General features: G+C 62.0%; 52 protein-coding genes, 2 tRNA genes, 1 other RNA gene and 1 riboswitch (1 of these 56 only partly in view). Of the genes, 30 read left to right on the top strand and 25 right to left on the bottom strand.

Translation table 11 applies throughout. The features are described 5' to 3' along the window. The 6 genes from HW554_RS13235 to HW554_RS13210 all read right to left on the bottom strand — a co-directional run. On the bottom strand, window positions 1-668 hold the 5' portion of the coding sequence (locus tag HW554_RS13235; RefSeq protein ID WP_176909065.1) for a proline iminopeptidase-family hydrolase. It extends 397 nt beyond the left edge of the window; the window shows 668 of its 1065 coding nt (coding positions 1-668); its start codon is at window positions 666-668; the stop codon falls past the left edge of the window. Between the two features lie 136 nt (window positions 669-804). Next, window positions 805-1863 carry a serine hydrolase domain-containing protein gene (locus HW554_RS13230; protein ID WP_176909064.1) on the bottom strand — a complete coding sequence of 353 codons (1059 nt, stop codon included), beginning with the start codon at window positions 1861-1863 and terminating at the stop codon, window positions 805-807. A 174-nt stretch (window positions 1864-2037) separates the two neighbouring features. After that, on the bottom strand, window positions 2038-2772 hold the full coding sequence (locus HW554_RS13225; RefSeq protein ID WP_176909063.1) for a YebC/PmpR family DNA-binding transcriptional regulator: 735 nt from the start codon (window positions 2770-2772) through the stop codon (window positions 2038-2040). Window positions 2773-2931: 159 nt separating this feature from the next. Continuing rightward, window positions 2932-3780 (bottom strand): SDR family NAD(P)-dependent oxidoreductase, encoded by an 849-nt coding sequence (locus HW554_RS13220; protein ID WP_176909062.1) that lies wholly within the window; start codon window positions 3778-3780, stop codon window positions 2932-2934. A gap of 66 nt (window positions 3781-3846) precedes the next feature. Next, entirely contained in the window at window positions 3847-4281 is a 435-nt protein-coding gene (locus HW554_RS13215; protein ID WP_176909061.1) for a hypothetical protein, read from the bottom strand. Window positions 4282-4359: 78 nt separating this feature from the next. Continuing rightward, on the bottom strand, window positions 4360-4776 hold the full coding sequence (locus tag HW554_RS13210) for a SpoIIAA family protein (protein WP_176909060.1): 417 nt from the start codon (window positions 4774-4776) through the stop codon (window positions 4360-4362). Window positions 4777-4951: 175 nt separating this feature from the next. Here HW554_RS13210 and HW554_RS13205 point away from each other — a divergent pair, with 175 nt between their 5' ends. Beyond that, window positions 4952-5881: an arginase family protein gene (locus tag HW554_RS13205; protein ID WP_176909059.1), complete on the top strand. Its 930-nt coding sequence runs from the start codon at window positions 4952-4954 to the stop codon at window positions 5879-5881. A gap of 43 nt (window positions 5882-5924) precedes the next feature. After that, complete coding sequence (locus HW554_RS13200) at window positions 5925-6836, top strand: DUF4097 family beta strand repeat-containing protein (RefSeq protein WP_176909058.1); 912 nt, start codon at window positions 5925-5927, stop codon at window positions 6834-6836. Between the two features lie 44 nt (window positions 6837-6880). Here the strand turns inward: HW554_RS13200 and HW554_RS13195 are convergent, their stop codons facing one another. Continuing rightward, complete coding sequence (locus HW554_RS13195) at window positions 6881-7720, bottom strand: formate/nitrite transporter family protein (RefSeq protein WP_176909057.1); 840 nt, start codon at window positions 7718-7720, stop codon at window positions 6881-6883. 199 nt (window positions 7721-7919) lie between these two features. Then, entirely contained in the window at window positions 7920-8909 is a 990-nt protein-coding gene (locus tag HW554_RS13190; protein WP_176909056.1) for an MBL fold metallo-hydrolase, read from the bottom strand. Window positions 8910-9069: 160 nt separating this feature from the next. Here HW554_RS13190 and HW554_RS13185 point away from each other — a divergent pair, with 160 nt between their 5' ends. Then, a complete protein-coding gene (locus tag HW554_RS13185; protein ID WP_176909055.1) occupies window positions 9070-9573 on the top strand; it encodes a cupin domain-containing protein in 504 nt (167 codons plus the stop codon). Window positions 9574-9672: 99 nt separating this feature from the next. On the opposite strand, the gene HW554_RS13180 is transcribed toward HW554_RS13185, so the two are convergent. Further along, window positions 9673-11391 (bottom strand): glucose-6-phosphate isomerase, encoded by a 1719-nt coding sequence (locus HW554_RS13180; protein WP_176909054.1) that lies wholly within the window; start codon window positions 11389-11391, stop codon window positions 9673-9675. Between the two features lie 82 nt (window positions 11392-11473). Next, entirely contained in the window at window positions 11474-11947 is a 474-nt protein-coding gene (locus tag HW554_RS13175; RefSeq protein ID WP_176909053.1) for a hypothetical protein, read from the bottom strand. Window positions 11948-12176: 229 nt separating this feature from the next. Between HW554_RS13175 and HW554_RS13170 the strand changes: the two genes are divergently transcribed. The 4 genes from HW554_RS13170 (at window position 12177) to HW554_RS13155 (ending at window position 15430) form a co-directional block, all read left to right on the top strand. Continuing rightward, window positions 12177-13076, top strand: coding sequence for an alpha/beta hydrolase (locus HW554_RS13170; RefSeq protein ID WP_176909052.1), 900 nt, complete (start codon window positions 12177-12179; stop codon window positions 13074-13076). A gap of 189 nt (window positions 13077-13265) precedes the next feature. Beyond that, window positions 13266-14072 (top strand): phosphatase PAP2 family protein, encoded by an 807-nt coding sequence (locus HW554_RS20985; RefSeq protein ID WP_176909051.1) that lies wholly within the window; start codon window positions 13266-13268, stop codon window positions 14070-14072. Window positions 14073-14132: 60 nt separating this feature from the next. Further along, the gene (locus HW554_RS13160; RefSeq protein ID WP_176909050.1) at window positions 14133-14876 is read left to right on the top strand and encodes a phosphatase PAP2 family protein; all 744 of its coding nucleotides are present in this window, start codon (window positions 14133-14135) and stop codon (window positions 14874-14876) included. A gap of 134 nt (window positions 14877-15010) precedes the next feature. Continuing rightward, on the top strand, window positions 15011-15430 hold the full coding sequence (locus HW554_RS13155; protein ID WP_176909049.1) for an EamA family transporter: 420 nt from the start codon (window positions 15011-15013) through the stop codon (window positions 15428-15430). Window positions 15431-15453: 23 nt separating this feature from the next. Here the strand turns inward: HW554_RS13155 and HW554_RS13150 are convergent, their stop codons facing one another. The 6 genes from HW554_RS13150 to HW554_RS13125 all read right to left on the bottom strand — a co-directional run bounded on the left by HW554_RS13150 (window position 15454) and on the right by HW554_RS13125 (window position 21669). Beyond that, window positions 15454-16410, bottom strand: a complete 957-nt coding sequence (locus HW554_RS13150) for an alpha/beta fold hydrolase (protein WP_176909048.1) — start codon at window positions 16408-16410, stop codon at window positions 15454-15456. Window positions 16411-16596: 186 nt separating this feature from the next. Further along, on the bottom strand, window positions 16597-18069 hold the full coding sequence (locus tag HW554_RS13145) for a flavin-containing monooxygenase (RefSeq protein ID WP_176909047.1): 1473 nt from the start codon (window positions 18067-18069) through the stop codon (window positions 16597-16599). Between the two features lie 291 nt (window positions 18070-18360). Continuing rightward, window positions 18361-19413 (bottom strand): J domain-containing protein, encoded by a 1053-nt coding sequence (locus tag HW554_RS13140; RefSeq protein ID WP_176909046.1) that lies wholly within the window; start codon window positions 19411-19413, stop codon window positions 18361-18363. 24 nt (window positions 19414-19437) lie between these two features. Then, on the bottom strand, window positions 19438-20337 hold the full coding sequence (locus tag HW554_RS13135) for a histone deacetylase family protein (protein WP_176909045.1): 900 nt from the start codon (window positions 20335-20337) through the stop codon (window positions 19438-19440). A 25-nt stretch (window positions 20338-20362) separates the two neighbouring features. Continuing rightward, window positions 20363-20884, bottom strand: a complete 522-nt coding sequence (locus HW554_RS13130; protein WP_176909044.1) for an MOSC domain-containing protein — start codon at window positions 20882-20884, stop codon at window positions 20363-20365. Between the two features lie 59 nt (window positions 20885-20943). Beyond that, window positions 20944-21669 carry a VIT1/CCC1 transporter family protein gene (locus HW554_RS13125; RefSeq protein ID WP_176909043.1) on the bottom strand — a complete coding sequence of 242 codons (726 nt, stop codon included), beginning with the start codon at window positions 21667-21669 and terminating at the stop codon, window positions 20944-20946. A gap of 129 nt (window positions 21670-21798) precedes the next feature. Between HW554_RS13125 and HW554_RS13120 the strand changes: the two genes are divergently transcribed. Beyond that, window positions 21799-22425 (top strand): Dps family protein, encoded by a 627-nt coding sequence (locus tag HW554_RS13120; protein WP_176909042.1) that lies wholly within the window; start codon window positions 21799-21801, stop codon window positions 22423-22425. A 131-nt stretch (window positions 22426-22556) separates the two neighbouring features. On the opposite strand, the gene HW554_RS13115 is transcribed toward HW554_RS13120, so the two are convergent. After that, entirely contained in the window at window positions 22557-23066 is a 510-nt protein-coding gene (locus tag HW554_RS13115; protein WP_176909041.1) for a low affinity iron permease family protein, read from the bottom strand. 398 nt (window positions 23067-23464) lie between these two features. Between HW554_RS13115 and HW554_RS13110 the strand changes: the two genes are divergently transcribed. From HW554_RS13110 to arsS, 4 genes are all read left to right on the top strand, one after another. Further along, a tRNA-Leu gene (locus tag HW554_RS13110) sits at window positions 23465-23546 on the top strand. Window positions 23547-23679: 133 nt separating this feature from the next. Next, window positions 23680-25608: a DUF4153 domain-containing protein gene (locus tag HW554_RS13105; protein ID WP_176909040.1), complete on the top strand. Its 1929-nt coding sequence runs from the start codon at window positions 23680-23682 to the stop codon at window positions 25606-25608. Window positions 25609-25956: 348 nt separating this feature from the next. Continuing rightward, window positions 25957-27006: a methyltransferase domain-containing protein gene (locus tag HW554_RS13100; RefSeq protein WP_176909039.1), complete on the top strand. Its 1050-nt coding sequence runs from the start codon at window positions 25957-25959 to the stop codon at window positions 27004-27006. Between the two features lie 57 nt (window positions 27007-27063). Then, window positions 27064-28110, top strand: a complete 1047-nt coding sequence (gene arsS / locus HW554_RS13095; RefSeq protein WP_176909076.1) for an arsenosugar biosynthesis radical SAM (seleno)protein ArsS — start codon at window positions 27064-27066, stop codon at window positions 28108-28110. 154 nt (window positions 28111-28264) lie between these two features. Here the strand turns inward: arsS and HW554_RS13090 are convergent, their stop codons facing one another. The 3 genes from HW554_RS13090 to guaA form a co-directional block, all read right to left on the bottom strand. Continuing rightward, entirely contained in the window at window positions 28265-31408 is a 3144-nt protein-coding gene (locus HW554_RS13090; RefSeq protein ID WP_176909038.1) for a TonB-dependent receptor, read from the bottom strand. A 151-nt stretch (window positions 31409-31559) separates the two neighbouring features. Next, window positions 31560-32675, bottom strand: coding sequence for an inorganic phosphate transporter (locus tag HW554_RS13085; RefSeq protein WP_176909037.1), 1116 nt, complete (start codon window positions 32673-32675; stop codon window positions 31560-31562). A gap of 204 nt (window positions 32676-32879) precedes the next feature. Then, complete coding sequence (guaA, locus tag HW554_RS13080) at window positions 32880-34412, bottom strand: glutamine-hydrolyzing GMP synthase (protein WP_176909036.1); 1533 nt, start codon at window positions 34410-34412, stop codon at window positions 32880-32882. A 296-nt stretch (window positions 34413-34708) separates the two neighbouring features. On the opposite strand from guaA, the gene HW554_RS13075 reads away from it, so the two are divergent. From HW554_RS13075 to HW554_RS13050, 6 genes are all read left to right on the top strand, one after another. Continuing rightward, window positions 34709-35104 carry a carboxypeptidase-like regulatory domain-containing protein gene (locus tag HW554_RS13075; protein ID WP_176909035.1) on the top strand — a complete coding sequence of 132 codons (396 nt, stop codon included), beginning with the start codon at window positions 34709-34711 and terminating at the stop codon, window positions 35102-35104. Between the two features lie 118 nt (window positions 35105-35222). Next, window positions 35223-35319: signal recognition particle sRNA small type (gene ffs / locus HW554_RS13070), an RNA gene on the top strand. Between the two features lie 246 nt (window positions 35320-35565). Then, complete coding sequence (gene fsa, locus HW554_RS13065) at window positions 35566-36222, top strand: fructose-6-phosphate aldolase (protein ID WP_176909034.1); 657 nt, start codon at window positions 35566-35568, stop codon at window positions 36220-36222. 104 nt (window positions 36223-36326) lie between these two features. Beyond that, window positions 36327-36530, top strand: a complete 204-nt coding sequence (locus HW554_RS13060) for a fructose-6-phosphate aldolase (RefSeq protein WP_176909033.1) — start codon at window positions 36327-36329, stop codon at window positions 36528-36530. 150 nt (window positions 36531-36680) lie between these two features. Further along, window positions 36681-37379, top strand: a complete 699-nt coding sequence (locus tag HW554_RS13055) for a cell division ATP-binding protein FtsE (protein ID WP_092737006.1) — start codon at window positions 36681-36683, stop codon at window positions 37377-37379. Window positions 37380-37501: 122 nt separating this feature from the next. Continuing rightward, entirely contained in the window at window positions 37502-38392 is an 891-nt protein-coding gene (locus HW554_RS13050) for a glycosyltransferase family 2 protein (protein ID WP_176909032.1), read from the top strand. A gap of 112 nt (window positions 38393-38504) precedes the next feature. Here HW554_RS13050 and HW554_RS13045 read toward each other — a convergent pair whose 3' ends face one another. Beyond that, window positions 38505-39398 carry a DUF6565 domain-containing protein gene (locus HW554_RS13045; RefSeq protein WP_176909031.1) on the bottom strand — a complete coding sequence of 298 codons (894 nt, stop codon included), beginning with the start codon at window positions 39396-39398 and terminating at the stop codon, window positions 38505-38507. 181 nt (window positions 39399-39579) lie between these two features. Between HW554_RS13045 and HW554_RS13040 the strand changes: the two genes are divergently transcribed. From HW554_RS13040 to HW554_RS13030, 3 genes are all read left to right on the top strand, one after another. Then, window positions 39580-40743, top strand: coding sequence for a DegT/DnrJ/EryC1/StrS family aminotransferase (locus tag HW554_RS13040; RefSeq protein WP_246285217.1), 1164 nt, complete (start codon window positions 39580-39582; stop codon window positions 40741-40743). Window positions 40744-40814: 71 nt separating this feature from the next. Beyond that, window positions 40815-41624: a M48 family metalloprotease gene (locus HW554_RS13035; RefSeq protein ID WP_176909029.1), complete on the top strand. Its 810-nt coding sequence runs from the start codon at window positions 40815-40817 to the stop codon at window positions 41622-41624. A gap of 176 nt (window positions 41625-41800) precedes the next feature. Then, window positions 41801-42397 carry a carboxymuconolactone decarboxylase family protein gene (locus HW554_RS13030; protein WP_176909028.1) on the top strand — a complete coding sequence of 199 codons (597 nt, stop codon included), beginning with the start codon at window positions 41801-41803 and terminating at the stop codon, window positions 42395-42397. A gap of 56 nt (window positions 42398-42453) precedes the next feature. On the opposite strand, the gene HW554_RS13025 is transcribed toward HW554_RS13030, so the two are convergent. After that, window positions 42454-43164: a M48 family metallopeptidase gene (locus tag HW554_RS13025; protein ID WP_176909027.1), complete on the bottom strand. Its 711-nt coding sequence runs from the start codon at window positions 43162-43164 to the stop codon at window positions 42454-42456. Window positions 43165-43307: 143 nt separating this feature from the next. Here HW554_RS13025 and HW554_RS13020 point away from each other — a divergent pair, with 143 nt between their 5' ends. The 5 genes from HW554_RS13020 to HW554_RS13000 all read left to right on the top strand — a co-directional run bounded on the left by HW554_RS13020 (window position 43308) and on the right by HW554_RS13000 (window position 49451). After that, window positions 43308-44324 (top strand): Gfo/Idh/MocA family protein, encoded by a 1017-nt coding sequence (locus HW554_RS13020; RefSeq protein WP_176909026.1) that lies wholly within the window; start codon window positions 43308-43310, stop codon window positions 44322-44324. A 38-nt stretch (window positions 44325-44362) separates the two neighbouring features. Further along, window positions 44363-45130, top strand: a complete 768-nt coding sequence (locus HW554_RS13015; RefSeq protein ID WP_176909025.1) for an EcsC family protein — start codon at window positions 44363-44365, stop codon at window positions 45128-45130. A 233-nt stretch (window positions 45131-45363) separates the two neighbouring features. Further along, window positions 45364-45456, top strand: a riboswitch (SAM riboswitch). Between the two features lie 364 nt (window positions 45457-45820). Further along, entirely contained in the window at window positions 45821-46822 is a 1002-nt protein-coding gene (locus HW554_RS13010) for an ATP-grasp domain-containing protein (protein ID WP_176909024.1), read from the top strand. Window positions 46823-46875: 53 nt separating this feature from the next. Next, a complete protein-coding gene (locus HW554_RS13005) occupies window positions 46876-47895 on the top strand; it encodes an LLM class flavin-dependent oxidoreductase (protein ID WP_176909023.1) in 1020 nt (339 codons plus the stop codon). Window positions 47896-47981: 86 nt separating this feature from the next. Continuing rightward, window positions 47982-49451, top strand: coding sequence for an amino acid permease (locus tag HW554_RS13000; RefSeq protein ID WP_176909022.1), 1470 nt, complete (start codon window positions 47982-47984; stop codon window positions 49449-49451). 121 nt (window positions 49452-49572) lie between these two features. Here the strand turns inward: HW554_RS13000 and HW554_RS12995 are convergent, their stop codons facing one another. Next, window positions 49573-49998: a DUF4890 domain-containing protein gene (locus HW554_RS12995; protein ID WP_176909021.1), complete on the bottom strand. Its 426-nt coding sequence runs from the start codon at window positions 49996-49998 to the stop codon at window positions 49573-49575. Between the two features lie 246 nt (window positions 49999-50244). After that, window positions 50245-50961 (bottom strand): SH3 domain-containing protein, encoded by a 717-nt coding sequence (locus HW554_RS12990; RefSeq protein WP_176909020.1) that lies wholly within the window; start codon window positions 50959-50961, stop codon window positions 50245-50247. 80 nt (window positions 50962-51041) lie between these two features. Here HW554_RS12990 and HW554_RS12985 point away from each other — a divergent pair. The 4 genes from HW554_RS12985 to HW554_RS12970 all read left to right on the top strand — a co-directional run bounded on the left by HW554_RS12985 (window position 51042) and on the right by HW554_RS12970 (window position 56026). Then, a tRNA-Lys gene (locus HW554_RS12985) sits at window positions 51042-51117 on the top strand. A gap of 180 nt (window positions 51118-51297) precedes the next feature. Next, window positions 51298-53853: a type IA DNA topoisomerase gene (locus HW554_RS12980; RefSeq protein WP_176909019.1), complete on the top strand. Its 2556-nt coding sequence runs from the start codon at window positions 51298-51300 to the stop codon at window positions 53851-53853. Between the two features lie 153 nt (window positions 53854-54006). Then, window positions 54007-54240, top strand: a complete 234-nt coding sequence (locus HW554_RS12975; RefSeq protein ID WP_176909018.1) for a DUF2905 domain-containing protein — start codon at window positions 54007-54009, stop codon at window positions 54238-54240. Window positions 54241-54484: 244 nt separating this feature from the next. Next, the gene (locus HW554_RS12970; RefSeq protein ID WP_176909017.1) at window positions 54485-56026 is read left to right on the top strand and encodes an aldehyde dehydrogenase family protein; all 1542 of its coding nucleotides are present in this window, start codon (window positions 54485-54487) and stop codon (window positions 56024-56026) included. Window positions 56027-56144: 118 nt separating this feature from the next. On the opposite strand, the gene HW554_RS20410 is transcribed toward HW554_RS12970, so the two are convergent. Next, window positions 56145-56400 (bottom strand): DUF3883 domain-containing protein (locus HW554_RS20410; RefSeq protein WP_218134710.1); only part of this gene is annotated, 256 nt, incomplete at its 5' end.

Raw genomic sequence — 56400 nt, 5'->3', positions numbered from 1 at the left:
TCCATGTAGCGCGGGTTCTGGAAATCTTTGCGCGCCTCAATTTCCCGGATTTCCTTGAGCACTTCGGGTTTGAACTGCGGCGCCAGCACGTCGTTGGCGTACTTGCCGTAGGCCGGAATGCTCATCATCATGTTGCTGATGACAAGGCCCTTGAGGTGTTGCTGGTACTTGAGGGCGTACTCGGCCGCCAGAATGCCGCCCCAGCTGTGGCCAAGCAAATAGAAGTTGCTACTGTCGAGCTGGAGGGCCTGCCGCACCTGCTCCACTTCCTCCACGTAGCGCGGCAGGCTCCACATGGCGGTATCCTTGGGGTTGTCGGAGTTTCCGCAGCCGAGCTGGTCGTAGTAGATGAACTCGATGCCCTCGCGGGGCAAGAAGCTCTCCATGCACTCAAAGTATTCGTGCGTGGCTCCCGGCCCCCCATTCAGCAGCAGCAGCCGGATGCGCGGGTTGCTCCCAAACCGCTTGGTCCAGACGTTGAACGTGCCCTTAGGGGTGGTAATGGGCACCATCTTCACCCCGCCATCAGCCAGCGCGGTAGTGTCGGGAGCCGGGAAGTAAGCCGTGAGGGCCGGTGTGGCGGCGGCATCGGGCGCTTCGGTAGCGGAGGGGGAGCAGGAGGAGGCCGCGAGGGCCAGCAGGGTGACAGCGAGGAGGCGTTTCAGCATCCGGCAATATATTCAGTTGTCAGTTGTCAGTTGTGAATGAGGTAGGGGCGGGGCTTGTCCCCGCCCGCCGTCCGCACCGTTTCAACGATTCCGTTCAACGGCGGGCGGGGGCAAGCCCCGCCCCTACCTCGTTCAGTTACTCCGCCAGCCATTGACTGGTCCGGTACACGCCTGGGCCGATAAACAAGCGCAGGAGCTCGTCGGTGAGAAGCAGGCCATTGGCGCTGTTGGTGAAGAAGAGCATGCTTTCGCGGCGGCCAGGCAGCACCATGAAAAAGGCCTGAAAGTCGTCGTTATCGCCCCAGTGCCAGAGGGCAGGGCCGGCGCTGGTGGTAGCCAGCCCCACGCCTGCCGCCCAGGCCACAAACGGGTCGGTGGGGCCAGCTGGCCGACCACAGCGGCGGGCCTCATTGGCGGGCGTGGTCAGCAGGGCAGCAGTGGTTCGTTTGAGGCCGCGGCCGGTGTGCAGGGCCTGCACAAAGCGGTTGTAGTCGGGGGCGGTGGTGAGCAGGCTGTAGGCCGCGTATGGCTCGGCAAAGCGGCGCACCTGGGTAGGCTGGCCGGCCTTGTCGTGGCCGTAGGCGGCATTGCCCGCAAATCGGGGTTGCCACCGGAAGCTGCTGCGGCGCATCTTCAGCGGCCCGAAAACCTCCCGCTGGGCCAGTGTTTCCAGCGGTTCACCGGTGAGCTGCTCCAGCGTATGCTGCAGCCACACAAAGCCTTCGCCCGAGTAATTCCAGCAGCTGTCGGGCGCAAAGCGAAACGCTAGGGGCGAAGTGGCCCAGGTGGCCCCCAGTGGGTTATCGGCCCAGTTGGGCAGGCCGGTGGTGTGGGTGAGCACCATGCGGGCCGTTATGCGGGCAGCGTGGGGCTGGCCCTGCACCCGCGGGTACGGCGCGTAGCTGAGCAGCGGCCGGTCAAGGTTGAGCCGGCCCTGGTCGTGGAGGTGGAGCGTGAGGTAGGCCAGCACCACTTTGCCCAACGAGGCCGCCTGAAACACGGTTTCGGCCGTTACGGCCGCGGCCGAATCCTGCCGGAGCCGTCCTGCCGTGTAGGTTGTAGCCTTGCCGCCTTTGGTATGCACCAGTTGCAGCCCCGGCACGTTTCGCTGGGCCAATAGGGCCGTTAGCTCAGCCTGCTGGGCGGGAGCGTGTAGGCTGAGCAACAGCAGAGCCAGCAGGAGCAGCAGTTTCATAGAACTCAGGAAGGCCGGACGCGGGGTTACGGCCGGGACGGGTACTTGGGCAGATGCGGGAACGGGCCAGCAGTTGCCCCGGCAAAAAAGCAAAATGGGCTGCTCTACCTGGAGCAGCCCATCAGACTGGCGAAATAAGCCACAAAATCCGCTAAAATTCGTGCTAATACGTGATTAGCCCAATGTGTGGTACACGGCCTGCACGTCGTCGTCCTCTTCGAACTTCTCAATCAGGTTCATCACTTCTTCCAGCTCGTCGCCTTCGAGGCTAACGGTGGTGTTGGGCACGCGTTGCAGCTGGGCCGACAGCACGTTGAATGCCTTTTCTTCCAGCGCCTTTTGCATCTGCCCGAAGTCGGTGAAGGCCGTTTCCACTACGATGTAGTTTATTATCTGGCCCTGCTCGTCCTCTTCCTGGTCGGCGTACACATCCTCGGCGCCGGCGTCAATCAGCTCCAGCTCCAGCTCTTCCAGCTCCAGGCCTTCGGCGGCCAGCTTGAACACGCCCTTGCGGGTGAACGTGTAGTCGGAGGAGCCGGCGGTGCCCAGCGCGCCGTTGCCCCGGTTGAAGTACATGCGTACGTTGGCCACGGTGCGGGTGGGGTTGTCGGTGGCAGTTTCAATCACCACAGCCACGCCGTGGGGCGCATAGCCCTCGTACACTACCTCCTGGTAATCTTTTTCCTCGCGCGAAGAAGCCCGCTTGATGGCGGCTTCCACCCGGTCTTTGGGCATGTTCACGCCCTTGCCGTTCTGGATAGCCGTGCGCAGGCGCGAGTTGGTGTCGGGGTTGGGGCCAGCCTCCTTCACGGCCATCACAATTTCGCGGCCGATGCGGGTAAAGTCTTTCGACATCTGGTCCCAGCGCTTCATTTTGCGGCCTTTGCGGAATTCAAACGCGCGTCCCATCTATTGGTGGTTTGGTGAAATGGTAAGGAGTAAGGTATCGTGCTGGCCCGAGGCCGGAACGAGGTGCAAGTTAGCAGAAACCCAGCCGGGGCTGAAATCGAGGAGCAAATTAGCAGGCGAACATGAGTGTCAGTTTCACGCATTTACCAAGTCGCTCCTTTACTGTTTCACCTTGAGTCCCAGGCCGCGGGCCAGTAGCCAGTCGAGGGCGCGGGCGGGCAGCAGGCGGGGCACGATGTAGGCCCGGAACACGTCGGCGGCAATGGTGTAGCGCAGTTTGGGGCGGGGCGCTTCCATAATCTGTACCAGCCGGCCCGCCACGTACTCGGGCGTCAGGCCCTGGGCGCGGGTTTTGTTGATAAAACCCAGGAAGCGTTGGGCCGGGCCGTGGTAGGGCGTGTGGGCATAGGGCGCCAGGTCGATGCCCTTGTCCCAGATGGGCGTTTGCGTAACGCCCAGGCCAATGAGTACCACCGGAATGCCGAACAGTTTCAGCTCGCGCCGCCAGCTGCCCGTGATGCCCTCCAGCGCATGCTTGCTGCCCACGTAAGCCCCCAGAAACGGCGAGGCCACCTGCCCGCTCACCGACCCCATATTCAGTACCCGGCCGGGGCGGCCCCCGAACCCCGGCCGCGCGCCCAGCAGCGGCAGAAATGCCTGCGTCACGGCAATCAGGCCTAGCACGTTCACCTCGAAGTGCTGCCGGATGACTTCCAGCGGCTGATGCTGCAACGGCCCGCCAAAGGCCACGCCGGCGTTGTTGAACAGGCCCGTCAGTGGCTCCCGACCCAGAGCGCGGCTCACTTCGGCCGCCGCCCGGGCCACGGCCTCGGCATCAGTCACATCGAAAATCAGGGGCATGAAATCGGGGCCGAGTTCGGCCTGCAGCCGCGTGGCATCCGCTTCGGTGCGCAAGCTGCCGAACACGCGGTAGCCCCGCGCCAGGAACGCCCGCGTCGCCGCCAGCCCCACTCCGCTCGATACCCCGGTAATAACGATTGACTGCATCGGATGAAAAGAAGTAAGCTGAACGGATATGCGTGTTTTAAAAAAGCCCGGTAAGGGTGCTTGCTGCTACTGCCGCCGTAGCGTGTAGGTGCTCTGGTTGCCCACCGGAAAGCCCGCCACTACGATGGTAAGCTGGCCTTTGTCCAGCCGGAAAGTACCTTCGTCGGTGCGTGGTTGGCCTTTTTTGTCGGTGTGCGTGAAACGGATGCGGCCGGGCGTGAACGTGTAGCGACCGTCCTGGTCGAAGCGCATGGGGCCGCCGTTGGCCGTCAGCGTCAGGCGTTTCTGGTAGCTGCCGTCGGAGCGCAGCGTGAGCGTGCCGCCCACGCCCTGGGCCGGTATGGGCTCGGAGCTGCTTTCACGGTCGAGGATGGTGTAGCTGAGGTAGGAGTAGGTGCCGAAAAACGGCGCGGGTGCAACCGGGTGGGGTACTGGCTGCACCCGGGCGGGCTGTTGGGCCGCCAGTGGCAGCGCCAGTAGCAGCAGAGAAAACAGAGGCAAGAGGTGGCGACGGACGTTCATGCCGAAAGATAAGCGCCCTTTGGCAGATGAAAGGGGGTGCCGCTACCCGACTGACGATTAGTCCTCGATGCTCAACACCCAGGCCAGCGCGGCATCTGCTTCATCAAAATCGAAGGTTTTAATGGGCAGCTTCTGCGTGAGCGAAACACTGCAGGCCACCGCTTCGCGTGAGGGCCAGTCCATGGCATTTATCCAGGCTACGGCCCGCACGCCGTGGGCAGCCAGCGCGGGGGCCAATACCTGTCCAATCCAGTCGCCGGCTTCCAGCCACTCGCCAAATACTTCGCTGCTATCATTCACCATGCGGTGCACGGGCTGCGTGGGGGGCAGGCTGGCGAGCATGAGCTGACACTGCTGCTGGGCCAACGCTGCATCGAAGCGGCCGCGCCATTGGGCCTGCACCAGCTTGTGCCGGCTGCTGTAGCTCACCAGCAGCGTGGGCGTGTCAAGCAGGATTTGGTCAAAGTAAACCATGCTTCTCGGGGGTAGGGGCGAGGGTGGGGGCGCCACCGGTCGGCAGCCTGCGGGTACATACGGTACTTGGGGCCTAAAAGTAAGTGCCCCCGGAGTATTCATTCAGAAAAGATGTGGCAGAGCAGAGTACCGTATTCTCACGGTTTGTTCGGCTGCCAATCCGTTACTTTGGGCTATGGCTGATTTTCTGCGTGAACTGATTCGCCCGGCCGCCGAGCTGCCCGACGCCGATGTGTGCCTCGTAGGCTTGCCGCTCGATTTTGGGACGGTGCTGGAAGGCGGCCGTGCCGGGGCCGCCCACGCCCCCAACGCCATCCGGGCCGAGCTGCGGCGCTACCACAAAACCTACAATACCGACTGGGGGATTTCACTGGAAAAGCTGCGAATTGCCGATGCGGGAAACCTCGACTTGAAGCAGCCTGATCACACTGCAAACCACCAGCGTATCCGGGCGCGCCTGGGCGAGCTGTGTCGGCAATATCCGCGGGTGGTGGTGCTGGGCGGCTCGCATGATGGCACCTATAGCACCGTGCGCGGCTTGTTCGATGCTACCGGCCAGCAACCAACCGGAGGCCTCAACATAGATGCCCACGCCGACGTGAAGGACCGCCTCGATATTGGCAGCGGTACGCCCTTTGGTAAACTATTGCGGGAAGGATTTCTGGCAGGAGAGAATTTTGCCGAAGTAGGCCTGCACTCCAACCTCACTACAAAAGAAGACCAGGCGTTTCTGCGCCGGCACGAGGTGAAAGTTATTCGGGCTAACCAAATTCATCGGGGCCAAAACGGTGCTTATTGGGTCAGTAAGTTGCTCCAAGAAGTGGTGCGCAACCGGCCGGTATTTGTGAGTTTTGATATTGATTGCGTAGCGTCGGCGTATGCTCCTGGCGTCAGTGCCCCCAGTCCGCTGGGCCTCACACCCTCCAACGCCGTATTGGCAGCCTTCGCGGCGGGTAAGTTTCGAAGTCTGAGCCAGCAGCCGGTGCGCCTCTTTGAAGTGGTAGAGCTTAACCCCTTCTTCGACCGCGACCAGCAAACGGCGCGGTTGGCGGCAACCATTGTAGCGGCGTATCTTACGGGAGTGGCGGCGTCGCTTGGCGCTTAGCGGCGGGTGTTGCGGCCCGCCCAGTGCTTTCTTTGCCCTTTCTATGAAAACATCTCTTCTGCTTCTGCTGTTGGCTGCCAGCCCCGCCATGGCCCAGAAAACGGTGGCCCCCAAAGCTACCCCCGCCAAGTCTGCTGCTGCTAAAGTCATCCGTCAGCCGGCGGGCCCGGTGCCTGTTTTCTCGCTCGATTGCGCTACTGACCCGCCGCCCGCGGGCCCACTGCAGAAAACGTACTGCGAAATCCGAAACCTGACGCTGGCTGCCCCACCCGCCGATATGCCCCTGACGGTGGATGCGCGTACCAACGGCAGCATTAGCGTGCGGGCTTGGGCCGGGACCGATGTGCGGGTGCGGGCGCGTGTTACGGGCAAGGGTGCTACTGCCGAAACAGCCCGGGCGCTGGCTACCGCCGTGCGCCTCGGTGCCACCGCCCACACGGTGCGGGCTGCGCTGGCCAATGGTTCGGTGGAGGGCTGGGCCGTGAGCTACGAAGTGCTGGTGCCGGCCCAAACCAACCTGGTACTAACGGCCGTGAACGGGGCGCTGACGCTGGAAAACGTGCGCGGCCAGCTGCGCCTGACCACCACCAACGGGCCGCTCGTGTTACGCGGCGTGTCCGGCGACGTGCGCGCCCAAACCACCAACGGCCGCATCGACCTAAGCCTGAACGGCGAAACCTGGACTGGCCCGGGGCTGGACGTGAGCACCGTGAATGGCGACATCAACTGGGAGCTGCCGGCCGAGTACACGGCCACGGTACTGGCGCGCACCACCCGCGGCCGGGTGGCCGCCGAGCTCAATACCAAGCGCCTCAACCTGCTGCCCCACAACCTGGCCGCCACCCTGGGTAAAGGCGGGGCGCAGCTTAAAGTGAGTACCACAAACGGCAACGTGCGGGTAACGCAGCCACGCCCTACTCCGGCGGCCGCCCCCGATTCCCTCGATGCGGAGTAGGCCCGCTAACCGGCCGCAATGCAACCGACCAACGGGGCTACCTATTACTCTTCGCCGGCCATGACCTGAACGTGGCTGAGCACTGCCACCAGCGTAACGCCGCCAATAATGTTGCCCAGCAGGGCCGGTAATACAAAATCGCCCAATACCTGGCCCCAGCCAGCCCCACCCACGGCCGCCACGCTGAATACTTCAACAGAGCCCGCAATAATGTGGCTGAAATGCGCCAGGCCCACCAGGTACGTCATCAGGATAATGACCCATACCCGGGCCGATTCGGCGAACGGTAGCAGCCAGACCATCAGGGCAATTACCCAACCGGCGAAAATGCCGCGTAGCAGCGTAGTGCCGAAACCGAAGGCCATGGCCTTTTCGCCCATGCGCACAAATTCAGTCTTCACCTCTTCATCGAAGGCCGTACTGTGCATGGCTACCAGGGCCAGTACAAGGGCCCCAAGCAGGTTGGAAACCAGCACCACACCCCAAAGTCGCAGTACGTTGAGCAGGGTATCGACGTCCTTTTTGGCGAGCAGCGGCAGGATGGGAGTCAGCGTGTTTTCGGTAAATAGCTGCTGGCGAGCCAGGATTACAATCAGAAATCCGAAGCTGTACCCAAATTTAGCTACCAGGGGCCGCCAGGGAGCATCGGGCAGGTAGTGGTTGAGCAGGCCTTCGCCAATCATGGAGAAACCCATCGAAAGGCCTGCCGCCAGTCCCGACCAAAACAGGGCTACCGTCGGGCGGCGCAACTCCATTTCGCCCTCCTGCATGGTGGTGCGGTAAAGCACTTTGCCCGTGGGGGCCTTGCGCTCGTTCACCTCGCGCTGCTCGGCACGCTCTTGCTTGATTTCCTGTTGTTTGGTCTTCTCGTCTTCTTCTTGCATAGCAAGCCTTAAACGCAGCCTCCCGCATTACGTCGAGGCTATCAGCTAAAATAAGTCGAATGCAAACCGGCACCTCCGCAATCTGCTGATTACCTGAGGGAAATAGCAGATTGCGGAGGTGCCGGTTTCCGTTGATGGCAGGTCTGTTAGCCTATCACAGAACGCGAAGGCTGGCTGGCAAGCGCCGGTAGCCCAGTGTTCAACGGGCTACCTCCTCGGTGCGGAAGTGCTTGGGTTCACCGGATTTGGGGCGTGGGTACTGGTTCTGCTTCTTTTTCTGGTACGATTTCACGAGCCAGGCTGCCCCAACCAGCCCCCCCAGGGCCGCGGCCGCCAAGCCAAACTTAGTCCGAATAGGGTCGTGGGGTGCTGGGGGCAGGTAAGCTATACCGTTGGCATCGAGGCGGGCGGGGTGCTGCACGTAGCGGCCGTGGGCGGGTATGCGGAACTCGTCAGCCAGTTTGCGCAGGCCTGCGCCCGCGCCGGGCCCCGGCATGGCCGGACCGTGGCCGCAGCCAATGGCCTCGGGGCGCAGGTCGGCCAGTTGCCGGATAGATTCGCCCACCTGCTGCCAGTCGTAATTGAACGGCGCCCCCGCGATGCTAACGGCTTCCAACTGCAGCAACACCGCCGGCACCGACTCGTGGTTGCAGGTAGCAAAGGCGTCGGCCCCCAGTAGTGTCCGGTCCTTCTCGCGGAACAGCGCAACCTGGCCCGGAGCATGGCCGGGTACGTGGTGCCACTGCCAGTCGGGCAGAAATGGCGGGTCGAGGTCGTTGGCGGGCAGTTGTTGCACGTAGTCGGAGAGCTGAAATGACTGGGGCGGGAAAAACCGGGCCACGAAGGCCAGCGAGCCACCGCCGGCCACCGTTGGGTCGGCGGGCGGATACACGGCCCGGGCCGTAAGGAAGGGCAGCTCTAGCTGGTGTGCCAGTACCGGTACCTTCCAGTGCTCGGCCAGCGCCTGCGCCGAGCCGGCATGGTCGAGGTGGCCATGGGTGAGGATGATGGCCTCGGGATGAGTGCCAGGATAAAACAGTTCGTCGGCGGCCGCTACTATGGCCTGCGCCGAGCCCGGCAGGCCGGTATCAACCAGCACCCACTCGCCGGGTCGGCCGGTTTCAATGAAATACACGTTAACAAAGCGTTGAATAGTAAGCTGGTGAACGCCCGGAGCTACTTGTTTCATAAGAAGGCAGTGAGGTAGAAGGATGCAAATAGTACGCGGCCGGACCCCATTTTGATTTGCCTTGCTAACTCCGTAAGCCAGCTAGCATAATGATTCAAATCACACAATCTGCTAATTTAGCGCTTTCACTCGGTCGCCAACGGCCATTTTTCAGTATTGTATGGACACTAACTCTGATAAAACCGCTCTTTTCGAGCAAACTCGTCAATTGCTACTGAAGCAGAGTTTCCGCATTGACCGCGAAGATCAGAACCGACCTTGGGGCGGCTTTTTCGTGCTCGATGAAGGTCAGGCCCAGCAATTTGCCGACCAGTATTTCGATGGCTTGGGTGTAGACGAACTGCGGATTGCCGGCCAGCTAAGCCCCAAAATTCTGCTGGTAGCCCCGCAGCAGCGCCTTTCGTGGCAGTACCACCACCGCCGGGCCGAAATCTGGCGCGTCGTCAGCGGCCCGGTGGGCATCATCATCAGCGACACCGACCAGGAAGGGGAGCTAAAAACACACAGCGCCGGCGAGCAGATAACGCTCCGGCAGGGCGAACGGCACCGCCTTGTGGGCCTTAACGGCTGGGGCATCGTAGCCGAAATCTGGCAGCATACCGATGCCGCCCACCCCTCCGATGAGGACGACATCGTGCGCGTGCAGGACGATTTTAACCGCTAGAACCACGGCATCGGCCGGCTACCCGAACCAATAAGGCAGCACACAAAAGCGCCCCGGCTACTACAGCCGGGGCGCTTTTGTGTGCTAGCAGCAGGCTGCTTAGGCCAGTACCTGCTTCAGCTGCTTCAGTAGCTCGGCCACACCAGCCTCAGAGTTGCCGGTGCCCAAGTGTACCCGTAGCGTGCGGCGGCCGTAGTCCTGCAGGGCCTGCAGGTCGCCGGCGGCCTGGGCGTTTTGGAAGGTGCCGAAGGTGTAGGGGCGGCCGGGCAGCGGCAGGTCGTGGGGGTGGTCGGTGGTGAGCTGCAGGAACAGGCCAGTATCGGGGCCGCCCTTGTGGTACTGGCCGGTGGAGTGCAGAAAGCGCGGGCCGTAGCCGGCCGCCGTGGCCAGGTGCAGGCGCTGCTGCACAAGGGCTCGTAGCGCATCGAGCTCGGTATTCAGCGCCGGCGTTTCCATCAGGTATGCCTGCACGCAGAGGTAGTCGCCGGGTTTGGTTTGCCCGAAAAAGGCCTTTAGCACGGCTTCGGCACTGTTGCCGCTACCGCTGGCGTAATAGTCGAGGCCGTTTTCGGAGGCGAGTGGGGCGCTGGTCTGGGGCAGCTGGCCCTGCTGCTCCACCACTTCCATGAGGCGGTTGGTGGCAGTTTTGGCGGCCTGCACGTTGGGCTGGTCGAAGGGGTTGATGCCCAGCACCGCGCTGGCTACGGCCGTGGCCACCTCCCAGCGGAAAAACTCGGCCCCCAGATCCAGCGCATCGCGCAGCAGAATGGTGATGATGGGGTGGCCGGCGGCTTGCAGGGCGGCCACCTTCTGACGGTTTTCTTCATCGGGCTGGCTTTCGTAGCCCACATACACAAACACCCGGTCGGAGCCGTACACGGCCGGGGCGCTGAGCGGGTCGCCGGCCAGCGGCAGAATACCGGTGCCCTGCTTGCCGGTGCTTTCGGCCACGAGCTGCTCCAGCCACAGCCCGAAGTCCGAGAGGTTTTCGGGTACCACCAGCGTCAGCTTATCGCGGCCCTGCTGGGCCAGTACGCCCAGGGCTGCACCCAGCTCCAGGCCGGGGTTGTTTTCCGTCGGGCCTTCGGCACCGCAGGCCCGCATCATGGTTTGGGCACGCTCCAGCAGGGTTTTAATATCGATACCGAGCAGCGCAGCGGGTACCAGGCCGAAGTAGGAGAGGGCCGAGAACCGGCCGCCCACGTCGGCGAAGTTGAGGAAGATACGGCGGTACTTTTGGGCCGTAGCCTGCTTTACAAACTGCGAGCCGGGGTCGGTGATGGCCACGAAGTTCTCGCCGGCCTTGTCGCCCTTCAGCTCCTGCATTCGGGCATAGAAGTAGTCGCCGAACGCCAGCGGCTCGGCCGTGGTACCCGATTTGGAGGCCACCACGAACAGGGTTTCGGCCAGCGGCACGGCCGCTTCAATCTCGCGTACTGAGCCGGGGTTGGTGGTATCGAGCACCGACAGCGGCAGGCCGCCGGCCAGCTGCCCGAATGCCTGACGCAGCACGATAGGCGTCATCGAGCTGCCGCCCATGCCCATTACCACCACATGGCGGAAGCCGGCCTGCTTCACTTCCGCCACAAACTCCTCGATTTCGGGCACAGCGGGCAGCATCTCGTCTACCACCCGCAGCCAGCCCATGAAACTACGGATGCTCTGCTGCCCCTCGGCATCGGAAACCCATAAATCGGCCTGTTTTTGCCAGAAGCCGGCAGTGAAGTTCTGCGCCTGAAACTTGGCCAACTGGGCGTCGGTGGTGGACTGGTAGGAGCCGAGCTGCAGGGTTTGGGAGGCAATGGAGGAAGAGGACATCAGCAAAAAGACTAAGCGAGCAAAAACAAGGGCGGCCAACCAACCGGCTGGCCGTGGAACGGGCAAAGATATGGAAGCCCGCTTACCCGACGCGCCGGCCACTGGCCGCCCAAGCCGCGTCCCATTCCTGCTCCAAAGCGAGCTGGGCAGTAGGGTCGTGGAAGCTGAGCAACCAGTCGAGGGCGGCGTGCGGCATATGAAAAAACTGTACCTCGCAACTGATAAAGTGCCGTGCGGCCCGGTGCAGCACTTCAACGGTCATCTGGTTGTAGAGGCCGTTTTTGGGGATGATAAACGCGGCGTGCTGTACTGCCGGCACTGCTATCCGCGGCAGCCAGTGCGTGGCTATCCACAACTGCTGCGCGATGGTGAGGTCGGGTAGGCCGTGCAGGTCGATAAGGCCCTCGGCCACGGTATTTTGCTCGACCAGTTGCGCAATACCCTGCATACTGCGCTGAAACGCTACCATATCGGCGGGGGCCCGATGGAACTGCAGCCGCACCAGCGCTGCCTTCGGGGCGTACTGAAGGCAGATATCGTGCAGGTGAAGTAGCATGGGGCTGGTAGAGCAGGTCCCGGTTGCAGTGGCCGTTGCAGGTGGGGGAGAAGTATGGCTCGGGTAACGGGAAGGTACAGGCAGTTGTTCCGCAACGACAGTGATAAGAAAACTAGGGGGCCGTTACCTTTTGATACTCAACGACCTTTCTTCCGGGCGGGTGAATCAGCACTTTCCTGACGAACTACGTAACTGCTCCTGCCCGGCGAAATGCCGGATATTTGTACCCATGACTTCGCCCACAACCACAGTCCGGCCCGCCGAGGCATCCGTTATTCCGGCTCAGCCGCTTAGCTTGGTGCTGCTTCGCCTGCAGTTCCGGCTGCAGGCCGCCCTGTCCACCGAATGGGCCTTTCGCTCGGCCTGGCGACTATTTACCACACCCCGCCGCCTGCCCGAAAAAGCCTGGGAAGCTGCCGTTCTGGCTGAGGCCCACGACTTTGCAGTGCCCGGCCCCACCGGCGCGCTGGCTGCCTACGAGTGGAACCCGACCGGCGCGCGCACGGTGCTGCTGGTGCATGGCTGGGAGCACCGGGCCAGCTTCTGGGGGGTGCTGGTCAGGGCATTGGTGGCGGCCGGCTACCGGGTGGTGGCCTTCGATGCGCCGGGCCACGGTGCCTCGGCGGGCCTCCGCCTGACGCTGCCGGCCTACGTGCGCGCCGTGCAGGCCGTGGCCGATACGCTTGGCCCGCTACACGCCGTGGTGGCGCACTCGCTGGGTGGGGCTACGGTGGTGGGCGGGCCGGTCCGTTTCAATACTGATACCACTGCAACCTTGCCGCGGCTGGTGCTGCTGGCCGTGCCCGCCAGCACGCCCGCCGTGGCCCGCCGCTTCGCCGACCTGCTGGGCCTGCCGCCGGCCGTAATGGCCTGTATGGGCCGCTACATTCGCGAACAGCACGGCCGCGACGCCGAAAGCTTCAGCCTGACGCAGGCCGGGCCAGTTTTCCCGGTAGGGCGGGCCCTGATGCTGCACGACGAACACGACGAGAGCATCCCGTTTGCCGAGGCCCGGGAACTGGCCACCGCCTGGCCCGATCTGGAGTTTGGGGCTACCAGCGGCCTGGGCCACAACCGCATAATGCGCGAACCAGCCGTGTTGGACCGCATCGTAGCGTTTCTGAACTGAGTTGGTGCGCCCGCCGGGCAGAAGCCGGGAAGCAGGGAAAACATCAGATTTTCAACAGAATTGTCGGCTACTTTGCCTGTTACTTGGAGGCTTTTAGAAAGCGCCCGAAGTCATAAAGGACTATTGACTTTCCGGAAAGCCTCAGTGGCTCACTTCGGTTTTATTCATTCACTTAGCTGTTCCCATCCGGTGCTTAAATCGTTGTTATTCCGTCTGGTGCTGGTCATCTCCCTGGGTAGTGCCACGCTGCCGGCCGTGGCTCAGGTGCCGCTGGCCACCCCCGCTGATACCACTCTCAACAAGTACCAGACCCCGGCCGGAGCCGCCAAAAAGGCCTGGTACAAGGGCAAGCTGGTGCGGGCCAGCCTTGTGCCGGCGCTGCTTATCACCTACGGGGCCATTACGGCGCAGGGTAACGCGGGTATCAACCGCGAAACCCGCACGTTCGTCCGGCAGCAGTTTCGGCCGGTAAGCACCCGGTTTGATGACGCGCTGCTGCTTGCGCCCTATGCCGAACTGGGCCTGGTGGCGCTGGCAGGGGTAGAGTCGCGCTCCGACCGCATCAATACGCTGCTGGTTATTGCCAAAGCCGAGGCCATTATGCTGGCCAGCGTTTTTGCGGTGAAAAGCCTGAGTGGCGAAACCCGGCCCAACGGCTCCGATAATCTCTCGTTTCCGTCGGGGCACACGGCGCAGGCGTTTCTGGCGGCCAGCATCGTTCACACCGAGTTTCGCGACAAAAGCCAGTGGTACGGCGTGGGGGCTTATACTATTGCCACCAGCGTGGCGGCCCTGCGCATGATCAACGACAAGCACTGGCAGAGCGACGTGGTAGCCGGGGCCGGCTTCGGTATTTTATCGGCTCACCTGGCTTATCTCACGCACCGCAACCGCTGGGGCCGCCAGCCCCGGCTGCTGCGCGAAACCAGCTTCTCGCCCACCTATGTGCCCGGTGGTGGCATGGGCCTGGGGCTGGTGTGGCGGCCCCGCCGATAGTGCTCGGCTACTTATTACGCACTGCAAGGTGGGCCTTTAGCCGCCTCATTATTCGTCTGCATGAAACAGCTGCTGACAGTGCTTTACCGGTTTACCCGTGAGTTGCTGGCCGCGCTTTACCGGGGCCTGCGCGGCCATGGCCACCTGGTAGGGGTGTTGCTGCTGGGCGTTGCCATACCGTGGCTGCTATTCGTGAATGTGGCCGAAGATATCTGGGAGAGCGGCGGTTTCGTCGGCGACCGGCTTATACTGGAATGGCTGCACGCCCGCCAGGCCCCCGGCCCTGATCAGCTGGCGCTGTTCTTTTCCCGCGCCGGCGGAACCACCATCATGAGCGGTGTGAGCCTGACTATCGGGGGGCTGCTGCTGTGGCGGCGGCAGTGGTCGGCGGCTTGGTTTTTTGCTTTGGCGGTGGGCGGGACAATGGCGCTCAATATAACGGCCAAGCTGCTGTTCGGGCGGGCCCGCCCGGCCCTCTGGGAGTCGATTGCACCGGAAGGATTCTACAGCTTTCCGAGCGGGCACGCCATGGGCTCGGCGGCACTGGCCGCCGCCGTGGCCTTTCTGGTGTGGCGTACGCCGTGGCGTTGGCCGGTCGTGGCACTGGGCATCCTGTTCGCACTGGGCGTGGGCATCTCGCGCTTATACCTGGGCGTACACTTTTCGTCCGATGTGTTGGCTGGCTGGTTCTGCTCCGTGGGGTGGGTGGCCAGCCTGCACGTGCTTTTCTCACCCCATATGGTCCAGCTTCGGGAGTGGTGGCGGCAGGTGCGGGGGCGGATTGAGCGTATGCCGTTGCGTTGACGCTACTGGCGGGCTGGTTGTAGTTTGCTCTCCGGTGCCGGGTTGAGTCTCGCCAAGCCTAAACAGCCCCCGCAGGCGCTACCGAAGCATTCGGGGGAGTCGTTCTTATCTCATCACCTTTCACCTGCTCGCTTATGTGGTGGATTTGCGCGCTTCTCTCAGCCCTGTTTGCCGCCCTCACGGCGGTGCTGGCTAAAGTCGGTATCAGGGGTGTCGACTCCAATCTGGCCACGGCCGTACGCACGGCCGTAGTGCTGGTGCTGGCCTGGGGTGTCGTATATTTTCGGGGTGGCCTGGATGGTATTTACGGCCTCACGCGCACCAACTGGCTGTTTCTGGGGCTCTCGGGGGTAGCAACGGGGCTGTCGTGGCTGTTCTATTTTCGGGCGCTGCAATTGGGCAAGGTATCCCAGGTTGCACCGGTCGATAAGCTGAGCGTGGCGCTGGCTATCGGGTTATCGGTGCTGTTTCTGGGAGAGAAGCTGACTCTGCACACCGGCATCGGGGCGGGCCTGATAATCATCGGTACGCTGGTGCTGATTTGGGGGCAGTGAGGGCCGCTACGTAGACTTGATGTTTAGACGGTTACTTCTTCCCCCACCATTTCGCCACGAATAAAACGGGCTACCAGATCGGGCTGGGTAATGGGCAGCATGTGGCCGCCTTCAACCAGCTGCAGGGTGGCGTCGCCTACCCGTTCAACCAGTGCCCGCCCATTGGTGGTCCAGTCGAGCACAGCATCGTGGCGGCCGTACAGCACGCGCACGGGCAGCCGTAGCTCGGGCAGCCGTGCCGTGAGGGTGGGCAGGTAGGTGGGCAGGGCTTCCAGATCGGCAATGGTTGCCAGAAACTGGGCGGGCTGCAGGCTGAGCATACCGCCCGCTTTGGTGGCGTAGTCGTGGGGCGGGGTTTCGGGCCCGAACAGGGCCTTCATAACCTGGGGGCTGCGGCGCATGGAAAGCGGCGTGGCCACCGTCCAGGCTACGAGCTGCCGCCGCCAACGCGACGGAATCATCAGTCGCTGAAACATGGGCGGTACCGTTTCGGGTAGCGCCGACAGCGGCGCAACCAGGGCCAGGCCCGCCACGCGGCCGGGGTGGTTGAGGGCCAGGGCCAGTGCCACGGCCCCACCCAGCGAGTGGCCCACTACCAGCGGCCGGCCCAGGTTTAGCTTGTCAATCAGGGCCGCCAGCGTGTCGGCCTGGCTAAGCAAATCGGCGCTGGCGGGCCGCTGCGAGTAGCCCGAGCCCGGCCTGTCGACCACCACCACCCGGTAATCGGCCGCCAGCTTTTCTACCACTTGGTACGTGAACTGGCCCATCTGGCCGCCCAGCCCATGCACCAGCAGCAGCACCGGCCCCGTGCCCTGCTCGCGCACGTGCAGCCGCCCACCGGGTAAATCCACGAACGAGCCGCTGGGTGGCAGCGCCGCCCGCACCTTGCGAGCCGTACGATGCGTGAACAGCACCAGCCCGCCCAGCGTTGCGCCGCCCAAGGCCAGAATCGAGTAGGCAGTAGTTTTGAGGTACTTCATGTGCTTTAATTTGAAGCCGTTTATAAAGTTAAAGTGAACGTCATGCTGAGCGCAACGAAGTGGAGCCGAAGCATCTCTACCGCTTCGTTGCAGTCATTCAGCGAAGCGGTAGAGATGCTTCGACTCCACTTCGTTGCGCTCAGCATGACGTTCTTTCCCTAATCCCTAATCCCTAATCCCTAATCCCTAACTACCTGGCATTCGTCCGGCTGGTCCTAATTGCAGCGTGCCGTCGTTGATGCGGGTGTAGCGGATATTTAGTAGGTCTTTGAGGTAGTTCTGATGGACAAACCAGGGGCGGCGGGAGCCTTGCCGGGGCAGCTCGCCACCCGCCCGCTGCACGTAGCCCGACGAGAAATCGAGCAGCGGCCGGGCCAGCAGGTCGGTGGGGCGGCGCGGTACGGCAATGGCCAGCTGGTGGCGGTCGAGGTAGCGCAGCAGGCGGCAGAAGTAGTTGGCCGTCAGGTCTACTTTAAGCGTCCAGGAGGCGTTGGTGTAGCCGAACGCCATCAGTAGGTTGGGCACGCCACTCAGCATCATACCCCGGTAGCTAAGCGTTTCCGATGGCCGCACCGGCTGGCCGTCAACCGTGAGCTGCATGCCGCCCAGCAGCTTGATTTTGAGCCCGGTGGCCAGCACCACCAGATCGGCGGGCAGCTCCCGGCCCGATTTCAACTGCAGGCCGTTGGGCGTAAACCGCTCAATTTCGTCGGTAACCACCGCGGCCCGTCCCTTGCGGATGGCCCGGAACAAGTCGCCGTCGGGTACCAAACAGATGCGCTGGTCCCAGGGATTGTAGCGCGGCGTAAAATGGGTGGCTACGTCGTAATCGGGGCCGAGCTGGCGGGCCGCCAAGCGCACGATCTGCCGCTTAACCAGCGCGGGCCGCCCCCGGGCAATGGCATACTGCACAATGCCCAGCAGCACGTTTTTCCAGCGCGTAAGCCGGTGGGCGAGGCCGCCGGGCAGCCACCGCCGGAGCCGGTTGGCCAGCGCATCTTCAGAAGGCTGGCTGACCACAAACGAGGGTGAGCGTTGCAGCATCGTAACGTGAGCGGCCGATTCGGCCATGGTAGGAACCAGCGTAACGGCCGTGGCCCCACTGCCCAGCACGACCACTTGCTGGCCGTCGTAGTTCAGGTTTTCGGGCCAGAACTGGGGCTGCACAATGCGGCCCCGAAAGTCGGATTCGCCGGCAAATTCGGGCCGGTAAGCCTGCTCGTAATCGTAGTAGCCGCTGCAGGCATACAGAAACCGCGCCTTCAGGCGCAGTTGCTGCCCGTTGTGCGCAACTGCCACGGTCCAGCAGGCGTCCGCACTCGACCAAGTGGCGCTCAGTACTTTATGGTCGAACCGAATGTGCCGGATAATACCGGCCTCTTCGGCCGTTGCGTGCAGGTAGTCGAGGATGGCCGGCCCGTCGGCAATGGCCTTGGGGTTGGTCCAGGGCCTGAACGAGTAGCCCAGCGTGTGCATGTCGGAGTCGGAGCGGACTCCCGGATAGCGGAACAGGTCCCAGGTGCCACCCAACGCCGGGCGCGCCTCCAAAATCTGGTAGGTTTTGCCGGGGCAGCGCCGCTGCAGCACATGCGCCGCGCCAATGCCCGAAAGGCCGGCCCCCACAATCAGCACATCAAGCAGCTCGTTTTCTGGTGTCATAAGTGCTGTTTTCAACTCTTGTTCTATTGTTCGACAGGCAGCGGGCTCAATAGCCGAAAAAATAAACCGGCCTGCTTACCGTCGTGTTCAGGCAGGAAAGCGAGTTGATTCGATCTTCTGGCAGCTAACCCAAATTGCGCAGAACGCTGTAGGGGCGGGGCTTGCCCCCGCCCGCCGTCCGCGCCGCTGCAACGGTAATCGTTTGACGATCCGCTACCGAATCGTTCAACGGCGGGCGGGGGCAAGCCCCGCCCCTACATCGGGCCAATAGACTATTATGCAGCCTAGGGTCTATACTGTGTCGTGGCCCTCGGTGGCCAGCTCGCGCAGCAGCTGGCGCAGGCCGGCGGGCTCCTGTAGCAGCCGCAGCACCTGAGCCAAGTACTCGGCTTCTGCTTTTAGGTGGCGCTTAAGCTGCCGGATTTCCTGTTCGCGCTTTTTGCCGGTGGTAGTACCCAGGCCGTTCTCGCCGTATTGCAGCCCCTGAATCTGTTGTTTGAGCTCGGTTTGCTGCTGCTGTAGGGCCTGGGTATAGCGCGTCAGCAGTGTGTCGTCGGTCTGGTCGGCGGGGGCGGTTTCGGCCAGCAGTTGCAGCAGCGTGTACAGGTCGTTGGCTTCGTAGGCCTCCGTAATGCGCTGCATAAGCTGGGTGCGCTGCCCATGGGTGCTTTCGTCGCGGCTCAGGTCGGGATGATGGGCGCGGGCCAGCTGGCGGTACAGGGTTTTGGTATTGGCCAGCAGCGCCTGCTCCTGGGTACGTGCGGCCTGGGCGGCGGCTTCCTCGGTACGTTGCTGCTTGGTTTTGCGCCGGGCCCGGGCGGCTTCGGCGGCCTGCTCGTGTGGGGCCTGCCCGGTTGCGGGGGCTGGTGGCGGCAAGTCTGCTGCCGGGGCCGGCTGCTCGTCTTCGTCCGCATCAGCGGCGCTGCGGCGCGGGGCGTATTTGCGCAGCATTTCGGCGGCATCTTCCCCAAACCGATCCTGTAGGGTGCGGGCGTTACCCAGCAGCAGGGCTGTAATCTGCTGCTGCTCCAGGCGGCTGAAATAGCCCAATAGCAGGGCTTCTTCCAGGGGGGCAAACAGCGCCTGCCGGGCCTGCACTACGGTTTCGGCGGCCGGGCCTACCTGCTGCCAGTAGCGGCGGCGCGCCTCGGCCTGTGCTTCCTTCAGCTCCCGTAGTCGCTGCCGCAGCCCTTCTACCCGCGCCACGGCCTCGGCAAAGGCCTGCTGCGCCGGCGTACCGGGCGCAGCCGCTGAAGCCAGAGCAGGCAGCGAGTTGGCCGCGGGCAGATCGGTGTAGGGGTTGTGCAGGTGCATAGTGAGCGGGTAGTGGAGTGAGCAGGGCAAAGATACGGTCATCCCTCCGCCGCCTCATCCCCATAGCTCATACGCCACCCGAAACGTGTTGCAATGTGCGTCCACGATGTCGGCCAGCCGCTCGGAGTAGCCGCCGCCCATGCTCACGGCCACAGGCAAGTGATGCTGGTAGCAGCGGCCGAGCACGTACTCGTCGCGCTGGCGGCAGCCGGCGGGAGTGAGTGCCAGCTTACCGAGCTTGTCGGTGGCCAGCACATCCACGCCGGCCAGATAAAATATGAAATCGGGCTGCACCTCGGCTAGCAGCCGGGGCAGCGTGGCGGCTAGCGTCCGCAGGTACTCGGTGTCGGTGGTGCCCAGGTCCAGGGCTATGTCGAGGTCCGACTGCTCTTTGCGCAGCGGGTAGTTGGCCCCGGCGTGCATCGAAAACGTAAACACCCGCGGCTCATCCCGGAAAATGCTGGCCGTGCCGTCGCCCTGATGCACATCGAGGTCGATGACCAGCACCTGCCGGGCCAGCCGGTGGTGGAGCAGATGGGCGGCGGCAATGGCTACGTCGTTGAGCACGCAAAACCCCTCGCCCCGGTCGCGGAAGGCGTGGTGGGTGCCCCCGGCCAGGCTCAGCGCCACGCCCTCCTGCAACGCCCACTTCGCCGACTCCAGCGTACCGGCCGCACTGCTCAGCGAGCGGCGCGTCAGCTCGGGGCTTTGCGGCAGGCCCAGGCGGCGTACCTCGGCCGCGCTCAGCTGCTGGTCGCGCACCTTCTGCCAGTAATCGGGGGAGTGTACGCGCAGAATGTCTTCTTCGGCGCAGAAGCCGGGGTCGTAAAAATCGGTTTCGGCGGCTATGCCCTGCCACAGCAGCTGCTCCCGAATAAGGCCGTATTTGGCAATCGGGAAGCGGTGGCCGGCCGGCAGGGGCAGCGTGTAGCGGTCGGAAGTAGCGAGGTGCATACAGGATAACTGGTTCCGGCCGCGGTTAGGGCTTGGGCAACACGACCACCACATCGCCGACGTGGAGGAGGCCACCCTGGATGATGCGGGCCGTGAGGCCGCCGTGGCCGCGCATGGCGTTGTAGCCGCCGGGCCCGAGCTCCTCTTCCATGCGCGAACAGGGGTGGCACTCCCCCGTAATTTCAAGCACCACTTCGGCGCCGATACTAATCTGTCGGTTTTTCAGGGCCAGCAGGTTCAGGCCGCTCACCACCAGGTTGCGGCGCAGCCGGCCCGGATCGAGCGGCCCAGGCAGACCCAGAAAGCCTGCCACGGCGGCCAGGTGTTCGTGCTGAATGAGGGTGATTTGCCGCTTGCCGCCGGGGCGCGGGCGGGCGTGGTCGCCCAGCAGGTGGCGGTCGGTTTCCGCCTCGGCTTCGGCTACCACCAGCATGGCTTCGCGCCGAACCGGGCGCAGGCCAATCCACTCGATGCGGCCCTGCTGGGGCAGCGTGCCCAGCAGCCGGGCAATGGTCGATTTATCGTCGCCGATGAAGGGAAAGGGCATTTTATAAGCGCAGAAATTGAAAACTCAGAACGATGGGCGGGTTTACCTCTCAACCCAATCTACAACCCTAAAAAATCCCAACCCGCAATCAGCCTGGCTACTCCGTAGGCTGCCCCGGCGGCCAGCGAACCAACGCCGGCCATTTTGAGTGCCCCCCACACGGGCGGCTGGCCAGTAAGGCGGCTGCGTAGATAGCCAAAAACCAGCAGGCATACCAGCGTTATCAGCGCCGACCAAACCAGGCCTTCGGAGGGTGTAGACGTGAAAAAGTAGGCGCTCAGCGGAATCAGCCCGCCTACCACGTAGGCCCCGGCAATGGTGTAGGCACTTTTGGGTGCCTGGCGCGGGTCGGGTTTCTCGAGGCCCAGCTCGTACTTCATCATGAAGCGTACCCACTGGTCGGGGTCGGCAGTCAGCTCGCGCACGGCCAGGGCGCGGGTGCTTTCCGACAAGCCGATTTCGGCCAGCAGCTCGTCTACCTCAGCCCGTTCTACCTCGGGCACGTTGGCTACTTCAGTGTACTCGCGCTTTAGCTCAGAATCGTAATGTTCCACTTCGGTGCGGCCAGCCAGGTAGCCACCCAGGCCCATGGCAATGGAGCCAGCCACTATTTCGGCCAGCCCGGCCGTAATCACAAGGCCCGACGAGTTCACGGCCCCACTCAGGCCAGCCGCCAGCGCAAACGGCACCGTCAGCCCATCGGCCAGCCCGATAACAATATCCTGCAGCACCGCCGAGCTGCTCAGGTGGCTTTCATCGTGTGGATGGATGTGCGGGTGTGGCATACGCAACGGCTGGGAAGTGGATAAAACGTGTAGCGGATAACTAACCTACGCCTACGTCCTACGTATGCTAAACCAACCGGACGGATTCGTGCCGGCATTATCTTCTGATTTTTTCTGACCTCTCTACTTATGGCTAAGTCAAACGCCACTACCAAAGCAAAAAATACGCAAACCAGCGGCCCTGCGTCCAGCATCCAGCCTATCCTCAACCAGCAGTTCGACGCGCCCAAGCCGCTTCAGAAGTACGGAACCGTCTCGCAGCGGCTACCCATTGGCCTCGACGAAAAAACGCGTCAGCAGAGCGTAACCCAGCTCAACCAGCTGCTGGCCGATACCATGACGCTGCGCGACATGTACAAGAAGCATCATTGGCAGGTAGTAGGCCCAACGTTCTACCAGCTGCACCTGCTCTACGACAAGCATTACGAAGAGCAAAGCACGATTGTAGATACCATTGCCGAGCGCATCCAGATTCTGGGCGGCGTGGCTATTGCCATGGCCCACGATGTAGCCGAGCTGACCACCATCCCGCGTACGCCCCGCGACCGGGAGGAGGCCCCCATTCAGGTGTCGCGCCTGCTGGAAGCCCACCAGATTATTCTCAAAAACTGCCACGATTACGCCAAGCAGGCCGATGAGGCCGGCGACGACGGTACCAACGACGTGGTAGTGAGCGACGTGATGCGGACCAACGAGCTACAGGTGTGGTTTGTGTCGGAGCACGTAGTAGACACGCAGCTGGTTCGTTCCGAATAAGTACTGCCTGCTGAGTAAGCCAAAAAGGCTTCTTCCCCGCCGCGGGAAGAAGCCTTTTTAGTTTATGGGACCTACGCAAAACGAAACCGTAGGCGCGATGCATAGAACAGCCCAAGTGCGTACGTCTTGGCTTACTCGGCAGGTAGTATGGGCTGCCCGCCCCGACGATGGTGGCGGCGGCGACGGCGCTTTTGCAAGTGGTTTTCCTCGGCTTCCTCTATCGAATGTGTCCGGCCGAGGTTGTGGTCCTGGCGGGCCTTCTCGGCCAGCATGCAGAAGTAGTTGTGGAGCATGTGGATTTCTTCCTCCGAAAAATCTTGCGCGTTGATGAGGCGGTTGCTGGCTCCCTTATGAGATGCGAGCAGCTCGTTGAGCTTCAGATGTAGCACCAGCGAATCCTTGTTCTGGGCCCGCTGAATGAGAAATACCATCAGAAAGGTAACGATAGTGGTACCCGTGTTGATGACCAGCTGCCAGGTTTCGGAATAGTGAAACAGCGGCCCCGTAGCGGCCCAGGCCAGTATGGTAGACAGCGCCAGGCAAAAAGCCGCCGTACTGCCCGACCAGGTGGTGACCCGGGCGGCAAACCGGGCGAAAAAGTGCGTGGTGCCCGCCGGCGCTACGGAAGAAGTGGGCTGCATACGACAAGGGTAGGGGAGCGGCAGTAAATGAAGCTGGTGGGAAAGCCATCATCGGCTGATACCAATGAGAACCTAATGCTGAGTGCAACCGGAGTGCCTCTGCTGCCTGGCTGCAACATGCTACGCAGCGGCCGAGACGCCTGGGTACGCTCAATACGACGTTCTTTGAGCTTTCTGAATAGCTTCTTTACTAAATATAAGCCCATTAAATGAATGCGGAACGAAATTTTTACGCCTGACAATGAGCCGTAAGCAGTACGCCGACGCATTATCTGACGGAAAAACGTGCCCCGCGCTTGCACCCTGACTTCCGACCCCCTACTTTTGTCATCGATTCGCCGCCTCAGCGAGTCCGGAGGCTTCGGCCTTTGAACAGGAAAGAGTGCTTGCCAACAACTGCGCACGTGGTGAAACTGGTAGACACGCCATCTTGAGGGGGTGGTGCCTTCGGGTGTGGGAGTTCGAATCTCCCCGCGCGCACTCTTGTAAAAAAAATCCGTTTTGGCCTTGGCCGAAGCGGATTTTTTGTTTTTAGGCATAATTCGTTTTCTGGCGCAGGCAGGAAACTTTGGCTTTCTTGACGCGGCAAATCAAGCTTCTCCCGCCTTCTGCCATGCAACTGCCCTCCCTGCAACACCTGGCCGCCGAAATGGCCCGGGTGGCCCGCCGCTTCCCGCTCACGCTGCTGTGCTCTTTCGTGCTGGGTGGTGTGGGTACCTACCTGATCCAGCGCGATACGTCGACAAGCCCGCAGGAAGGCGAGCTGCAATGGCTGTTTCCGCTATTAACAGCCGCGGGGCTGGGGCTGCCGCTCATGCTGGCGCTGGCCGTAACAGCCGAACGATATGGCTGGCGGCCGGCCGTGAAGGCAGCTGCGCAGCTGGGGGCATTGGCGCTGCTGGGACTCTGGTACGCACTGGCCCCCGCCGAGCCCAACCTCATCTGGGCGCTGCGGTTGATGTTGCTGCTGCTGGCGGCCCACCTGGCCGTAGCGGCCGGGCCCTACCTGGCCGAACTGCGCGGCACGGCCGACACGCCGGGCTTCTGGCGCTACAACCAAACCCTGTTTCTGCGCATTCTCACGGCCGCGCTGTACTCGGGCGTGCTGTTCGCGGGCTGCGCGCTGGCTTTGCTGGCCGTTGATAACCTGTTTGGGGTGAAGCTGGACGGCCGTTGGTACGGCTATTTGTTTGTGGGGCTGGCTACGGTGTTTAACACCTGGTTTTTCCTGGCCGGCGTGCCCACTAGTTTTGCGGCCTTGGAGCAGCCCGCTTCTTATCCAAAGGGTCTGAAGGTGTTTACCCAGTTTGTGCTGCTGCCGCTGGTGGTGCTCTACTTTGCCATTTTATACGCCTACCTGGGCCGTATTCTGCTTACCTGGACACTGCCGCAGGGCTGGGTTTCGGTGCTGGTGCTGGCGTTGGCGGTGGCTGGCATCTTCGCGCTGCTGCTCATTCACCCCATCCGTGAGGTCGCCGAAAACGCCTGGATAAGCACGTTTGCCCGCTGGTTCTACCGGGCGCTGTTTCCGCTGCTGGGGCTGCTGGCCGTGGCCATCGGCACCCGCATTGCCGAGTACGGCATCACGGAGGAACGCTATTTCGTGCTGCTGCTGGCCGGCTGGCTGCTGGGCATGGCCGCGTATTTTCTATGGCGCCGGGGCCAGGGCATCATCTGGATTCCGGCCTCGCTGGGGCTGCTGGCCCTGCTGGCTGCCGGCGGGCCCTGGGGCGCGTTTGCGGTGGCCGAACGCAGCCAGCTCGGGCAGCTGCGCGAAATCAGCCAGCAGTTCAACCTGCTGCAAAACGGCCACCTCGACAGCGCCGCCCAGCGGCAGCCGAATCTGCCTTTCAAGGCGCAGCAACGCCTAAGCTCAGTCTTCGAGTTTTTTGCCGCCCGTGACGCGCTATCTACCCTGCAACCGTTGTTTGCGGCCTCGCTCACGCCGCCCGATTCGGTGCGTAACCTTTCGCGGCAGCAGCAGAGTTGGCAGGGAACCGACTGGAAGGAGCGCCCTTTTACGCTCACCGGCTACGACCGGATTACGCGCTACGCCACCGAGAAGGACGTCCGTGAGTCAGCCCAGCGGGTGAACTTCGGGACGGAACGAAGCAACGTAACCAGCGAGGTGTACGCCCTGGGCAACGGCCGCTACTGGGTCAACGATATCAATGTGCACGAATATGATGGGGGCATTGCTGCAGCCAAAGTAGTGGCCTGGATTCCGTTGGCCGATAGTAGCGGTTTCCGGCTCCGGGCGCTCCGTTATGGCCGGCAGTTGTTATTAGAGCAGCGCCAGGGCATGGGCAGTTGGCAGCCGCGCCTATCGGTGTCGCCGGGCGCGTTAGCCGATTCGCTCGCTGCCGTTCACGGCCGTAACCTCGCCGATTACCGCGTCAATTTGACCGTAAAAGACCTTACGCTTCGCGCTGCCAGCTCCACCCTCATCCTGCAGCTCTACCTGACCGATTTAACCCGCGAGCAACAGGGCGACACCGTACGCTATAACTACCAGGCCCGCGCGCTACTGGAGGTGAGGTAAGCCAACGCCGGGGCGGCGAGCTGACCAAGCTGTCGAATACGCCGGGCTTACGCCCATATTTTTCAAGCCTTTATTACTCATTATCTGCTTGGTAATAAGCTGGTAATATCTCTGATTTGTTGGATGTTAGCTCTTGCTTAGGCACACGGGCGGGGCAGGAATTGGTGCCTACAGTCAGGTTGGCAATCCACTGCCGCATAATGGTCGTAACTTTCGTTGGGCAGTGCGGCATTGAGCTTCGGCTGGCCTTTGGGAAAGTTGGAATCTTCATTGCACCGCTTCCCTGAAACCATTCGCGTATTTCCGCGCTTACCAACGCATTCCCCATTCTATTCGATTTCCTCTATCATGGAGCAACAAATTCAGCAGCAGGTACAAGACTACTACGGCCGCGAGCTGACCACCAGCCAGGACCTGAAAACCAACGCCTGCTGCACCGACGATATTCCGACTGCCCATAAGCGCATTCTGGCCACGTTGGAGTCGGAAGTGCTGGAGAAGTACTATGGCTGCGGCGTGTGCGTGCCCTCGGCCGTGGAAGGCCTCACGGTGCTCGACCTGGGCTCGGGCTCGGGCCGCGACGTGTACTTGCTCTCGAAGCTGGTGGGCGAGCAGGGCCACGTAATTGGGGTGGATATGACGGAGGAGCAGCTGGCCGTGGCCAACCGCAACATTGCCGCCCACACCACCAAATTCGGCTACGCCAAGCCCAACGTGGAGTTCCGCCACGGCTACATTGAAGACCTGGCCGCTGCTGGCATCGAGGACAACAGCGTGGACCTGGTGGTGAGCAACTGCGTGCTGAACCTGAGCACCGACAAAGCCGCCACCTACCGCGAAATTTTCCGGGTGCTGAAGCCCGGCGGCGAGCTGTTCATTGCCGACGTATTCGCCGACCGCCGCATTCCCGAAAGCCTGCGTCAGGACCCGGTGCTCTACGGCGAGTGCCTGAGTGGTGCCCTCTACACCGAGGACTTCCGCCGCCTGCTACGCGAGCTGGGCGTGAACGATTACCGCCTCATGAGCCAGCGCCGCCTCACCATCGACAACGAGGAAATCGAGCAGAAAGTGGGCAACATCAAGTTCTACTCACTCACGGTGCGGGCCTTTAAGCTCGCCCTGGAAGACCAGTGCGAGGACTACGGCCAGGTAGCCACCTACCTCGGCACCCTGCCCGACGAGCCCAACGGCTTCACCCTCGACGACCACCACCACTTCGAAACCGGTCGGCCCATGCTGGTGTGCGGCAACACCGCCGACATGTTGGCCCTTACCCGCTTCGGTGTCCACTTCCGCCTCGATGGCGCCAAGGACCGCCATTTCGGCTTGTTCCCCTGCGGGCCGGTAGCCGCTTCCACCAGCAGCAACGCCGACGACACTACCGGTAGCTGCTGCTAAGCCGGCCGTGGCCTGCTGCACATTGCGCTTCTAACTTTTTCTCCTACCGCGTCCATGATTAAGTCCCTCAAGGCCACCGGCAACCAACTGGCCGACTCTGCTTTCCAGCTCACCGTGCTTAGCCGGGAAGAGGCCGATACGCACCACCAGCCGCGCTTTCACGAGAAGTTGCGTGGGGCTGGGTTCTTCCCGCTGCTGCCGGTAGCGCCGGCAGTCATGCAAATTAACGTGGGCAAGATGTGCAACCAGGTGTGCACCCATTGCCACGTAGATGCCGGCCCCGACCGCAAGGAAATCATGACCCGCGAAACGATGCAACTCTGCCTCGATGCGCTGGCCCAGACCGACATTGCCACGGTAGACCTCACTGGCGGCGCCCCGGAAATGAACCCCGATTTTCGCTGGTTTGTGGAGCAAATCAGCTGGCTGGGCCGCAAGGTGCTGGTGCGCTGCAACCTCACCATCATCGTGGCCAATAAGAAGTACCACGACCTGCCCGAGTTCTTCAAGCTGCACGGCGTGGAAGTAGTGAGCTCGCTGCCCTGCTACACCGCCGAAAACACCGACAAGCAGCGCGGCGACGGCGTGTTTGAGGACTCTATTAAGGCGCTGAAAATGCTCAACGCCGTGGGCTACGGTCAGGAGGGTTCGGGCCTGGTGCTGAACCTAGTATACAACCCCGGCGGTGCGTCGTTGCCCGGCCCCCAGGCCGGCCTGCAGGCCGACTACAAGCGGGCCCTTTCTCGGGACTTCGGCATTGTCTTCAATGAGCTTTATGCCATCACCAACCTGCCCGTGAGCCGCTACCTCGACTACCTCATCGAGTCGGGCCACTACGCGGGCTACATGGAGAAGCTGGTGAATGCTTTCAACCCGGCTGCTGCCGCCAGCGTGATGTGCCGCGACACCATTTCCGTGAGCTGGGACGGCGGCCTATACGACTGCGACTTCAACCAGATGCTGGACCTGCACGTGGCCAGCCCCGTGCGCCACATCCGCGACTTCGATGCCGCCGCCCTCGGGGAGCGCGCCATCGTGGTGAACCAGCACTGCTACGGCTGCACGGCCGGCGCGGGCTCCAGCTGCGGCGGCACCGTAGTGTAAGTAACCAGCTGCGTTAATCGGTACGAGAAAGGCCGACCAGTTCTACTGGTCGGCCTTTCTTTTTAAGCAGCGCTAAGAACCTACTTGAACAGAAAACAAGGCCGTCATGCTCAGCAGGTCCGCCTTTTCGCCGCATCTGCATATTCCTGAGTACTTAATTGAACGAGTACCGCAGGCCCAACTGCCCCTGCCAGCGCGAGTTGATAGGGTCGGTTTGCCAGGGTGTGCTGGTGGGCTGCTTGAACTGGTACACCGGCCGGTTATTCTCGATACGCACGAAATCGAGCAGCGCGTAGCCCGAGTTGTTGATGTTGGGCACGAAGTACTGGCGGCCCCAGTCGTTGCTCAGCAGGTTGCCCAGGTTGAGCACATCGAGCGTGATTTCCAGGCGCTGGGTGCCGGCTTGGGTGAGGGGCAGCTTGGCCGTGAGGCGCAGGTCGAGCTGTTGGGTCCAGGGGGTGCGGGCACCGTTGCGCTCGGCGTAGCCGCCGCGGCGGCCCGCCAGGTAAGGACTGTCTTTAATGTACTGGTCGAGCTGCTCGTACTGCTGCGCCGCCGATACCGGCGCGGCACCCGTGATGGGCGCCAGCACAATGTCCTCGCGGTTGCGCGGGATGAAGAGCAGGTCGTTTTTGGCCGAGCCGTCGCGGTTCATATCGCCCTCGTACACAAACGAGAACGGGCTGCCCGAACGTGCGATGTACACCAGGCTGGCGCCGAGGTTGACCTTTTTCACGTTCAGATTGTAGTAGATATTGCCGATGAACTTGTGGCGCAGGTCGAAGTTGGAATAGGCCAGGGCGGGGCTGTTGGCCACCAGCGACTGGTTCCACTCGTAGTTGGCGGCCGGCGACACGCGCACGCCGTTCACCAAGTCCTTGCTCTGACCGTAGCTGTAGCCGGCGTAGGCCTCCAGGCGGTTCTGAATGCGCTTGCTGAGCGTGAAGGTGGCGTTGTAGTTGTAGCCCTGGTCGGTGTTGCGCATCACAAACACGTTGGTAAACGCGGGGTCGATTTTGGCCGCGCTGCCGGTGTTGGTGAAGTAGGGCCGGTTGTCGGCACCAGCGAAGGTGGATTTGGCATCCTTGAAATTGATGGACTGAAACAGCATGCCTGCCACCACTTTCGAGTACAGGCCCTCGACCGTGAAGGTGAAATCGTAGGGCAGCTTCACATCAACGGCCAGCGTAGATTTCCAGTCGCGGGGCAGCTTGAAATCGTTGTCAATCAGGTTGATTTCGGCAATGCCAGGCTGCACCGATTGTAGCGCCGATAGGTCGTCGGCAATGGGCAGGGCGCCGGTGGGGCGGAAGTCGATGTTGTTGTAGCGGTTGCCCGAGATGTAGTGCGCATAGGCGTACCACACAAACGGAATACGCCCCGTGAATAGCCCCGAGCCTCCGCGCACCTGCACGGTGTTGGCCTCATTCAGCTGGTAGTTAAAGCTGAGGCGGGGGTTGAACTGCGGCACGCCGCCAAACTTGTTCTGGTACTGCGCAAACTCCGGGTTCCGGGCCACGGCCGGGTTCACAGGCACCTTGTCGGGGTGCAGCTGCATGTCGAGGCGCAGGCCCAGCTGCAGGCTCAAGCGGTCGGTTGGGCGGTAGTCGTCCTGAGCGTAGGCGCTGAGCAGCATCACCCGATAATCGGCCGAGGGCTGGGTTTTGTTGAAGGCCGCGTCGTTGTTTTCGGTGTTGTAGACGCCGCGTACGCGGGTGGGGCGGTTGGCCAGAAACGCATCCACCGAGGGGTACTGCCAGCGGCCGTTAAATGCCGTCAGGAAGCGGTACTCGATGTTGTTGAGCTCGTTGGAGGTGCCGAAGGTGAGCGTGTGCTTATCCTTGAAAATTGTCAGGTTGTCGGTCAGCTGGGTGGTGCTCACGCTGGAGCCATAAATGGCGGCCTCGCGGTAGGTGCCCGCGTAAATGATGGTGGAGGCGTTGTAGTTGATTTCGAGGTGCGGAAACAGCCGGTTCTGGTAGCTGCGGTCTTCGTTCACGGTATTATAGCCGGCAATCAGCTGGTTCGAAACCCGGTTGTTGAACGTACTTTTCAGCTCGGCCACCAGGCTGTTGGTGCGGCTGTTGTGCCGGAAACCCTGGTTGCCGTAGTTAAGCACCGTGGGCGAGCGTTCGAGGTTGTCGGCGAAGCCGGCCACGTAGTTGTCGCGCAGCGTGAGACGGTGCTTGTCGGAGATGTTGTAGTCGAAGCGCAGCAAAAACTTGTCGCTGTTGCGCTTGATGGACGCGTTGCCAAACGTGCCGGGGTCGTAGCCGTACTCCGACTTTAGGAAGTCGCTCACCTGCTGGGCCACCTCCAGCGGTACGCCGGCGCCGGGCGCGCCGGGCGCAAACGAGACTGGCTCCTCGCGGCGCTGCAGCTCGTAGTTGCCGAAGAAAAACAGTTTGTTTTTGATGATGGGCCCGCCCAAGCTGGCGCCCGACTGGATGTCATAGTACTTGTCGATGGGCGTGCGCTGGCCGTCCACGCTCCGGCCCGTAATGACTTGGTTGCGGCCGTAGCTGTACACGCTGCCCGCAAACCGGTTGGTGCCGCTCTTGGTCACGGCGTTGATGTTGGCCCCCGTGAAATTGCCCAGTGTGACGTTGAAAGGCGAAATCACGACCGAAATTTCGTCGATGGCATCGAGCGAAATGGGCTGGGTACCAGCCAGCGCGCCGGGCGTGCCCGCCGCTACCGAGCCCGCCGCGCCGCTCGACGGCTCCTGAAACCCGAGCACGTCGTTGGTGGCCATGCCATCAATGCTCAGGTTGTTGAAGCGGTAGTTGGAGCCGCCGAAGGAGTTTTTGTTGCCCTGCGGCATCAGCTTGGTGAGGTCGCCGAGGCTGCGGTTCACCGTGGGCGTATTCTGGATGGCCGTCTGGCCCAGGTGGTAGGCTTGGCCGTTTTTGTCGGTCGTGAAAGGGTCACTCTTGTTGGCCGTCACCTGCACGTCGGCCAGTTCGGTGCTGGTTTCGCGCAGCGTGAACGTCTGGCGGGCCACTTTGCCCAGGCTCAGGTATAGCTCCGTTTTGGTTTCAGTGGTGTAGCCCACAAAGCTCACCTGCACTTGGTAGGGTCCGCCGGGCTTGAGGTTGTTGAGCAGAAACTTGCCGCTGGGGTCCGACTGCGTACCGCTGCGGGTGCCCGTGGGCACGTGCGTCAGCAGCACCGTGGCGCCAGGAATGCCGGCCCCATCCTGGCCCACCACCTGGCCCTCAAAAGCGCTGGTCGTAAGCTGGGCAAACGTGAGCAGCGGTAGAAAGGCGGCTAGTAGCAGGAGTAGGAGTTTTTTCACGTGAAGAGGTTAAGAGGGGGAGGGAATTGAGTCGGCGTGTCATGCTGAGCGCAGTCGAAGCATCTCTACCGCTTCGTTGGATTACTACCGCAACGAAGCGGTAGAGATGCTTCGACTGCGCTCAGCATGACGTTCATTTATCAGAGCGGCATCAACGGCTCAGCGTGTGAAAGGTGTAGTAGAAGCCCGCGCTCAGCAGTGCGGCCACCGGCAGCGTGAGCAGCCACGACAACCCGATTTTGGCAATCTCGCGCGAGTTGGCCGTGCCGTTTACCAGCCCGATGCCGTAGATGCTGCCCACCGATACGTGCGTGGTGGACACGGGCAGGCCGAATTTGCTGGCTGCAATCACGAGCAGGCTCGTTATCAGGTTGGCCGTGAAACCCTGGCCGTGGTTGAGCTTCGATATCTTCTTGCTCATGGTGTCGGCCACCTTGCGCGCATTCAGCAGGCCACCAATGGCCATGGCCACGGCCAGCACGAGCACATTCACGGGCATATCGAAGAACTTGCACAGCAGCAGCAGTCCCACCAGCTTGGGCGTGTCGTTGAGGCCGCGGGCAAAGCGCATGGCTGCGGCGCTGGCGTAGTGCAGGTTGTTGATGAGGGGCTGAAAATTCAGGCCGATGAACTTGCCCTGGTAGCGGTTCTGGCACTCGGCCTGGGTGCCCGTGCCGGCCTGCAGCGTGGGCAGCGCCGTGAAGGCGGCAGTAGGCGCCGCCACCGCTGGCACCCAGGTGTCGCCCACGCACACGCACGATGCCTCAGTGATGCCCGCCGCCCGCCGGCCCTGCCGAAACAGCACGTACACCAGGCTGCCCAGCCCCACGGCCAGCACCGGCCCCAGAATGAGCGGTAGAAAAAAGCTGGCGCCCAGCTTGGCAAAATTCACGGCCGTGCCCACTGCCACCAGCCCGGCCCCCACCAATGCGCCCACCAGCCCGTGGGTGGTGGAAATGGGAAAGCCAAACCGCGTGGCCAGCAGTACCGTAACACCCGCCGCCAAGGCTACCGACAGCGTGAAATCAACCGACTGAATAATGTCGTCGGGCACCAGCCCTTTGCCCGAAAAGTTCTTAATCAGCTCTTCCGCAAAGAAATACGAGCAGATGGAGCCGGCAAACGTGGCTATCGTGGCCAATATCAGGGCCGGGCGGTAGGCCATCGTGCCGCTGCCCCACAGCGTAGCCACGCCCTTAAAGTTGTCGTTGGCGCCGTTGGAATATGTGAGCAGCAAGACTGCCAGAAACAGCAGAAGTAACAGCATGGGCAACAGCAGTAAAAGACCTAAACTATAAACTCCACGCCAGAAACCAGCGTGGAGCTTATGAGGCAATTTACGGCTGTATTCCGACCGTTGGTTTTACCGGATCAAGAAATAGTTTCCGGCTGGCTGGCGGCGCAAAACCAACCGATGTACAGCGCAGCTACGCCCCGCCTAGTAGGCCAAATTGAGGCCTACTAGCTTCGTTTATTCCCACTCAATAGTAGCCGGCGGCTTGGAGCTGATGTCGTACACCACGCGGTTGATGCCGCGCACCTGATTGATGATTTTGTTGCTGACTTCGGCCAGAAACTCGTAGGGTAAGTGCGACCAGTCGGCCGTCATGCCGTCTACGCTGGTTACGGCGCGCAGGGCCACCACCTGCTCGTAGGTACGCTCGTCGCCCATTACGCCCACGCTCTGGATGGGCAGCAGCATTACGCCGGCCTGCCACACTTCGTCGTAGAGGTTGTGCTCTTTGAGGCCGTTGATGAAGATGGCGTCGGCGCGCTGGAGCAGGTCTACTTTATGGGGCGTGATGTCGCCCAGAATGCGGATGCCCAGGCCGGGGCCGGGGAAGGGGTGGCGGTGCAGAATGTGGCCCGGTAGGCCCAGCGCCGCGCCTACCTCACGTACCTCGTCCTTGAACAAGGCCCGCAGCGGCTCCACAATCTTCAGGTTCATCTTCTCGGGCAGGCCGCCCACATTGTGGTGGCTCTTGATGGTCACGGCCGGGCCGTTCACCGAAACCGACTCAATCACATCGGGGTAAATGGTACCCTGGGCCAGCCAGCGGGCGCCATCTACTTTCTGCGATTCCTGGTCGAATACCTCAATAAAGGTGCGGCCGATGGCCTTGCGCTTCTGCTCGGGGTCGGTGAGTCCTTCGAGGGCGGCGTAAAACTCGGCGCTGGCGTCCACGCCGCGCACGTTCAGGCCCAGGTCCTTGTAAGAATGCAGCACGTCTTCGTACTCATCCTTACGCAGCAGGCCGTTGTTTACGAATATACCGTGCAGCCGCGAGCCAATAGCGCGGTGCAGCAGCAACGCCGCCACGCTCGAATCGACGCCGCCCGAAAGGCCCAGAATAACCTGGTCCTGCTCGCCAATGGTGGTCTGCAGCGTGGCTACCATACTGTCGACAAAGTGCTCGGGCGTCCAGTCCTGGGCGCAGCCGCACACGTCTACCACAAAATTGCGCATCAGGCGCTTGCCATCCGTCGAGTGCGTTACTTCGGGGTGGAACTGGATGCCGTAGGTTTGTTGACCCTCGATTTCGTAAGCCGCCACCGCCACGTCGGGTGTGCCGGCAATAGCCAGAAAGCCCGCCGGCAGCTCCTTGATGGTGTCGCCGTGCGACATCCAGACCTGCGAGCCGGGTTCCAGGCCATGCAGTAGTGGGTGGTGCTGGTTGATGTGGCTGAGGCGGGCGCGGCCGTACTCGCGGATGGTGGCCGGCAGCACCTCGCCTCCCTGCTGGTGGGCCAGCAGCTGCGCGCCGTAGCACACGCCCAACACCGGCACCCGGCCCAGGTAGGCGCTCAGGTCGGGGTTGGGCGAATCTGCGTCGCGCACCGAGCAGGGCGAGCCCGAAAGCACAACGCCCCGGATATCCTCAGTGAGGTCCGGGGCGTGCGTAAACGGGTGAATTTCGCAGTAAACATTCAGCTCCCTAATGCGCCGGGCAATGAGCTGGGTGTATTGCGAACCGAAATCGAGGATGAGAATTTGTTCAGGCATAGGCAAAATTAGCGTGCCGAATCCATACCAACCCTACTTTCTGGCTTTTTTCTCCCGTCGCTCCGCTGGGTCCGCCGTCGCCGCCGGCCAAACGGCGGCTTCTGCGGGGCTAAGGCAGCGGTTGGCCGTAAATGCGCCCTGCCGGTTTGGCGCCCGGTCCGAAACACGGTACCTATGCACTCGCTCACTCCGGAAGCCACTGCCCCGATCCGAGGTGCCGACCCATCAGCGGCGGCTTCGGCCGTCTGGCCTCCGGGCTCTCGCAGAGCAATATTTCCGTTCTCCACCTTCCTATTATGCTAGTTTCTCCTCTACTTTGGTCGCTGCTCTCCTGGAGCATATTCGCGTGGCCGGGGGCTCCGCTGCCGGCCACGCCGGGGGTACAAGGCCCCGCTACCCGCGAGGTGTACGGCAACGTTACCGACCTCAAGAATATCCCCGTAGCCGGCGCCTCGGTTTCGGTCGGCACCGACAGCAGGACCCTGGTTGTCACCAACTCAGAAGGTCGGTTTCTACTTAAAGGCAGCGCGCTGGAATTCCGCCTGCTCATCACTTCCGCGGGCTACTACGATACCAGCGTGGTTGTGCCTGCTGCCAGCACTGCCTTCAACGCCCGGTTGCGGCCCATTGCCAACTACAAACGCCAGTTCAAGCGCCAGTACAAATCAGCGAAGCGGGCCTACAAAAATTAAGGTCTCTGGCGAATAAGTTAAGTGCTTCAAAACAAAAGCATTGCTGCCGAAAAGCTGCATAAACCGCATTTATTTTAGCCTGCATGCCGAATTCCTGCTGACTGTGCCTACCTTTGCATCGGCGAGTCAGAACGACCAGCTCCTGCTGAATTCCCCCAGGACCGGAAGGTAGCAAGGGTAGGTGGTTGAGCGGTGCGATTTTGGCTCGCTTTTTTTGGACTACGGATTAGCGCGAATTTTTTCGGATTGCACGGCTTTTGTAGCCGGATCCATCTGCTCGTCGCTGACCTAAGTATATAGTTTGAGGAAAACATAAAAGGCGGCCTGTTTGGGCCGCCTTTTTGTTTTTGCGTACTTTGCGCCGCCGGCCGTTGCCGGCTTCCGGAGGCAGAGCAGCCTGTTCAACGGCTCGTTCCTGAAATCCGCGAAATCCGATAAAATCCGCGCTAATCCGTGATCTGATGAAGTTTTTTCTCGATACCGCCAACCTCAAGGAAATTCAGGAAGCCGTAGAGCTGGGCGTGCTTGATGGCGTGACCACCAACCCCTCGCTGATGGCCAAAGAGGGCATCAAAGGCACCGATGCCGTGATGAGCCACTACAAGCAAATCTGCGAAATCGTGGATGGCGACGTATCAGCCGAGGTAATTGCCACCGATTTCGAGGGCATGATCCGCGAGGGCGAGGCGCTGGCCGAGCTGCACCCCAACATTGTGGTGAAAGTGCCCATGATCAAGGAAGGCGTGAAAGCTATCCGCTACTTCTCCGATAAAGGCATCAAAACCAACTGCACGCTGATTTTCTCGGCCGGGCAGGCCCTGCTGGCTGCTAAAGCCGGTGCTACCTACGTATCGCCCTTCGTGGGCCGCCTCGATGATATCGGGCACGATGGCCTGCAGCTGGTGCAGCAGATTGTGGATATTTTCAGCAACTACGGCTACCCTACGCAGGTGCTGGCTGCCTCGGTGCGCCACGTACCCCACCTGCTGCAGTGCGCCGAGTTGGGGGCCGACGTGGTGACCTGCCCGCTGAGCGTAATCATGGGCCTGCTTAACCACCCGCTCACCGACAAAGGCCTGGCTACCTTCCTGGCCGATCATAAGAAGGTGAATGCCTAACGGACTTTAGGGCCTTGGCTTGTTGTGGTCCTGGATGACGTTCAACAGCTTTTTGCAGGAACGTCATCCGAGACCCCACCCAACCAAGACCCCAAGCTCCCATCATGTACATCATCAAAGTAAAGGGCAAGGCCAAGATTCCGGACTACATTCAGTTGCGAGACCAGGAGTTTGTGCTCATAGCCTACTTCCGGGCCGACCGGCCGCTGAAGGACCTGCACCGTTACGGCCTCGAAGGCAAGGAAACCGAGCTGGCCAGCGTCATCAGCGGCCTCGAATTCGGCCGGCTGCAGAAGCTGGAAATCTAGGTTTCGGGTCAGGTACGAAGTCTGTCATGCTGAGCTTGCGAAGGACCTATTGAGAAGCTAAATAGGTCCTTCGCAAGCTCAGCATGACAATTTTCCTTTCGATCTTTCGGCAAAAACGTCCTCAGTTCTCAAAACTTCTACTCCATCAATATGACCGTTATTGAGCTGCACGATGCCTACATTATGCAGGACGTGAATACGGTGCTGCAGAAGGTGACGTTTGCGCTGGAAAAGGGCGAGTTTGCCTACCTAGTGGGCCGCACGGGTTCGGGCAAAAGCTCGCTGCTGAAGACGCTGTACGCCGATTTGCCGCTGCCCGCCGGTACCGGCTCGGTGGTGGGCTTCGGGCTGCCCCGCAGTATGGGCAGCAGCGGCAGCGACAAAGTGCCCTACCTGCGGCGCAAGCTGGGCATCATCTTCCAGGACTTTCAGCTGCTTTTCGACCGTTCGGTGGCCGATAACCTGCTATTCGTGCTTAATGCCACCGGCTGGAAAGGCAAGGCCCGCAAGCAGCAGCGCATTTCCGAGGTGCTCATGCGCGTGGGGCTGGCCAGCGTGGCCGGCAAAATGCCCCACCAGCTTTCGGGCGGCGAGCAGCAACGGGTGGTAATTGCCCGGGCGCTGCTCAACGAGCCGTTGTTACTGCTGGCCGACGAGCCCACCGGCAACCTCGACCCCGACGTGTCGGACAGCATTATGAAGCTGTTCGTGGAGATAAATAACGCCGGTACGGCCGTGCTCATGGCCACCCACAACTACCAGCTCATCGAGCAGTACCCGCACCGGGTGCTGAAGTGCGAGCAGGGCCAGCTGATTGACTCGGCCGTGACGCCTTTTGCCCTGAGCTAAGCCCGCCCGGCCCAAAAAAACCGGCCGATGCTGACAACCAATTGGCCCGCCTGAGCCTCCAGGGGTAGGCAGCGGTGCTGCCCAACGCCCATATTCTACCCGCAAGCCCCTACCCGTCGCGCATGATTGGGCTCTCCGTGCTGATTCCGGTGTTTAACAACGATGTGCGGCCGCTGGTGCGTGCGTTGCTGGCGCAGGCAGCCGATTGGCACGGTCCTGTCGAAATCCGCTGCCTCGACGATGGTTCGCAGGAGCCGTTCCGGGTGCTGAACCGGGAGCTGGCCGGGCTGCCTGGCGTGGTATACACCGAGCTGGAGCGCAACGTGGGCCGGGCAGCCATCCGCAACCAGCTGGCCGCTACTGCCCGCTACGCGTGGCTGCTGCTGCTCGACAACGACAGCCGCCTGCCCGACGACCAGTTTCTGGCGCGCTACCGGGCCGGCCGCTACCTGGCCCCAGTACTGGCTGGCGGCACCGTTTACGAAACGAGTCCCCCTGCCGATGACGCCCTGCACCTGCGCTGGCTATACGGCTGCCGGCGCGAAGCCCGCCCGGCCGCCGTGCGCCAACGTGCCCCCCATGGCCAGCTCACGCTCAACAACCTGCTTATTCAGGCCGGCGTCTTTCGGGAGTTGGGCCTCGATGAAAGCCTGACGCGCTACGGCCACGAGGATACCAAGTTTGGCTGGCTGCTGCGCCGCTCCGGCATAGTGGTGCAGCACCTCGACAACCCCGTGCTGCACGATGGCCTGGAAGCGGCCTCCGTCTTTCTGCAGAAAAGCCATGATGCCGTGCGCAACCTAGTGCAGCTGTACCGTACCGAAGGCTTGGGGGCCGATACCCGCCTGCTGGGGGCCGCCCTGCGCCTGCAGCGCTGGGGCCTGAGCGAGGCTGTGCGTACCACGTTCAGCCTGCGCCAGACCCAGGTGCAGCGTAACCTGCTATCGGCCCGCCCCAGCCTGCGCCAACTCGACGCGCTCAAGCTTTACTGGCTGCTGACAGAGCTGCGCTAAGGTGCAGGCAATGTCAGCTAGGTAGTGCATCGCTCAAGATAGGATACGCGAAAGCGCCGGCTCTTCGAGAGAAGAACCGGCGCTTTTAGCGGTTTTGCAGACAATATGCAGGCTAGTCGTTGTCGGTGTTTTTTACTTCCGACTTCACTTCCTTGTAAGCGCCTTTCACGGCTCCACCTACCTTACTACCTACTTTGGCGGCTCCCTGGCCAACGTCTTTGCCGACTTCCTTTACGTCGGAGGCGGTGTTGCTAACGGCCCGGCCCACAGCCGAACGCTCGTCCTGGGTTTCGTTGGCTACTTCGTTGGCCGCGCCTCCGATGGCGTCGGCTCCCTGCGCGGTCCGCGCTTCGGCCTTATCGAACGACTTGAAGGCGGCATACTTCAGCTTTTCCTTCTGAATTTCGGCCAGATCGTTAACCGGAATGTCGCCTTTTACTTTGTCGTAGGCTTCGTCGAGCGCCCGCCACTCGGCGTTGATGTTGCGCCAGTCGTTGATGTCGTATTTGTCTTCGTTCTGCTTGATATCATTAACGAACGACTCGTACGTCTGGCGGGCGTTGGCCGCCGTTACGCGGGTAGCCGGCGAGCTGGGCTTGTAGTACTTGCCCAACTGCATTTCGCCCGCCGAAGCCATGCCCGAACGGTTGGTCCAGGACGCCTCGCGCTTATCGTAGGCTGTGGTATAGCGGTTGCGCAGCTGCTCGATTTCCTGACGACGGGTGTCGTCATACTGGTCGGCGTATTTGTCTACGGCTGCCACCCGGCTGTCAAAGTCGGCCTTCATCTGGGCCGTTTCGCGGTTATAGTCTTCCTCGGTTGCGTTGGCCGCAGCTTCCGCTCTGGTTTCAGCGTCGGAAACGAAAGTCTGGAAATCGTTGTAGGCCTGGTCTTTATCGGCGGCCATTTCGGTTTGCTGAGTGTTGCTGCAGCTGGTCTGCGTGAAGATACCACCGGCTAGCAGCAGGGCCGAGAGAGCGGGGATGGTGAGGGTTTTGCGAAGCATAAAAAGGGGTTTAAAAAGGGAAGGGAAGTTGCTGGAGAGAGCAAAATTGGCTGGAGCCTTTGGGGTCTAACGCAAACCTGCAACCTGCGGTTGCGGTGTTTTGGGGTGCGGGTGCGTTGGGCACGGCCCGGTGTGGCGCGCTGTATATTTGCCGCTCCGGTTGTTTTTTTTGATTTTGCCTTTGTCTGTTTTGCTCTCGCCTGTCGCGCCGCCTGCGCCTATTCAGCTGCTCGATTTACCGGCCCAGCATGCTCCGCTGCAGGCCGGGCTAAACGCCGCTGCCGCCACTTGCCTGCACGAGGCCGCTTTTATTCAGGGGCCGGCCGTGGGGCAGTTTGCCGCCGAGCTGAGCCAGTACCTGGGCGGCCCGCACGTGGTGCCCTGCGCCAACGGCACCGACGCGCTGCAACTGGCCCTGCTGAGCCTGAAGCTGCCAGCCGGAGCCGAGGTGATAGTACCGGCCTTCACCTACGTGGCCACGCTGGAAGCCGCCGCCGTACTGGGCCTGCGCCCGGTGCCGGCCGATGTGCTGCCCGGCACCTTCAACCTCGACCCGCAGGCCGTAGCCGCCGCCCTCACGCCTCGCACCGGTGCCATCGTGGCTGTGCACCTGTTCGGGCAGTGCGCCGATTTGCAGGCTCTGCGCCAGCTGGCCGACCGGTACGGTGTGGCCCTCATCGAAGATAATGCCCAGGCCATTGGGGCTACGTTTCAGGCTGAAAACGGGGCCAGCTGGATGGCCGGCACGGTAGGGGAGGTGGGCACCACGTCGTTTTTCCCCAGCAAAAACCTGGGCGGCTTTGGTGATGGGGGCGCGCTGTTCACGCGTGATGCCGGGCGCGCCGACTACCTGCGCCAGCTCGCCAACCACGGCCAGACGCGCAAATACCACCATCAGCATGTGGGCCTGAACTCGCGCCTCGATACGCTGCAGGCGGCTCTGCTGCGCGTGAAGCTGCCGCACCTGCCCGCCTGGACCGCCGCCCGCCAGCATGTGGCCGCCCGCTACGACGCGCTGCTCTCGGGCCTGCCGGGCGTTGCGGTGCCGGCCCGCGACCTGCGCAGCACCCACGTTTTTCATCAATACACGCTCACCCTGGCCGACGAGCCCGGCCGCCGCGACGCGCTGCAGCAGTTTCTGGCGGCGCGCGGCGTGCCCACGGCTGTGTACTATCCGCTGCCCAACCACCTGCAGCCAGCCTACGAGTACCTGGGCTACCGGGCCGGGCAGTTTCCGGTGGCCGAGCGCCTGTGCCGCACTGTTCTTTCGCTACCCATCCACCCCACGCTTACCGACGAGCAGGTGGCTTACGTGGCGACGCAGGTACGGGCGGGGCTGGCGTAAAGGGGCGGGTTGGCCCGGTTTTTTCTTTCCGCCCCGGCAGTTCCAATTTTCTTCTTCAGATTCTTACGCTCATGCGCGCTTCCTTTCTCACTATTCTGCTGCCGCTGGCCGGCGTTGCGGCGCTTACTACAGCGGCCATCAACAAGCCCGCACAGGGCTTCAACATCTTCTCGGTGCAGCAGGATATTGAGTTGGGGGCCCAGGTGGCGCGCCAGACCGATTCGCTCTACCGGGCGAAAGGCCAGCTGATGAGCCGCAGCAGCCACCCCCGCGCCTACCAGCTCCTCGACGGCGTGGTGAAGCGCGTGCTCGACAGCGGCCAGATCCGGTACCGCAAGGAGTTTCCATGGGATGTGCAGCTCATCAAAGACGACAAGGTGCAGAATGCCTTTGCCACACCCGGCGGCCATATTTATGTGTTTTCGGGGCTGATTAAGTACCTCGACAACGAGAACCAACTGGCCGGGGTGCTGGGCCACGAAATTGCGCACGCCGACCGCCGCCACAGTACCCAGACGATGCAGAAGCAATACGGTACCAGCATGCTGCTGGGGCTGCTGCTGGGCAACCGCTCCAACGGCCAGCTCGTGCAGATTGCCGCCGGCCTGGGCCAACTCAAGTTCAGCCGCAGCTACGAAATCGAGGCCGACAAGTACTCTACCGTTTACCTCAACGGCACCCGCTACTACGCCTGCGACGGCGCGGCTGGCTTCTTCATTAAGGCCGAAAAAGAAGGCGGTGCCCGCTCCCCGGAGTTCCTGAGTACCCACCCCAACCCCGGCTCCCGTGTACAGAACATCCAGCGCAGCGCCCAGCAACTGGGCTGCACCGGCCGTAACGTGAGCAACAAAAACTTCGAGGAGCTGAAGCGCGTGCTGTAGCGCGCGGCCGGGGCCGGAGGGTACTGCTTCAGCGCATGGCTGCTCTACTTGGCGGCTTTGGTGCTACGGCCCGTTTTGGGCATTTGGTAAGAGAGTAATGGTAATTTGGCCGTCCGCGTCGGTTTGAACGCGTACTTTCGCCGGCTCCTGGCTTTCCTCTCTCAACTCCCTTTCCTATGGCTACTCCGCTCGTAACTCCACTTGCCCCTGATGCTAACCCCGAAGTGGCAGAGCTGGCGGCCTTCTTCAACGAAACGCTGGGTTTCTGCCCCAACAGCGTCCTTACGATGCAGCACCGTCCGGCCATTGCTACGGCCTTTATTCAGCTCAACAAGGCCGTAATGGCCAACCAGGGCCGGGTAACCAGCGCCCTGAAACGCCTTATTGGCTACATCAGCAGCCACGCGGCCGGTTGCCAGTACTGCCAGGCGCACACCATTCTGGCCGCAGAGCGCTACGGAGCAGAGCAGCAACAGCTCGACCATATCTGGGAGTACCCTACGCATCCGGCCTTTTCGGAGGCCGAGCGGGCGGCGTTGGCGTTTGCCGTGGCCGCCTCGGCCGTTCCGAATGCCGTAAGTGAGGCCATCGGCCAGACGCTGCGCCAACACTGGACGGAAGGTGAAATCGTAGAAATTCTGGGCGTAATCAGCCTGTTTGGCTACCTCAACCGCTGGAACGACTCGATGGGCACCCACCTGGAAGACGGCGCAGTGGCTGCCGGACAGCAGCACCTTGCCGGCCGCGGCTGGAGCCCCGGCAAGCATGCCTAAGCCGTTGGCCTGAGCACGGAAAGCAATGGCTGTTCGGTTTGCTCCGGGCGTAGCGCTTAGTCTGCGTCGGGGGCGGCGGAGGAAGTCAGCAGCACCCGGTTCAGTTCGGCCCGGTGCGTCCGCCAGTCGGGCATAAACTGGTCCACCAGGCCCCAGAAGCGGGCGTTGTGCAGCCATTCGTGCAGGTGGGTCAGCTCATGCACTACCACGTATTCCAGGCAGGGTAGGGGCCGCTTGATAAGCTCCAGGTTCAGCCAGATGCGGGCCGCCCCGATGTTGCAGGTGCCCCAGCGGGTCCGCATCTGCCTGATGCCCCAGGCCGCCGCCGTGCGCCCCACTACCGGCTCCCACTTGGCCAGCAGCCCGGGCAGCCGCTGCCGGAGCTGCTGGCGGTACCAGGCCGCCAGTATAGCTTCGCGCTGGGCGGCGGTGCTGTCGGCGGGCGCATACAGGTGCAGCTGCTGCGTGTCGGGCTGCAGCTCTACGCGGGGCCGGGCGGCGGGGCGCACTTCCAGCACGTAGGCCTGGCCCATGAAGGGCACATTATCCCCCGTTTCGTAGCGCAGCGTCGGGGCCGGCTCGCGGGCGGCAAACCGCTGCTGGTGCTGCTCAATCCAGGCCCGGCGGGCCTGCACGAATGCCTCGATGGCCGCCGCGGGCGTGTGCAGCGGCACCGCTACCCGAATGCGGCCCCCGGCGTACACCGTCAGGCGCAGGCTGCGCATGCGCTGGCGCACGAGGTCAATTTCAAGGCCGGCAATTTCCATGTTTGAAAGCTTCAGGCCGCAAGCTACAAGCTGCAAGTCTTTCTGCGGCGCCGATCTTTCTGAGACGCTAATTTCCTGGGCCTCCTGAATGGAGGCTTGTTGCCCGAAGCTTGTAGCTTGCGGCCTGAAGCTTGCCGCGCACTATGGAATCAGCCATTCGTTTTGTTATCTGCGGAGTGGGCCACATCGGGCGGCGCCATGCCGCGCTGGTGGCCGCCCACCCCGAAGCCCAGCTGGTGGCGCTGGTCGACATCCGGCCCGAGCTGGCCCCGGCGCTGGCCGCCGACTTCCCCGGCGTCCCGTTCTTCGCCTCGCTCGACGACTACCTGAGTCATGGCCCCGCCGCCGACGTGCTGACGGTGGCCACGCCCAACGGCCTGCACGCCCAGCAGGCCATTCGGGGCCTGCGGGCGGGCCTGCATGTGGTGGTCGAAAAGCCACTGGCCCTGCATAAGTCCGACGCCGAAGACATCGTACATACGGCGCTGCAAACCGGCCGCTTCGTATTTGGAGTGATGCAGAACCGCTACTCGCCGCCCGCTGCCTGGCTTAAGCAGGTGGTTGAGGAAGGCCGGCTGGGGCAGGTGTTTCTGGTGCAGCTCAACTGCTTCTGGAACCGCGACGAGCGGTACTACACGCCCGGCAGTTGGCACGGCACCCGCGTCGCCGACGGCGGCACGCTCTTCACCCAGTTCAGTCACTTCGTCGATTTGCTCTACTGGGTATTCGGCGACATCACCAACATTTCGGCCCGTTTCCGCGACTTCACCCACGAGCACCTCACCGAGTTCGAGGACTCGGGCCTGGTGACGTTCGACCTCGTACGTGGCGGCAGCGGCACGCTCCAGTACAGCACCGCCGTGTGGGACCGGAACCTGGAAAGCTCGCTCACGGTAGTAGCCGAGCGCGGCAGCCTGCGTTTGGGCGGCCAGTACATGGATAAAGTAGAGTACTGCCACCTGCACGACTACCAGCTGCCCGAACTCGCGCCCACCAACCCCGCCAACCAGTACGGCCCCTACCAGGGCTCGGCTGCCAACCATGTCCACGTCATCGACAACGTGGTAGAAACCATCCGGCAGCGCGGCGTGGCCACCACAAACGCGCTGGAAGGCCTGAAAGTGGTAGAAATGATTGAGCGGATTTACGCGCTGCGGTAGGCGGCTCTTGTACTGGCCAAACCGTATATTCACCTCTCATGCTCTCCCCCGACCCCCACGACCAGCAAGCCCACGCCGACCTCCGTGCCTGGCAGCAGCGAATGCAGCAGAAGCCCACGCTGCTGAACCGCTTTACGCGCCAGCTGCAGGCCCGGCTCAATGCGCTGCTGCCCGAAAAGCTGCACCGTGCCCTCACGGCTACTATCCAGAAAATGGTGGAGGGCGTGCTGTTCGGCTCGCAGCACACTACGCGCCAGCCGGTGCAGGATGGTACGCTGGCCGAGCGCGAGGCGCGGGTACGGGCCCGCATCCGCAACTACCGCAACGCGGCGGCCGTGGAGGGCGGCGCTACCGGGGCCGCCGGCTTCCTGCTGGGCCTCGCCGATTTCCCGCTGCTGCTTGGAATCAAGCTCAAGCTGCTTTTCGATATTGCCGCCCTTTACGGCCACGACGTGCGCCAGCTTTCCGAGCGGCTCTACCTGCTGCACATTTTCCAGCTGGCCTTCAGCAGCCAGCATACCCGCCGCGAAACCTACCGCCAACTGGCCGACTGGCCCTCCACCGGGGCCACTGCCACCGCCGAAACCTTCGACTGGCGCCAGTTTCAGCAGGAGTACCGCGACTATATCGATCTGGCCAAAATGGCCCAGCTGCTGCCCGTGGTGGGCGCGGCCGTAGGTGCAGTGGCCAACTACCGCCTGCTGGCCCAGCTCGGCGAAACGGCCATCATGGCCTACCGCCTGCGCTGGTTCGCCGAAGCGCCTGAGTCGCACCCGACTGCCCCACCGGCCGCATTGTCCGAATAGTGCCGGCTGGTAAGAGGACGAAATTATAAATATTCTGGCGGCACCCGTGAAAATATTTTGCGGGTGTATTTTATTGATATTTAGTGTGTTGGGTGTTGGTATTTGCCGCTATCAAGAGGGCGGTTCGCGCGGTTAACCGGTGCCGAACCGCCGGGGTGAGCAGGCAGCTAGTTGCCGGGGCAGCAATCCGGTTCTACCTTTGACGCATCAATTCTTTCTTCCCCGAAGGATTGTTTTTATAAAGAGGCGCTGAGAGACAGGCTCGATGAAGCGTCGGCAACCATCCGCAACCGCGGGCACGGTGCCAAGTCCTGACCATATAAAAACAAGTTACCGTGGACGCCTCCAACAACGCCCTGCTTTCTTCTGCCGCCCTTATTGCTACGCCCGCCGTGTTCCGGTACCGGGCTGGTATGTGCTGTTGGGGCTGTTGTTGCCGGGCCTAACTACCGGTTGCGGGCCGCTATTCCCGCCTAGCCGCTGAGTAAGCGCGGGCCCGGGGCCCGCCGATTTGCCGGCTTCCCCTTCTTTCCCTTTCGCTGGATTATCCACAGGCCTGCGCAGGTCTGTTCGGGCCGTTGGGCTCGTCTGGATTCGTGGGCGCTAACGCCATGATACGGGCCGGAAGGTGTGTGATCTGCTGTACTCAGGGGTTTTCTTCCTGCTTTTTACCCTCTTTTTTTCTTGGATATGACTGCTGCCACCAAGCCTATTGGCATCTATTTCGAGCACCCCGACTGGTTTAAGCCACTGTTTGCCGAGCTAGACCGGCGCGGGCTGGCCTACGAAAAAATCGACGCCGCCCATCACCTTTTCAACCCGGCCGAGCAGCAGAGTCCCTACAGCCTGGTAGTGAACCGCATGAGTTCCTCGGCCTATTTGCGGGGCCACGGGCAGGGTATTTTCCACACGGCTGGTTACGCCACGCACCTCGAACGCATCGGCACGCGCATTATCAACGGCTCGGCGGCCACGGCTATCGAAACCAACAAGGCCCGGCAGCTTTCCCTGTTCGAAGCGCTGGGGCTGGGCTATCCGGCTGCGCGGGTTATAAACCACGCCAGCCGGGCCGTAGAGGCCGCCCGCGAGCTACGCTTTCCGGTAGTAGTGAAGGTGAACATCGGGGGCAGCGGGGCGGGCATCATCCGCTTCGATACACTGGCGGGCCTGCAAGCCGCCGTAGATGCCAACCAGTTGGACCTGGGCCTCGATCAGACGGCGCTGGTGCAGGAGTACGTGGCGCCCCGCGGGGGCCACATCCACCGGGTCGAAACGCTCGATGGCAAGTTTCTCTACGCCATGAAAGTGTACACCACCGGCGAGAGCTTCAACCTGTGCCCGGCCGAAATCTGCCAGATTCCGGAGGAGCAGTCGGCGGAGTTCTGCCTGACCGAAGCGCCTAAAAAGGGGATTCAGGTGGAAGCCTTTACGCCCCCGGCCGAAGTAATCGAAGCCGTCGAGCGCATCGTGGCCGCCGCCAGCATTGATGTGGGCGGCGTAGAGTATCTGATTGATGAGCGCACTGGCCAGGTGTTGTATTACGACATCAACGCCTTGTCCAACTTCGTGGCCGACGCCGTGAATGTAGTTGGTTTCGACCCCTATGCCCGTTTCGTGGACTACCTCGAAGCCCAATTGCCAACCCCCGCCAACGCGCTGGTAGCCATACCGCAGGCCGAGGTGGCGGTTTAAGCAAATCTTCCTGAAAACCCGGAGCCCCAGGGCTTCTTAACCGACCTGAATACATGAAATTTGGCTATTGGATGCCCGTTTTCGGGGGCTGGCTGCGCAACGTGGCCGACGAGCAGATGCCCACCGACTGGACTTATGTGAAGGAACTGGCCCGCCGCAGCGAAACGCTGGGCTACGACCTGACCCTTATTGCCGAGCTCTACCTCAACGATATCAAGGGGCCCGAGGCACCCGCGCTGGAAGCCTGGAGCACGGCCGCTGCGCTGGCGGCCGTTACCGAGCAGCTCGAAATTATGGTGGCCGTGCGGCCCACATTCCATCAGCCGGCGCTGCTGGCCAAGCAGGCCGCCAACATCGACCTGATTGCGCCCGGCCGTCTCTCGCTGAACGTGGTATCGAGTTGGTGGCGCGATGAGGCCACCAAATACGGCCTGCACTTCGAGCAGCACGACGACCGCTACGCCCGTACCCGCGAGTGGCTCGATGTGGTGAAAAACGTGTGGGAGCACGACCACTTCAGCTACGCGGGTAAGTACTACCAAGTGGACGATAACGTGCTGCAGCCCAAGCCCGCCAAGGCCCCGTTCCTGTACGCCGGGGGCGAGTCGGAGGCAGCCAAAGACCTGATTACGAGCCAATGCGACGGCTACGTAATGCACGGCGACTCGCCCGCCCAGATTGGGGCCCGCATTGCCGATATGCGCCGCCGCCGCGAGCAGAAGGGCCTGCCGCCGATGAAATTCGGAGTGGCCGGCTACACCATTGTGCGCGAAACCGAGCAAGCCGTAAGCAAGGAGCTGACCCGCATCACCGACGTGAAGGCCACGGCTGCCGGCTTCGGCAACTACCAGCAGTGGCTGGCCGGTACCCAGCTCGAGCAGCAGGTGTCGCTGCAGGATTACTCGGTTTCCAACCGGGGCCTGCGCACGGGTCTCACCGGCACGCCCGCCCAGCTTCAGGACCGCATCGGCGAGTTCGAGCGGGTCGGGGTCGATTTTTTCCTGTTGCAGGCCAGCCCACAGCTCGAAGAAATGGAGCGCTTCTCGGAGTCAGTTATCCGGGTGCTGGCTTAAGTTAACATTCCGCGGGCCACTCCCGGCCCGTAATTTTCTTACCCGAATGGGCCCCGCGGCAAGCAGGGTCCATTCTTCCTTGTTTTATGCTTAAGAAATCATTGGAACTGCTGCGGCAGGAAGCGGCCGAAACCGGCAGCAACACCCTCAAACGAAGCCTCAACGGCTTCAACCTCATTACCATCGGCGTCGGCGTAATTATCGGGGCCGGGCTGTTCTCACTCACCGGCATTGCCGCCGCCAACAACGCCGGCCCGGCCATCACGCTCTCGTTTATCGTGGCGGCTGTGGGCTGCGCATTTTCGGCCCTGTGCTACGCCGAGTTTGCCTCCATGGTGCCGGTTTCGGGTTCGGCCTACACCTACGCCTACGCCACCATGGGCGAGCTTTTTGCCTGGATTATCGGCTGGGATCTGGTACTCGAATATTCGGTGGGCGCGGCTACGGTGGCCATCAGCTGGTCGCAGTATCTGCTCAATTTCCTGGCCAAGTACGGCATCCACCTGCCCCCGCAGCTGGTTATGTCGCCGTTCGAAACGGCCACGCTGGCCAGTGGCGCCGAGGTGCATGGGCTGGTGAACGTGCCGGCCATGCTCATTGTGCTGGCCATTACGCTCATCATCATCCGGGGGACGGCCGGCTCGGCGTGGTTCAATGCGCTGGTGGTTACGCTGAAAGTGGCCGTGGTGCTGGTGTTCATCGGCCTGGGCTGGCAGTACATCGACCCCGCCAACTACCAGCCCTATATTCCGGCCAACACCGGCACGTTCGGCGAGTTTGGCTGGAGCGGAATATTGCGCGGGGCGGGCGTCATTTTCTTCGTGTTCATCGGCTTCGACATCGTGGCCACGATGGCGCAGGAAACCAAGAATCCGCAGCGCAACCTGCCCATCGGCATCCTCGGCTCGCTGGCGGTCTGCACCGTGCTATTCGTGCTTTTCGGCTACGTGATGACGGGTTTGGCCAACTACACCGAGTTCAAGAACAGCGCCGCGCCGGTGGCCATTGCCATCGAAAAAACGCCCTACGCCTGGCTGTCGGGAGCGGTTATTCTGGCCATCATCATTGGTTACACGTCTGTTATTCTGGTGGATTTGCTGGGCCAGAGCCGGGTGTTTTTCAGCATGGCCAAAGATGGACTGCTGCCCCCGGTGTTTGCCCGCATCAACGAGCGGTTTCGCACGCCGCTGCAGTCCAACCTGCTGCTGGGCCTGTTCATTGCCCTGTTCGCGGGCTTCGTGCCCATCTCGGTAGTGGGCGAAATGACGAGCATCGGCACGCTACTGGCCTTCGTGATGGTGTGCGCGGGCGTGCTCATCATGCGCAAGCGCGAGCCCGACGCGCCCCGCCCTTTCCGTACGCCCTGGGTGCCGCTGGTGCCCATTCTGGGCATCCTCACCTGCCTTGTGATGATGGTGTCGATGCCTTGGGAAACCTGGCTGCGGCTGGCCGTTTGGCTGGCTATCGGACTGGCCATTTACTACGGCTACGGCCGTAAGCACAGCAAGCTGGGCCAGCAGGCCCGGGCCGCCGCCGCCGCGCAGCAGGCGCAATAGCCCCAGCGCCGGCAGGCACTGCCCGCACAGGCAGGAGGGGCATCAATAACCATATAAGCGACAGGGCCCCGACGATTATTCGTCGGGGCCCTGTCGCTTATGTGGTCGATGAACTGTCAGGTTAGCCCTTATTCTGGCGCTTGGCCTGGTGCTTGGCCTTTTTGTCGGCCTGCATCTGCGCATACTTGGTGTACTGGTCGGCACTCAGGATTTGCTTGAGCTGGGCGTCGTACTGGGCCCGTTGGCCCTTCATGGCCTGGTGGCGCGCCTTTCTGTCGGCTTTGGCAGCCGGACCGGCCTGGCCTTTGTAAGCCTGCTGCTGCTGGATACGGGCCAGTTGCAACTGGCGCACCTGCTGCCCCTGAGCGGCCGATAGGTTGAGGCTTTTGGTGAGCTTCTGTGCGGCGCGGTCGGCGCGCTGCTCAGGAGTCAGGTCTTGCTTCTGGCTCTTCTGGTATTGGCCACGAACGGTTTTTACCGGAGTGGTCTGGGCTGAAGCGGCGGCAGAAATCGAGAAGGCAGCAAGGAGAATGAGGAGCTTTTTCATGGCGTATGTAAGGGGAAAGTGCTGTTTGCAGAAATGGTGTCCGACAGCCAGCCAATCCGGCTGCGGGCTTCTGATAGAGCAATTGCAACTCCGGTGCCAGTTTGTGCCGATGTTGCCCCGAATACACATCTTTTAAAATTTAAATTTCCCTGTTAAACCTTTGATTATATTTTCTATCGTTAGTTTTAAATGCCTGATTGTTAGTTGATTGTATTTTTTTGCGAGCATTATAACCTGCTCATACTGTTACTCCACCAGCAGCAGGTTACGGCGGCGGATGTAGGCCTCGCGCTCCTGCCAACGCACCCGGTACCACAGATCCTGCCGGCCCAACACCTCGAACCGGTCGCCGGCGGCAGCGGTGGTCAGCCAGGTGGCCCCGGCGCTGGGGCCGGCCATAAGTGGGGCGCGGGCGCGGGCTACCAGCCCCATCCGGCCGGGAGCCAGCACGTTCAGCGCCAGGCCCACGCCTAGTAAGTAGCCGCCGTACACAACCCACCAGACCCGGTCGGCGGTGCGGCGGCGCAGCAGCAGGGCCGCCCCAGCCACCACGGCCAGCAGCAATAGCCCCTGTAGCAGGCGGTAGTAGTAGCGTTGCAGCGCAATAAATAGGTTCTGCCGCCAGGTGTCGGGGTAGCCCGTCAGGCGATGCTCCTGGGCGAGGCTCACCATCTTCTGCCAGGTAGCGTAGCGTGGCTCTAGGCTCTGCGACACGCTCAGGTAGTAGAGGGCGGCCGGATAATGACCCAGCGCCTCCTGGGTGTAGGCCATGCGCAGCGCCTGCCGGCCCGATTGCAGTCCGTCGTGGTTGCGGGCCTGCCGGTACCAGGGGTAAGCCTGGGCCACCTGCCCGGCCTCGTACAGCGAATCGGCTTTTTGAAGCGCCGGACTAACATTTTGGGCCTGAATCGGTTGGGCGAGACTCAGGAGGAGCAGGAAAAAAAGGGGGGCTTTTTTGAGCAAAACAGTTGCACAGTTAAATCCAGGACTCTACTTTTGTGCCACAATCAGCCACAAGGGCGGGTTGCCAGTACAAAGAAACTGATTCTGTAGCTCAGCTGGTAGAGCAATACACTTTTAATGTATGGGTCCTGGGTTCGAATCCCAGCGGGATCACCAAAACCCTTCCTACGCCTTGTAGGGAGGGTTTTTTCTTTTTACTTCAACGAGTCCGCGAGCCGTCGGCTGCGCTGGTCGCGCCCGGCCCGGCGGCCCAACCGACCTTTTCGCGTGCTATATTTGTTGCTTCCGCGCTGACCTTCAAATCAGCCTCATCAGCGACCAAATCAGCGAAAATCTGTGATTGTCTGCATTGCCGAAAAGCCCAGCGTGGCCCGCGAAATTGCCCACGTACTCGGCGCCGACCGCCGAATGGATGGCTACTACGAGGGCAACGGCTACCAGGTAACCTGGACGTTCGGCCACTTCTGCCAGCTACGCGAGCCTGAGGACTACCGCCCCGAGTGGAAGCGCTGGAGCATCCACGATTTGCCCATGGTGCCCGAGCAGTTCGGCATCAAGCTCATGCTGCGCGATGATGGGGTGGTGCGCCAGTTTGCCGTTATCAAGCGCCTGCTGGCCGCCGCCGACGAGGTAGTAAACTGCGGCGACGCGGGCCAGGAAGGGGAGGTGATTCAGCGCTGGGTGTTGATGGAGGCCAAGTACCGCAAGCCCACCAAGCGCCTCTGGATTTCCTCGCTCACCGAGGAAGCCATCCGCCAGGGTTTCCAGAACCTGCGCGAGGGTTCCGAGTTCGACTCGCTTTACCAGGCCGGTAAAAGCCGGGCGGTGGGCGACTGGCTGCTAGGCCTGAACGCGACGCGGCTGTTCACGCTCAAGTATGCGCCCGGCCAGCGGCAGGTGCTCAGCATCGGACGGGTGCAAACGCCCACGCTGGCGCTGCTGGTCGACCGTTTTCACGAAATCCAGAACTTCCGGCCCGAGCCCTATTGGGTACTGCGCGCCGAATATCGGAGCACCATGTTCAGCCACGTGGCGGTAGTAAAACCGGGCAAAGACGACGATGAGCCCGACGAAAAAGCGCGGCTCAAGGCCCGCGGCTACTTCGTGACCCAGCAGGAGGCCGACGAGGCCCTGGCTCGCGTAACCGGCCAGCCGCTGACCGTCACCAGCGTCATCATCAAAAAGGCCCTGGAGAGTCCGCCCGCGCTGTTCGACCTGACCTCGTTGCAGGTGCAGTGCAACAACCAGCTAGGCCTCTCGGCCGAGGATACGCTGAAAACGGTGCAGGGCCTCTACGAGAAGAAAGTGGTGAGCTATCCGCGCGTCGACACCACGTTTCTGCCCGACGACCAGTACCCCAAAATTGCCGGCATCCTGCGCGGGCTGGGCAATTACGCGGCCCTCACGGCCCCGCTGCTGGCGGCTAAAATCCGCAAGAGCGCCAAGGTCTTCAACAACAACAAAGTAACCGACCACCACGCCATCATCCCGACCGGCGCTAATGCGAACGGCCTCGGCGGCAACGAACAGCGGGTGTACGACATCATCGTGCGCCGCTTCCTGGCCGCGTTTTACCCCGATTGCGAAGTGTCGAACACCACCGTAACGGCCGACGTGGCGGGCCTCACGTTCCGGGTCCGGGGCCGGCAGATTCTGAGCCCCGGCTGGCGCGAGGTGTACGGCGACCCCGAGAAGCAAACCGTGGCCAACGAGAAGCGGAGCAGCAGTAGCAGCGACGACGACGACGTGGTGGGCACCGTGCTGCCGGCCTTCGTGAAGGACGAAACCGGCCCCCACCAGCCCCGCCTCGACGCCAAGCAAACCCAGGCCCCGCGCGACTACACCGAGGCCATGCTGCTGCGCGGCATGGAAACGGCCGGCCGCAACGTGGACGACGACGAGCTGCGCCTCGCCATGAAGGAAAACGGCATCGGCCGCCCCTCCACCCGCGCCGCCATCATCGAAACGCTGTTCAAGCGCGGCTACATTATCCGCGACAAAAAGAAAATTGTGCCCACGCCCACCGGCGTCGAGCTGATTGGTCTCATCCGCAACCCCACCCTGAAGTCGGCGGAGCTGACGGGGCAGTGGGAGAAGAAGCTGCGCCAGATTGAAGGCGGCGAGCTGGACCAGGAGCAGTTTCTGGGGGAGTTAAAGCAGCTGGTGCGCGAAATGGTGCAGGAAGTGAAGCAGGACGGCTCCGGCCGCGCCATCAGCACCACGGCCCCGCCTGCCGGCTCCGTTCCTGCTGGTAAAGCGGGGGCCACCGCTGGCAAAGCCGCGGCACCAGTTCCCAAAGCGGCAGCTACCCCAGCCATGCCCGGAGCACTTGGGACTTGTCCGGCTTGTGGTACCGGACACGTGCTGCGGGGCAAAGCGGCGTTTGGCTGCTCGCGTTGGAAGGAAGGCTGCCAGTTCCGGTTGCCGACCGAATTCGAGGGCAAAAAGATTACTGACAAGCAAGCGGGCGACCTGCTCAAAAAGGGCCGTACCCAGGTGATGAAGGGCTTCCTGGACGACGATGGCAACAAGTTCGACGCCGCCATTGTGCTCACGCCCGCCCGCACGCTGGAGCTGGCGCGGGCCGCCGAAAGTAAGCCCACCACCAGTACCGACCCCGGCCAGATACCCTGCCCCGTCTGCCGGCTGGGCCAGATGCTGCGGGGCAGCAGTGCCTGGGGTTGCTCCCGCTTCCGCGAAGACTGCCAGTTCCGGGTGCCCTTCGCCTGGGGCGGCAAAACCCTCACCGACGCCCAGATGAATCAGCTGCTGCGCAAGGGTAAAACCGGCGTCATCCGGGGCTTCGTATCCACCAAGACCGGCAACCGCTACGAGGCCGTGCTGCAAATTGGGGCCGAAGGGCGCATTGAGCCGGTGTTTGGGCAGGGGTAAGTTGGTCTGAGAAGTCGACGCAAAAAGAACGTCATGCTGAGCGGAGCCGAAGCATCTCTACCGCTTCGTTGTAACTGTTCACTTGAAGCGGTAGAGATGCTTCAGCTCCGCTCAGCATGACGTTCTTTTTATTTCCTCACGCATCTATTTTCCATGTCTCCCCAACTAGGTAAAACCATTTTCCTGCTCGGCCTAGGCCTGATGCTGCTTGGGGCCCTGCTGTGGCTGGGGGGCGGCTCGGGGTGGTTCAGTTGGTTCGGGCGGCTGCCGGGCGATGTGCGGGTGGAGCGGCCGGGCTTCCGGCTGTATGTGCCGTGGGTGTCGATGCTGCTCATCAGCGCCGTGTTGAGCTTGCTGCTGGCACTGTGGCGGCGGCTGGGCGGGTAGGGGAGCCCCAGTCGGAGTTCTGCTAGTAAACAGTGCGAATAGCTGACCTGCTAACGCCGGCAACAGCAGGCCGCTAACTATTGCGGTGCAGGACTGTTCAATAAGCTCAAGTGTACAAGACGGTTACGAGCGGCGTAACCGTTTACGTAAGCAGGTTCGGGCAAACCGTCCGAAGCGCGTACCTTGATGCGCCGCCACCGAGGCCGGTTCTTCGGCCCAATCCAACCTAACACCTGCTTCTGTTATGCCCAAAATCGTTTCTCCCCAGGTCGAATTTGCCCACCTGCTAGCCCAGACCAAAGCCGCCGCGCCCGAAATATTCGCGCCCGACGGCACCAGTTTCCTGAACCTGCTGGAAGGCCGCTGGCAGGAGCCGGGCAAACCCCGCGACTTCATCTCGCCCATCGATGGGAGCGTGATTGGCCGCCTGCCGATGCTCGATGAGGCCACCGCTTTGCGCGCCGTGCAGGCCGCCAAGGCCGAAGCCGCCGCCTGGGCCAACACCGACCTGGATGAGCGCAAGCGCCGGGTGCAGGACTGCCTGACCCAGCTGCAGCCCCACGTCGAGCTGGTGGGCAAGCTGCTGATGTGGGAAATCGGCAAGACCTACAAGCTGGGCTTCACCGATATCGACCGCGCCATCGACGGCGTGCAGTGGTACGTGGACAACATCGAGGGCATGCTCGGCAAGCGCACGCCGCTGGGCCTCGTCAGCAACATTGCCTCCTGGAACTACCCCATGTCGGTGCTGCTGCACGCGGTGCTGGTGCAGGCGCTGTGCGGCAACGCGGTCATCGCTAAAACGCCTACTGACGGCGGCTTCATTTCGTTGAGCCTAACGTTTGCCATTGCCCGCCGCTGCGGTTTGCCGGTGACGCTGGTCAGCGGCTCGGGCGGCGAGCTGAGCGACGTGCTGGTGCGCCACGCGGCCGTGGATTGCCTGAGTTTCGTGGGTGGGCGCTACAACGGCCGCAACATTGCCGATGCGCTGGTGCAGAACGACAAGCGCTACATGCTGGAAATGGAGGGCGTGAACACCTACGGCATCTGGGACTACTCCGACTGGGACGCTATGGCTCAGCAGCTGCGCAAGGGCTACGACTACGGCAAGCAGCGCTGCACGGCCTACGTGCGCTTCGTGGTAGAGCGGCGCCTGTTCCCGCAGTTTCTGGAAACGTACTGGAATACTATTCGCGAGCTGAAAATCGGCAACCCCACGCTGGTTGATGCGCCCGGCGACGCGCTGCCCGACCTGGCGTTCGGCCCCGTCATCAACGCCGCTCAGGCTCAGGACCTCGATCGGCTGTACCAGGACGCGCTCAAAACTGGGGCCACGCCCATCTACGAGGGCCAGCTCGACGACGCGCTGTTCCTGCCCGGCCAGGACCGGAGTGCCTACCGCGCCCCGCGGGCGCTGGTGAACCTGCCGCGCCAGAGCGAGCTGTACTTCAAGGAGCCCTTCGGCCCCATCGACAGCATCATTCTGGTGGATAGGGTGGAGGAGCTGGTGGGCGAGATGAACATTAGCAACGGGGCGCTGGTGGCCGCCATTGCTTCTGACGATGCCAAGCTGGCCGCGCGCACGGCCAAGGAGGTGCGCGCCTTCAAAGTGGGCCTCAACCAGCTCCGCTCCCGCGGCGACCGGGCCGAAGTGTTCGGTGGCCTCGGCGAGTCGTGGAAGGGCGCCTTCGTGGGCGGCGCGCTGCTGGTGGAAGCCGTAACGCAAGGCGACAAGCCCATCCTAGGCAACTTCGGCGACGCTATCCGGCTGCCTGAGAATATTTAGTAGCCGTTTGGCTGCACTACGGCAGCCCGCAACGCAAAGCCCCGCCCAAAGCACTAAGCTTCGGGCGGGGCTTTGCGTGATATGTATCTTTTAATATAATTTGTCAACTGGCTGTGATTTAAAGGCTTATATCTTTGACATTCATTTCACTAATATTGATATCAGTTCTGATTTTAGCTTTCACACTTTGTGTATAAAAGCTAAAGCAACTATTTATACTTTCACTGCCTTTAAAAATTTTAATACTTCCAGTTTGAGATTCTATGTTTAAGTCAAATACTCTGTATAAATAATAATAATTATTTAAAGCTATCATACATTCCAATTCATTTCTTGTAAAGAACACTTCCCCAAATGAGTTTTTAGTAGTAGTT

It is taken from the genome of Hymenobacter lapidiphilus (assembly GCF_013377885.1).
Lineage (GTDB): Bacteria > Bacteroidota > Bacteroidia > Cytophagales > Hymenobacteraceae > Hymenobacter > Hymenobacter lapidiphilus.
This window is presented reverse-complemented; position numbering and strand designations above follow the sequence as displayed.

Coding starts and splice junctions, on each gene's coding strand:
- HW554_RS13120 (WP_176909042.1), top strand. CDS start 21,799: ATGGCTAAGTCAAACGCCACTACCAAAGCAAAAAATACGCAAACCAGC.
- HW554_RS13180 (WP_176909054.1), bottom strand. CDS start 11,391: ATGTCCTCTTCCTCCATTGCCTCCCAAACCCTGCAGCTCGGCTCCTAC.
- HW554_RS13000 (WP_176909022.1), top strand. CDS start 47,982: ATGCTTAAGAAATCATTGGAACTGCTGCGGCAGGAAGCGGCCGAAACC.
- HW554_RS12995 (WP_176909021.1), bottom strand. CDS start 49,998: ATGAAAAAGCTCCTCATTCTCCTTGCTGCCTTCTCGATTTCTGCCGCC.
- HW554_RS13185 (WP_176909055.1), top strand. CDS start 9,070: ATGGACACTAACTCTGATAAAACCGCTCTTTTCGAGCAAACTCGTCAA.
- HW554_RS13145 (WP_176909047.1), bottom strand. CDS start 18,069: ATGACACCAGAAAACGAGCTGCTTGATGTGCTGATTGTGGGGGCCGGC.
- HW554_RS13170 (WP_176909052.1), top strand. CDS start 12,177: ATGACTTCGCCCACAACCACAGTCCGGCCCGCCGAGGCATCCGTTATT.
- HW554_RS13205 (WP_176909059.1), top strand. CDS start 4,952: ATGGCTGATTTTCTGCGTGAACTGATTCGCCCGGCCGCCGAGCTGCCC.
- HW554_RS13155 (WP_176909049.1), top strand. CDS start 15,011: ATGTGGTGGATTTGCGCGCTTCTCTCAGCCCTGTTTGCCGCCCTCACG.
- HW554_RS13175 (WP_176909053.1), bottom strand. CDS start 11,947: ATGCTACTTCACCTGCACGATATCTGCCTTCAGTACGCCCCGAAGGCA.
- fsa (WP_176909034.1), top strand. CDS start 35,566: ATGAAGTTTTTTCTCGATACCGCCAACCTCAAGGAAATTCAGGAAGCC.
- HW554_RS13045 (WP_176909031.1), bottom strand. CDS start 39,398: ATGCTTCGCAAAACCCTCACCATCCCCGCTCTCTCGGCCCTGCTGCTA.
- HW554_RS12975 (WP_176909018.1), top strand. CDS start 54,007: ATGTCTCCCCAACTAGGTAAAACCATTTTCCTGCTCGGCCTAGGCCTG.
- HW554_RS13085 (WP_176909037.1), bottom strand. CDS start 32,675: ATGCTGTTACTTCTGCTGTTTCTGGCAGTCTTGCTGCTCACATATTCC.
- HW554_RS13220 (WP_176909062.1), bottom strand. CDS start 3,780: ATGCAGTCAATCGTTATTACCGGGGTATCGAGCGGAGTGGGGCTGGCG.
- HW554_RS13150 (WP_176909048.1), bottom strand. CDS start 16,410: ATGAAGTACCTCAAAACTACTGCCTACTCGATTCTGGCCTTGGGCGGC.
- HW554_RS13230 (WP_176909064.1), bottom strand. CDS start 1,863: ATGAAACTGCTGCTCCTGCTGGCTCTGCTGTTGCTCAGCCTACACGCT.
- HW554_RS13005 (WP_176909023.1), top strand. CDS start 46,876: ATGAAATTTGGCTATTGGATGCCCGTTTTCGGGGGCTGGCTGCGCAAC.
- HW554_RS13055 (WP_092737006.1), top strand. CDS start 36,681: ATGACCGTTATTGAGCTGCACGATGCCTACATTATGCAGGACGTGAAT.
- HW554_RS13020 (WP_176909026.1), top strand. CDS start 43,308: ATGGAATCAGCCATTCGTTTTGTTATCTGCGGAGTGGGCCACATCGGG.
- HW554_RS13035 (WP_176909029.1), top strand. CDS start 40,815: ATGCGCGCTTCCTTTCTCACTATTCTGCTGCCGCTGGCCGGCGTTGCG.
- HW554_RS13115 (WP_176909041.1), bottom strand. CDS start 23,066: ATGCAGCCCACTTCTTCCGTAGCGCCGGCGGGCACCACGCACTTTTTC.
- HW554_RS13225 (WP_176909063.1), bottom strand. CDS start 2,772: ATGGGACGCGCGTTTGAATTCCGCAAAGGCCGCAAAATGAAGCGCTGG.
- HW554_RS13025 (WP_176909027.1), bottom strand. CDS start 43,164: ATGGAAATTGCCGGCCTTGAAATTGACCTCGTGCGCCAGCGCATGCGC.
- HW554_RS13050 (WP_176909032.1), top strand. CDS start 37,502: ATGATTGGGCTCTCCGTGCTGATTCCGGTGTTTAACAACGATGTGCGG.
- HW554_RS13125 (WP_176909043.1), bottom strand. CDS start 21,669: ATGCCACACCCGCACATCCATCCACACGATGAAAGCCACCTGAGCAGC.
- HW554_RS13015 (WP_176909025.1), top strand. CDS start 44,363: ATGCTCTCCCCCGACCCCCACGACCAGCAAGCCCACGCCGACCTCCGT.
- HW554_RS13030 (WP_176909028.1), top strand. CDS start 41,801: ATGGCTACTCCGCTCGTAACTCCACTTGCCCCTGATGCTAACCCCGAA.
- HW554_RS12970 (WP_176909017.1), top strand. CDS start 54,485: ATGCCCAAAATCGTTTCTCCCCAGGTCGAATTTGCCCACCTGCTAGCC.
- HW554_RS13075 (WP_176909035.1), top strand. CDS start 34,709: ATGCTAGTTTCTCCTCTACTTTGGTCGCTGCTCTCCTGGAGCATATTC.
- HW554_RS13210 (WP_176909060.1), bottom strand. CDS start 4,776: ATGGTTTACTTTGACCAAATCCTGCTTGACACGCCCACGCTGCTGGTG.
- HW554_RS13130 (WP_176909044.1), bottom strand. CDS start 20,884: ATGCCCTTTCCCTTCATCGGCGACGATAAATCGACCATTGCCCGGCTG.
- HW554_RS13135 (WP_176909045.1), bottom strand. CDS start 20,337: ATGCACCTCGCTACTTCCGACCGCTACACGCTGCCCCTGCCGGCCGGC.
- HW554_RS13105 (WP_176909040.1), top strand. CDS start 23,680: ATGCAACTGCCCTCCCTGCAACACCTGGCCGCCGAAATGGCCCGGGTG.
- HW554_RS13200 (WP_176909058.1), top strand. CDS start 5,925: ATGAAAACATCTCTTCTGCTTCTGCTGTTGGCTGCCAGCCCCGCCATG.
- HW554_RS13010 (WP_176909024.1), top strand. CDS start 45,821: ATGACTGCTGCCACCAAGCCTATTGGCATCTATTTCGAGCACCCCGAC.
- HW554_RS13160 (WP_176909050.1), top strand. CDS start 14,133: ATGAAACAGCTGCTGACAGTGCTTTACCGGTTTACCCGTGAGTTGCTG.
- HW554_RS13190 (WP_176909056.1), bottom strand. CDS start 8,909: ATGAAACAAGTAGCTCCGGGCGTTCACCAGCTTACTATTCAACGCTTT.
- HW554_RS13195 (WP_176909057.1), bottom strand. CDS start 7,720: ATGCAAGAAGAAGACGAGAAGACCAAACAACAGGAAATCAAGCAAGAG.
- HW554_RS13060 (WP_176909033.1), top strand. CDS start 36,327: ATGTACATCATCAAAGTAAAGGGCAAGGCCAAGATTCCGGACTACATT.
- HW554_RS13100 (WP_176909039.1), top strand. CDS start 25,957: ATGGAGCAACAAATTCAGCAGCAGGTACAAGACTACTACGGCCGCGAG.
- guaA (WP_176909036.1), bottom strand. CDS start 34,412: ATGCCTGAACAAATTCTCATCCTCGATTTCGGTTCGCAATACACCCAG.